This is a genomic window from Paracoccus amoyensis (assembly GCF_014490725.1).
Classification (GTDB): domain Bacteria; phylum Pseudomonadota; class Alphaproteobacteria; order Rhodobacterales; family Rhodobacteraceae; genus Paracoccus; species Paracoccus amoyensis.
The window spans coordinates 226,238-283,040 of sequence record NZ_JACOQL010000004.1 but is presented as its reverse complement, the minus strand read 5'-3'; the positions used below and the strand labels follow the sequence as shown (position 1 = coordinate 283,040).

Annotated in this window: 53 protein-coding genes, 1 tRNA gene and 2 pseudogenes (2 of these 56 cut by a window edge); 16 read left to right on the top strand and 40 right to left on the bottom strand. The window is 59.0% G+C overall.

The window, feature by feature from the left end:
- Positions 1-526, bottom strand: partial view of a putative glycolipid-binding domain-containing protein gene (locus H4P12_RS13910; protein ID WP_187794267.1) — the 5' portion only. Its footprint begins 29 nt before the window's first position; 526 of the gene's 555 nt are visible here — the first part of the coding sequence; it begins with the start codon at positions 524-526; the stop codon falls past the left edge of the window.
- A 148-nt stretch (positions 527-674) separates the two neighbouring features.
- On the opposite strand from H4P12_RS13910, the gene H4P12_RS13905 reads away from it, so the two are divergent.
- Positions 675-1,943 carry an acetylornithine deacetylase/succinyl-diaminopimelate desuccinylase family protein gene (locus H4P12_RS13905; protein ID WP_187794266.1) on the top strand — a complete coding sequence of 423 codons (1,269 nt, stop codon included), beginning with the start codon at positions 675-677 and terminating at the stop codon, positions 1,941-1,943.
- 37 nt (positions 1,944-1,980) lie between these two features.
- Here H4P12_RS13905 and H4P12_RS13900 read toward each other — a convergent pair whose 3' ends face one another.
- The 9 genes and pseudogenes from H4P12_RS13900 to H4P12_RS13860 all read right to left on the bottom strand — a co-directional run bounded on the left by H4P12_RS13900 (position 1,981) and on the right by H4P12_RS13860 (position 13,902).
- Positions 1,981-2,802, bottom strand: a complete 822-nt coding sequence (locus H4P12_RS13900) for a glycosyltransferase (protein ID WP_187794265.1) — start codon at positions 2,800-2,802, stop codon at positions 1,981-1,983.
- A 46-nt stretch (positions 2,803-2,848) separates the two neighbouring features.
- Positions 2,849-5,230 carry an ATP-dependent helicase gene (locus tag H4P12_RS13895; RefSeq protein WP_187794538.1) on the bottom strand — a complete coding sequence of 794 codons (2,382 nt, stop codon included), beginning with the start codon at positions 5,228-5,230 and terminating at the stop codon, positions 2,849-2,851.
- 108 nt (positions 5,231-5,338) lie between these two features.
- Positions 5,339-6,304: pseudogene (gene folE2, locus H4P12_RS13890) on the bottom strand (GTP cyclohydrolase FolE2); the annotation flags it as partial.
- Between the two features lie 120 nt (positions 6,305-6,424).
- On the bottom strand, positions 6,425-7,612 hold the full coding sequence (metZ, locus tag H4P12_RS13885; RefSeq protein ID WP_187794263.1) for an O-succinylhomoserine sulfhydrylase: 1,188 nt from the start codon (positions 7,610-7,612) through the stop codon (positions 6,425-6,427).
- Positions 7,613-8,266: 654 nt separating this feature from the next.
- The gene (locus H4P12_RS13880; RefSeq protein ID WP_187794262.1) at positions 8,267-9,592 is read right to left on the bottom strand and encodes a sigma-54-dependent transcriptional regulator; all 1,326 of its coding nucleotides are present in this window, start codon (positions 9,590-9,592) and stop codon (positions 8,267-8,269) included.
- A gap of 24 nt (positions 9,593-9,616) precedes the next feature.
- The gene (locus H4P12_RS13875; protein ID WP_187794537.1) at positions 9,617-11,332 is read right to left on the bottom strand and encodes a sensor histidine kinase; all 1,716 of its coding nucleotides are present in this window, start codon (positions 11,330-11,332) and stop codon (positions 9,617-9,619) included.
- A gap of 139 nt (positions 11,333-11,471) precedes the next feature.
- Positions 11,472-12,140 carry a phosphoribosylformylglycinamidine synthase subunit PurQ gene (gene purQ, locus H4P12_RS13870; protein ID WP_187794261.1) on the bottom strand — a complete coding sequence of 223 codons (669 nt, stop codon included), beginning with the start codon at positions 12,138-12,140 and terminating at the stop codon, positions 11,472-11,474.
- A 70-nt stretch (positions 12,141-12,210) separates the two neighbouring features.
- Positions 12,211-12,636, bottom strand: coding sequence for an EamA family transporter (locus H4P12_RS13865; protein WP_187794260.1), 426 nt, complete (start codon positions 12,634-12,636; stop codon positions 12,211-12,213).
- A 54-nt stretch (positions 12,637-12,690) separates the two neighbouring features.
- Positions 12,691-13,902 (bottom strand): NADP-dependent isocitrate dehydrogenase, encoded by a 1,212-nt coding sequence (locus H4P12_RS13860; RefSeq protein ID WP_187794259.1) that lies wholly within the window; start codon positions 13,900-13,902, stop codon positions 12,691-12,693.
- A gap of 214 nt (positions 13,903-14,116) precedes the next feature.
- Here H4P12_RS13860 and H4P12_RS19205 point away from each other — a divergent pair, with 214 nt between their 5' ends.
- Entirely contained in the window at positions 14,117-15,265 is a 1,149-nt protein-coding gene (locus H4P12_RS19205) for a Hint domain-containing protein (protein ID WP_343069833.1), read from the top strand.
- Between the two features lie 145 nt (positions 15,266-15,410).
- Here the strand turns inward: H4P12_RS19205 and H4P12_RS13850 are convergent, their stop codons facing one another.
- From H4P12_RS13850 to H4P12_RS13835, 4 genes are all read right to left on the bottom strand, one after another.
- A complete protein-coding gene (locus H4P12_RS13850) occupies positions 15,411-15,863 on the bottom strand; it encodes a hypothetical protein (RefSeq protein ID WP_187794258.1) in 453 nt (150 codons plus the stop codon).
- Positions 15,864-15,989: 126 nt separating this feature from the next.
- The gene (locus H4P12_RS13845) at positions 15,990-17,120 is read right to left on the bottom strand and encodes an HD domain-containing protein (protein WP_187794257.1); all 1,131 of its coding nucleotides are present in this window, start codon (positions 17,118-17,120) and stop codon (positions 15,990-15,992) included.
- Positions 17,117-17,548: a hypothetical protein gene (locus H4P12_RS13840; protein WP_187794256.1), complete on the bottom strand. Its 432-nt coding sequence runs from the start codon at positions 17,546-17,548 to the stop codon at positions 17,117-17,119. The genes H4P12_RS13845 and H4P12_RS13840 overlap by 4 nt, the downstream gene beginning before the upstream one ends.
- Positions 17,545-18,207 carry an alpha/beta hydrolase gene (locus H4P12_RS13835; RefSeq protein ID WP_187794255.1) on the bottom strand — a complete coding sequence of 221 codons (663 nt, stop codon included), beginning with the start codon at positions 18,205-18,207 and terminating at the stop codon, positions 17,545-17,547. The genes H4P12_RS13840 and H4P12_RS13835 overlap by 4 nt, the downstream gene beginning before the upstream one ends.
- A gap of 165 nt (positions 18,208-18,372) precedes the next feature.
- Between H4P12_RS13835 and iscR the strand changes: the two genes are divergently transcribed.
- On the top strand, positions 18,373-18,831 hold the full coding sequence (gene iscR, locus H4P12_RS13830) for a Fe-S cluster assembly transcriptional regulator IscR (protein WP_187794254.1): 459 nt from the start codon (positions 18,373-18,375) through the stop codon (positions 18,829-18,831).
- Between the two features lie 330 nt (positions 18,832-19,161).
- On the opposite strand, the pseudogene H4P12_RS13825 reads toward iscR, so the two are convergent.
- From H4P12_RS13825 to H4P12_RS13775, 11 genes and pseudogenes are all read right to left on the bottom strand, one after another.
- A pseudogene (locus H4P12_RS13825) lies at positions 19,162-22,472 on the bottom strand (error-prone DNA polymerase).
- Positions 22,469-23,923 (bottom strand): Y-family DNA polymerase, encoded by a 1,455-nt coding sequence (locus H4P12_RS13820; protein WP_187794253.1) that lies wholly within the window; start codon positions 23,921-23,923, stop codon positions 22,469-22,471. The pseudogene H4P12_RS13825 and the gene H4P12_RS13820 overlap by 4 nt, the downstream one beginning before the upstream one ends.
- On the bottom strand, positions 23,838-24,425 hold the full coding sequence (locus H4P12_RS13815; protein ID WP_343069832.1) for an ImuA family protein: 588 nt from the start codon (positions 24,423-24,425) through the stop codon (positions 23,838-23,840). Before H4P12_RS13815 ends, H4P12_RS13820 begins: the two co-directional genes overlap by 86 nt.
- Before the next feature lie 387 nt (positions 24,426-24,812).
- Positions 24,813-25,112 carry a PAAR domain-containing protein gene (locus H4P12_RS13810; RefSeq protein ID WP_187794252.1) on the bottom strand — a complete coding sequence of 100 codons (300 nt, stop codon included), beginning with the start codon at positions 25,110-25,112 and terminating at the stop codon, positions 24,813-24,815.
- Positions 25,113-25,615: 503 nt separating this feature from the next.
- Positions 25,616-26,332, bottom strand: a complete 717-nt coding sequence (locus tag H4P12_RS13805) for a hypothetical protein (protein ID WP_187794251.1) — start codon at positions 26,330-26,332, stop codon at positions 25,616-25,618.
- Positions 26,329-26,973: a hypothetical protein gene (locus H4P12_RS13800; protein ID WP_187794250.1), complete on the bottom strand. Its 645-nt coding sequence runs from the start codon at positions 26,971-26,973 to the stop codon at positions 26,329-26,331. The genes H4P12_RS13805 and H4P12_RS13800 overlap by 4 nt, the downstream gene beginning before the upstream one ends.
- Complete coding sequence (locus H4P12_RS13795; protein ID WP_187794249.1) at positions 26,973-27,356, bottom strand: hypothetical protein; 384 nt, start codon at positions 27,354-27,356, stop codon at positions 26,973-26,975. Before H4P12_RS13795 ends, H4P12_RS13800 begins: the two co-directional genes overlap by 1 nt.
- Positions 27,349-27,996 carry a hypothetical protein gene (locus H4P12_RS13790; RefSeq protein ID WP_187794248.1) on the bottom strand — a complete coding sequence of 216 codons (648 nt, stop codon included), beginning with the start codon at positions 27,994-27,996 and terminating at the stop codon, positions 27,349-27,351. Before H4P12_RS13790 ends, H4P12_RS13795 begins: the two co-directional genes overlap by 8 nt.
- Positions 27,996-28,682 (bottom strand): bacteriophage T4 gp5 trimerisation domain-containing protein, encoded by a 687-nt coding sequence (locus H4P12_RS13785; protein WP_425498221.1) that lies wholly within the window; start codon positions 28,680-28,682, stop codon positions 27,996-27,998. The genes H4P12_RS13790 and H4P12_RS13785 overlap by 1 nt, the downstream gene beginning before the upstream one ends.
- The gene (locus H4P12_RS13780) at positions 28,600-28,860 is read right to left on the bottom strand and encodes a contractile injection system protein, VgrG/Pvc8 family (RefSeq protein WP_246449295.1); all 261 of its coding nucleotides are present in this window, start codon (positions 28,858-28,860) and stop codon (positions 28,600-28,602) included. The genes H4P12_RS13785 and H4P12_RS13780 overlap by 83 nt, the downstream gene beginning before the upstream one ends.
- Before the next feature lie 339 nt (positions 28,861-29,199).
- A tRNA-Tyr gene (locus H4P12_RS13775) sits at positions 29,200-29,283 on the bottom strand.
- Between the two features lie 122 nt (positions 29,284-29,405).
- Here H4P12_RS13775 and rlmB point away from each other — a divergent pair.
- From rlmB to H4P12_RS13760, 3 genes are all read left to right on the top strand, one after another.
- Entirely contained in the window at positions 29,406-30,209 is an 804-nt protein-coding gene (gene rlmB / locus H4P12_RS13770) for a 23S rRNA (guanosine(2251)-2'-O)-methyltransferase RlmB (RefSeq protein WP_187794246.1), read from the top strand.
- Positions 30,210-30,295: 86 nt separating this feature from the next.
- Entirely contained in the window at positions 30,296-30,703 is a 408-nt protein-coding gene (locus tag H4P12_RS13765; RefSeq protein ID WP_187794245.1) for a YHS domain-containing (seleno)protein, read from the top strand.
- 224 nt (positions 30,704-30,927) lie between these two features.
- Positions 30,928-31,371: a CoA-binding protein gene (locus tag H4P12_RS13760; protein ID WP_187794244.1), complete on the top strand. Its 444-nt coding sequence runs from the start codon at positions 30,928-30,930 to the stop codon at positions 31,369-31,371.
- Positions 31,372-31,466: 95 nt separating this feature from the next.
- On the opposite strand, the gene H4P12_RS13755 is transcribed toward H4P12_RS13760, so the two are convergent.
- Positions 31,467-33,710, bottom strand: coding sequence for an OmpA family protein (locus tag H4P12_RS13755; RefSeq protein ID WP_187794243.1), 2,244 nt, complete (start codon positions 33,708-33,710; stop codon positions 31,467-31,469).
- A gap of 158 nt (positions 33,711-33,868) precedes the next feature.
- Here H4P12_RS13755 and H4P12_RS13750 point away from each other — a divergent pair, with 158 nt between their 5' ends.
- Complete coding sequence (locus H4P12_RS13750) at positions 33,869-35,083, top strand: acyl-CoA dehydrogenase (RefSeq protein WP_187794242.1); 1,215 nt, start codon at positions 33,869-33,871, stop codon at positions 35,081-35,083.
- A 93-nt stretch (positions 35,084-35,176) separates the two neighbouring features.
- Here H4P12_RS13750 and H4P12_RS13745 read toward each other — a convergent pair whose 3' ends face one another.
- From H4P12_RS13745 to H4P12_RS13725, 5 genes are read right to left on the bottom strand one after another with little or no spacing between them, the layout of a single operon-like run.
- A complete protein-coding gene (locus tag H4P12_RS13745; protein WP_187794241.1) occupies positions 35,177-36,019 on the bottom strand; it encodes a ferredoxin--NADP reductase in 843 nt (280 codons plus the stop codon).
- A gap of 55 nt (positions 36,020-36,074) precedes the next feature.
- Positions 36,075-36,446 (bottom strand): DUF934 domain-containing protein, encoded by a 372-nt coding sequence (locus tag H4P12_RS13740; RefSeq protein ID WP_187794240.1) that lies wholly within the window; start codon positions 36,444-36,446, stop codon positions 36,075-36,077.
- Complete coding sequence (locus tag H4P12_RS13735; protein ID WP_187794239.1) at positions 36,443-37,174, bottom strand: phosphoadenylyl-sulfate reductase; 732 nt, start codon at positions 37,172-37,174, stop codon at positions 36,443-36,445. Before H4P12_RS13735 ends, H4P12_RS13740 begins: the two co-directional genes overlap by 4 nt.
- Positions 37,167-38,825 (bottom strand): nitrite/sulfite reductase, encoded by a 1,659-nt coding sequence (locus tag H4P12_RS13730; protein ID WP_187794238.1) that lies wholly within the window; start codon positions 38,823-38,825, stop codon positions 37,167-37,169. The genes H4P12_RS13735 and H4P12_RS13730 overlap by 8 nt, the downstream gene beginning before the upstream one ends.
- Positions 38,818-39,150, bottom strand: coding sequence for a DUF2849 domain-containing protein (locus tag H4P12_RS13725; protein WP_187794237.1), 333 nt, complete (start codon positions 39,148-39,150; stop codon positions 38,818-38,820). Before H4P12_RS13725 ends, H4P12_RS13730 begins: the two co-directional genes overlap by 8 nt.
- Positions 39,151-39,249: 99 nt before the next feature.
- Here H4P12_RS13725 and H4P12_RS13720 point away from each other — a divergent pair, with 99 nt between their 5' ends.
- The 3 genes from H4P12_RS13720 to H4P12_RS13710 are packed head-to-tail and all read left to right on the top strand — an operon-like array spanning position 39,250 to position 41,157.
- A complete protein-coding gene (locus H4P12_RS13720) occupies positions 39,250-39,765 on the top strand; it encodes an Lrp/AsnC family transcriptional regulator (protein ID WP_187794236.1) in 516 nt (171 codons plus the stop codon).
- A gap of 27 nt (positions 39,766-39,792) precedes the next feature.
- Entirely contained in the window at positions 39,793-40,158 is a 366-nt protein-coding gene (gene arsC, locus H4P12_RS13715; protein ID WP_187794235.1) for an arsenate reductase (glutaredoxin), read from the top strand.
- A 6-nt stretch (positions 40,159-40,164) separates the two neighbouring features.
- Positions 40,165-41,157 carry a hypothetical protein gene (locus H4P12_RS13710; protein WP_187794234.1) on the top strand — a complete coding sequence of 331 codons (993 nt, stop codon included), beginning with the start codon at positions 40,165-40,167 and terminating at the stop codon, positions 41,155-41,157.
- Here the strand turns inward: H4P12_RS13710 and mgrA are convergent, their stop codons facing one another.
- From mgrA to ileS, 3 genes are all read right to left on the bottom strand, one after another.
- Positions 41,158-42,210, bottom strand: coding sequence for an L-glyceraldehyde 3-phosphate reductase (gene mgrA / locus H4P12_RS13705; protein ID WP_187794233.1), 1,053 nt, complete (start codon positions 42,208-42,210; stop codon positions 41,158-41,160).
- A 101-nt stretch (positions 42,211-42,311) separates the two neighbouring features.
- On the bottom strand, positions 42,312-43,493 hold the full coding sequence (locus H4P12_RS13700) for a GAF domain-containing sensor histidine kinase (RefSeq protein ID WP_187794232.1): 1,182 nt from the start codon (positions 43,491-43,493) through the stop codon (positions 42,312-42,314).
- A 144-nt stretch (positions 43,494-43,637) separates the two neighbouring features.
- Positions 43,638-46,586, bottom strand: a complete 2,949-nt coding sequence (gene ileS, locus H4P12_RS13695; RefSeq protein WP_187794231.1) for an isoleucine--tRNA ligase — start codon at positions 46,584-46,586, stop codon at positions 43,638-43,640.
- A gap of 207 nt (positions 46,587-46,793) precedes the next feature.
- On the opposite strand from ileS, the gene H4P12_RS13690 reads away from it, so the two are divergent.
- Genes H4P12_RS13690 through H4P12_RS13680 form a run of 3 tightly spaced genes read left to right on the top strand, consistent with a single transcriptional unit; the run spans position 46,794 to position 49,285 of the window.
- Entirely contained in the window at positions 46,794-47,618 is an 825-nt protein-coding gene (locus H4P12_RS13690) for a DUF6635 family protein (protein WP_187794230.1), read from the top strand.
- 58 nt (positions 47,619-47,676) lie between these two features.
- A complete protein-coding gene (locus tag H4P12_RS13685) occupies positions 47,677-48,903 on the top strand; it encodes an FAD-dependent oxidoreductase (protein ID WP_187794229.1) in 1,227 nt (408 codons plus the stop codon).
- A complete protein-coding gene (locus tag H4P12_RS13680) occupies positions 48,884-49,285 on the top strand; it encodes a group III truncated hemoglobin (protein WP_187794228.1) in 402 nt (133 codons plus the stop codon). The genes H4P12_RS13685 and H4P12_RS13680 overlap by 20 nt, the downstream gene beginning before the upstream one ends.
- On the opposite strand, the gene H4P12_RS13675 is transcribed toward H4P12_RS13680, so the two are convergent.
- The 5 genes from H4P12_RS13675 to ispH all read right to left on the bottom strand — a co-directional run bounded on the left by H4P12_RS13675 (position 49,282) and on the right by ispH (position 52,591).
- Entirely contained in the window at positions 49,282-49,920 is a 639-nt protein-coding gene (locus H4P12_RS13675; RefSeq protein WP_187794227.1) for a trimeric intracellular cation channel family protein, read from the bottom strand. The two genes, H4P12_RS13680 and H4P12_RS13675, sit on opposite strands and share 4 nt — an antisense overlap.
- Complete coding sequence (gene rnhA / locus H4P12_RS13670) at positions 49,917-50,366, bottom strand: ribonuclease HI (protein WP_187794226.1); 450 nt, start codon at positions 50,364-50,366, stop codon at positions 49,917-49,919. The genes H4P12_RS13675 and rnhA overlap by 4 nt, the downstream gene beginning before the upstream one ends.
- Complete coding sequence (locus H4P12_RS13665) at positions 50,363-50,965, bottom strand: LysE family translocator (protein WP_187794225.1); 603 nt, start codon at positions 50,963-50,965, stop codon at positions 50,363-50,365. The genes rnhA and H4P12_RS13665 overlap by 4 nt, the downstream gene beginning before the upstream one ends.
- Positions 50,962-51,576 carry a glutathione S-transferase family protein gene (locus H4P12_RS13660; RefSeq protein WP_246449294.1) on the bottom strand — a complete coding sequence of 205 codons (615 nt, stop codon included), beginning with the start codon at positions 51,574-51,576 and terminating at the stop codon, positions 50,962-50,964. Before H4P12_RS13660 ends, H4P12_RS13665 begins: the two co-directional genes overlap by 4 nt.
- A gap of 61 nt (positions 51,577-51,637) precedes the next feature.
- Entirely contained in the window at positions 51,638-52,591 is a 954-nt protein-coding gene (gene ispH, locus H4P12_RS13655) for a 4-hydroxy-3-methylbut-2-enyl diphosphate reductase (RefSeq protein WP_187794224.1), read from the bottom strand.
- Positions 52,592-52,803: 212 nt separating this feature from the next.
- On the opposite strand from ispH, the gene H4P12_RS13650 reads away from it, so the two are divergent.
- Positions 52,804-53,847 (top strand): sel1 repeat family protein, encoded by a 1,044-nt coding sequence (locus H4P12_RS13650; RefSeq protein WP_187794223.1) that lies wholly within the window; start codon positions 52,804-52,806, stop codon positions 53,845-53,847.
- Between the two features lie 210 nt (positions 53,848-54,057).
- Here H4P12_RS13650 and H4P12_RS13645 read toward each other — a convergent pair whose 3' ends face one another.
- The gene (locus H4P12_RS13645; RefSeq protein WP_187794222.1) at positions 54,058-55,488 is read right to left on the bottom strand and encodes a cobyric acid synthase; all 1,431 of its coding nucleotides are present in this window, start codon (positions 55,486-55,488) and stop codon (positions 54,058-54,060) included.
- Between the two features lie 71 nt (positions 55,489-55,559).
- Here H4P12_RS13645 and secG point away from each other — a divergent pair, with 71 nt between their 5' ends.
- Together secG and pyrG are read left to right on the top strand one after the other, a co-directional pair.
- Entirely contained in the window at positions 55,560-56,102 is a 543-nt protein-coding gene (secG, locus tag H4P12_RS13640; protein ID WP_187794221.1) for a preprotein translocase subunit SecG, read from the top strand.
- Between the two features lie 150 nt (positions 56,103-56,252).
- Positions 56,253-56,803 carry the 5' portion of a CTP synthase gene (pyrG, locus tag H4P12_RS13635; RefSeq protein WP_187794220.1) on the top strand. Its footprint extends 1,093 nt past the window's final position, so 551 of the gene's 1,644 nt are visible here — the first part of the coding sequence; the start codon lies at positions 56,253-56,255; its stop codon lies beyond the right edge, outside the window.

Sequence of the window (56,803 nt, the reverse complement as noted above, 5' to 3'; positions counted from 1 at the left end):
GGTAATCGGACACGAAGCCATCGCTGTTGACTGCCAGCGTGGTGCGATAATCGCTTTCATGGCTGTGATAATCCCACCGGCCACTTTCACAGCGCTGATAGGTCTGATGCAGCGGCTTCATCTGCCAATCGCTGTCGTCAAGCCAGAGTGCAGCAGAATCACCGTGTCCCTTTCCTGCCAGACGCCGCAGCGGCAAAGTATTGGTCGCCGGTGTAAAGCCCAGATCCAGATCCGACAGGCCGAAGGTCTCGGGCAGTGCTTCGCCGTTCGCACGCCATTCTCCACCATTGGCGCGACGAATCGAAAGGCTGATATCCTGCTCTGCAACGCGCCCCTGAACGCGGGCGGAACGGGGAAACCAGTCCGCGCCGCACGTGATGGAATAAGACATATGCGCGGGGCCTTTGAGATCGGACCAGACCGCTACGCCTTCCAACCGCCACAGTTCACCCTCGCGCCAAAGGGCACATGTGTCATGGCCGGGTCGGTCAAGCCGTCGCCATATTATCTGGGCGGGTCGGGCCATGCGTATCACCTTGGCGGGCCGGATGGTCGATGAATTCATTGGCCAGCTTAGGCAGCACAGATGCTCCGCGCAAGATAATCGGGCCGTCAGTCCGAAGGATACGACAGGACCATTGCCATGAATCGCGACCCGTCCTAGCCTGATGCTCATGATTAATCTTAGAACCGCCATCGACGCCCGCCGGGATGCGCTGATCGCGCTGACCCAAGATCTGATCCGCATTCCGACGCTGAACCCGCCGGGCCGCCATTATCTTGATATCTGCGAATATCTGCAGGCGCGCATGCAGCCGCAGGGATGGGACTGCACGTTGATCCGGGCCTATGGAACGCCGGGCGATTCCGACCAATATCCTCGCTGGAATATTATCGCACGCCACCAAGGCAGCCGCCCCGGCGAATGTGTCCATTTCAACAGCCATCATGACGTGGTCGAGGTCGGTCATGGCTGGACCCGCGATCCCTTTGGCGCTGAACTGGACGGTGACAGGATTTATGGTCGTGGCGCCTGTGACATGAAGGGCGGATTGGCCGCCAGCATCATCGCCGCCGAGGCTTTTGTCGCCGCGCATCCCGATTACGCAGGCAGCATCGAAATCAGCGCCACCGCCGATGAAGAATCGGGCGGCTATGGTGGTGTTGCCTATCTGGCGCAGCATGGCGCTTATGATCACGTCCAGCACGTCATCATCCCCGAACCGCTGCACAAGGATCGCATCTGTCTGGGCCATCGCGGAGTCTGGTGGGCCGAGATTGAAACCCATGGTCGCATTGCCCACGGCTCGATGCCTTTCCTTGGCGATTGCGCCGTGCGCCATATGGGCGCCGTTCTGGAGGAGATGGAAGCGACCCTGTGGCCCCTGCTGGCATCCAAGCATACCGAAATGCCTGTGATCCCCGAAGGGGCGCGTTCATCAACCCTGAACGTCAATTCGATCCACGGTGGGGCACCTGAACAGGCGGCCGATTTCACAGGCCTGCCGGCACCTTGCGTGCCCGACCGTTGCCGCATCGTGATCGACCGCCGTTTCCTGATCGAAGAAGATCTGGCGATGGTAAAATCCGAAGTGACCGCGTTGCTGGAAAAGGTCAAAGCGCAACGACCCAGCTTTCAATACGAAATCCGCGACCTGTTTCAGGTGAACCCCTCTATGACCGACAAGGATGCGCCGATCGTCCGCACAACCGCCGCCGCGATAGAAAAGGTTCTGGGGCGCGAGGCGGGCTATGTCGTCAGCCCCGGCACTTACGACCAGAAACACATCGACCGCATCGGAAAGCTGAAGAACTGCATCGCCTATGGTCCCGGCGTGCTTGATCTGGCGCATCAGCCCGATGAGTGGATCGGCGTTACGGACATGCTGGACAGCGCCAAGGTAATGGCGCTGGTGCTGGAAGATTTGTTGGTGACCACCTGACGCAGTGCCTTAAAGGCAAACCAGCGTATCTGAGCGGTTATTGCGGCTGAGAGTCGATACCAAAAAAACCTGCCGGCCATGAGGTTTCCACCGGCAGGTTGGGACCGATGATCATTTTCCGAACATCGTCAGAATCAAACCGCGATTTGCGATGCAACTTGTTCGCAATGTTGGACCCATGGATTATCTGCATCCAGGACGAATTCTGGTTTAGAACCGGATTTCTGCCCAAAATCTTGAGATGTTCGAAATCATAAATAACGCTGCCATCATAATCTTTGATATACAAAGATACAAAGGGGCAGCAATTATGATACAGAGACTGTATTTCGGTCAAATTCGTCACAAAACCATTGCATGCAACTATATACCTGCGCCGCTCTCCGGCTTCGATCAGCGCAGCAACGTCCCGATTCAGGTTTTCAATATAATCTATAGCAATCGTGTCGTCCGAATCCACTCTCGACAACACGATATTCTTAATGTTTTCAGCGTAAAGAAACTCTCTCAGCCTGCTGGCCTGGTCTGCGGCAGTCGTAAAGATCGGCACGAAGGGCAATGGCAGATCAAGATATTTGTCCCAAAGATACGTATCCTCCGTATCCATGAACACAACCACACGATGCACTTTGACCGTTTGCTCAGAAATCGCCCTGCCAATCCAGTTCTTGAAAATATCGGCGCGCATCGCAAACCACGCCTCGCGATTAGCCTCGTCGCCATAAGCTTTTTGCAGCCATTCTTTTTTCATTCTCAGGCTAAAACGAATTGCTATAACATTATTTATTTGAATCGATTCGTTCATGTACTGCTCGTCGCTTTCGGTATTGGTCGCTTTCGGTATTGATCGTGCGATCATCTTCTCCCCTCTTTCACTCACCTTGTCGAGGAAGAAGATGAGAGGATCAGAACGGCACGTCGTCCGTCCCGCCAATTGGTTGAATGTAAGCCGCCTTGATATTCTTAAAGCCGCCGCTGTCGAACTGAACGGTCAGCGTATCTTCGGCGATGCCCATGACGGCGCCTTCGCCAAACCTGGCATGGGTCACGCGGTCGCCCACGGCGAACCGGGCGGCGGGTTCGGCGTCAATCGTGATGGACTTGCGCTGAACCGGGGCTTTGCGTTCCGTTGCGCGCGCCTGCATCCGTTTCCACCCGGGTGAGTTATAGACATCGGCGTGTGCGGCACGATTGTGCATGTCGGTTCCCGCATTGGCACCGGCGAATGCCATCGCTGCGCCATAGCCACCGCCGTAAAGGCCGGGCGGGGTCAGAACCTCGACATGCTCGGGTGGCAGCTCATCGACAAAACGCGACGGCATGCTGGATTGCCATTGCCCGTAAAGCCGCCGGTTGCCGGCAAAGCTGATCGTCGCCAGCCGTTCGGCACGAGTGATCCCGACATAGGCCAGACGGCGTTCTTCCTCTAACCCCTTGGTGCCATTTTCATCCATGGCACGCTGGTTCGGAAACAGCCCATCTTCCCAGCCGGGTAGAAAGACGACCGGAAATTCCAGTCCCTTGGCGCCGTGCAGGGTCATGATGCTGACTTCCTCGGCCGCCTCGCCTTCGTCCCGGTCCATGACCAGCGCGACATGTTCCAAAAAACCTTGCAGGTTGTCGAACTCTTCAAGCGCTTTGACCAACTCTTTCAGGTTGTCCAAACGGCCCGGCGCGTCCGGCGATTTGTCGTTTTGCCACATCGCGGTATAGCCGGATTCGTCCAGAATCCGCTCGGCCAGTCCGACATGGTTTTCCCTGTCATCCAAGGCATCCGCATGCCAACGCCCGACCCCCGCCACGAAATCACGCAGGTTGGACAGGCCTTTGCCGCCCAGATGTCCTTCTTCGATCACAACGCGCGCGCCTTCCAGCAACGGCACTCCGTTCTGGCGGGCGACTGTCTGAATCGTTTGCAATGCCTTGTCACCAAGGCCGCGCTTGGGCGTGTTGATGATACGTTCGAAAGCCAGATCGTCGGCGGGACTGACCACCAGACGGAAATAGGCCATGGCGTCGCGAATTTCCTGTCTTTCGTAAAATCGAGGGCCGCCGATGACGCGATAGGGCAGACCGATGGTCATGAATCGATCCTCAAACGCACGCATCTGATGGCTGGCACGGACAAGAATCGCGATGTCGTTCAGGCTGACCCGTCCGATGGCTGCGCGGTGGCCGCCCTGAAACGCCTCAATTTCTTCACCGATCCAACGAGCCTCTGCCTCGCTGTCCCAATGACCGATCAGGCGGACTTTCTCGCCCGGCTCTGCCTCGGTCCACAAGGTCTTGCCCAAGCGTCCGGCATTGGCCGAAATCAGGCCCGACGCTGCGGAGAGGATTTCGGGTGTGGACCGATAATTCTGCTCTAACCGGATCACCTGTGCGCCCGGAAAATCCTTTTCAAATCGCAGAATGTTACCAACTTCGGCCCCGCGCCAGCCATAGATCGACTGATCGTCATCGCCCACGCAGCAGATGTTCTGATGCGCCTGCGCCAGCAAACGCAGCCACATATATTGAGCGACGTTCGTATCCTGATATTCGTCCACCAGAATATAGCGAAAGCGCTCCTGCCATTGCTTCAGCACATCTGGATGCGCCTGAAACATGGTGACGCAATGCATCAACAGATCACCGAAATCGACGGCGTTCAGGGTCAGCAGGCGGTCCTGATAGGCCTGATACAGCCGCCCACCCCAACCGTCGAATGACATGGCCTCACCCTTTGGCAGCTTTGCAGGGGTCAGGCAGCGGTTTTTCCAGCCGTCGATCAGATGCGCCAACTGCCGCGCGGGCCAGCGTTTTTCATCAAGGTTTTCCGCTGAAATCAGTTGCTTCAGCAATCTGACCTGATCATCTGTATCCAGAATGGTAAAGCTGGGCTTCAAATGCAGTTCGCCATTGCCGATCAACTCGGCATGGCGGCGCAGGATCTTGACGCTGATGCTGTGGAAAGTGCCCAACCACGGCATCCCCTCGACCACTTCGCCCAGCAGCCGGGCGATACGCTCTTTCATTTCCCGCGCGGCCTTGTTGGTGAAGGTCACGGCAAGGATCTGCCCCGGACGCGCCTTGCCCAGCATCAGCAGATGCGCAATCCGCGTGGTCAGAGCCCGGGTTTTCCCCGTCCCTGCCCCGGCCAACAGCAAGACAGGCCCATCCAGCGTTTCAACCGCCGCGCGTTGCGCCGCATTCAGCCCTTCCAGATAGGGGGCCGAGCGGTTGACCATCGCCCGCTGTGACAACGGTATCGGGGCCATATCATCAGAGTCGTCAGTCAAGTCCATCATCTCAACATATGCCGAAAGGCAGCGTAAGGAAAGTATCTGTTCCCGCTATGTTCGCATTAATAAGTATGCCCAATTCAATCGATAAATCGGAACGAGCCGGAAACATCAGGCCCGCAAGCTGGCAAAGGTTGTCGGGTCCAACGAGGATTGCGCAAATGTCGGTCCATCGGTCAGCAGGCTGACAGCATCGTGGGAATGCAACGATTCCTGATGGCTGGCGATAATGCGAAAATCGCCGTAACGGTGATCAGCCAACAGTTCCTTGGCAAAAGCGCGCACAGCATCTTCGACAAAGATCGGGTTCGAGGCGTTCAGTTCGGCAAAGGCCTGTTCGTCCTCTCGCTTGACCATGACCTGCGTTTCTGTGGGAACGGCGCGGCGGCACAGTTCAACCATATCTTCGAACCAGATTTTTTCCGGCCCCTTCATCACCGCCGAAATCCGCGCGATCGAGCGTTGCGAATGCGGCGTTGCCAGACGACCACGGGTCTCGCGTGCATGCTCTGACAGTTCCAGCGAACACGGGCAGGTCGAGGAATAGACATAGTCGAAATGCATGATTCGCAGACGGTTGCCCTGATGCTCGATCACTTCCTGGGCGATGTCGTAATATTGCCAGCCGGACAGGCCGGACCGCAGCGAATCCACCCGGATCGGATAGGAAAAGCGCATCTGGATACGTGCGTCGAACGCGTCCAGATCGGCTTTGTAGTCATCCAATGCGGCTTCCAGCACCTTCAGACTGAACAGGTGATCCGAATGGCCGTAGAATGATCGCATGATCCGGGACATGTTGATGCCCTTGCGATCTGCCTCAAGACTGACGGTGCCCGTGACGCTGGTTTCCAGTGAAACCTCCCCTCCGTCGCGGGTCTGGTAGCGGATCGGCAGACGAAAGTTCGAGATACCCACATGTTGGATGGGCGCATGCGCCCCCACGATCAGGCTGGCCGGACCATTTTGCAGGTCGGGCAGGCTGGCTTTGTAAGCCTCATCCACCCGAAAATCGGCGTCGTAATCGCGGGCCAGCGCCGGATAGGCGGGGATCAGGGGACGGGCTTCAGTCATCAAACCAACCTTTCGCCTGCTTCAGTGTATTGCCGCCGACATATGGGATCGCCAGCCGGCTTTCTAAAGAGGTTACGCCGGATTCGCGACCGAATCCGGCGTTTTGTCAAAATTAATACGCCATCACGCATCCAGTGCACGGGTCAGATCCTCGATCAGATCCTGCGTATCCTCCAGCCCGATCGAGATGCGCAGCAGGCCGGGGGTGATACCCAATTGCGCCTTCACCTCATCCGTCAAACGCTGGTGCGTCGTCGTTGCCGGATGGGTCACGATGGATTTGGCGTCACCAAGGTTATTGGAAATCTTGATGATCCGCAGCTTATCCAGGGCGGCAAACGCGGCCGCTTTCCCTTCGTGCATGTCAATCGCAATCATCGTGCCACCTGATCCCATCTGGCGCATGGCCAGTTCATGCTGCGCGTGATCGGTCAGCCCCGGATAGATCACGCGGGCAAGGCGTGGGTGTCCCTGCAACGCCTTTGCAATCGCCAATGCGCTGTCCGCCTGCGCACGAACCCGCAGCTCCATAGTGGTCAGACCATTCAGCATCAGCCAGCTGTGGAACGGGCTGATCGCCCCGCCTGTATGCTTCAGATAGGGTTCAGCCACTTCGCGGATGAACTGACGCGTGCCGCAGATTACACCGGCCAGCGCACGCCCGCCGCCGTCGATATGCTTGGTCGCAGAATACACAACCACATCCGCTCCCTGCTGCACGGCTTTGGAAAAAACCGGCGTCGCAAAGACGTTATCGACCACGACCAGCGCACCGACCGCATGGGCAAGATCGGACACGGCCTGAATATCGATGATCTCCAACGTCGGGTTGGAAACGGATTCAAAGAATACAGCCTTGGTGCCCGGACGGATCGCAGCCTGCCACTGATCCAGATCGGTGCCGTCGACATAGCTGATCTGAACCCCGAAGCGCTGCAACAGATCCAGCACATACAGACATGACCCAAACAACGCCCGCGCCGCGACGATATGATCGCCCGCCGAGCACATCGAAAACAACGCGCCGTTTACCGCAGCCATGCCGCTGGCGGTGGCAAAAGCGTCCTCGGTCCCTTCCAGCGCGGCAATGCGATCCTCGAACATACGGCTGGTCGGGTTTCCGTAGCGCGCATAGATGAACTCATCCGGGCCAGTGCCCTGAAAGCGTTTCTCGGCCTGCTCGGCGCTGTCATAGACAAAGCCCTGCGTCATGAAGATCGCTTCGGCCATTTCGCCATACTGACTGCGGCGGGTCCCATGATGAACTGCTTGGGTGCGGGGACCAAACCCCTTGGCGGAATCGTCGGTCATTTCAATGTGCCCTTTGCTGACCAACCCCGGTTAACCTCGACGCGTCCCGCGCGCAAGCATTCGCCATGACGGCGTTTAGGAGACCAACCTGGCCTTGGCATGTGTTAGCGCTGCAACAGAATTTTTAATTGAACAAGCGTACTTGAATTGCTCCCGATGAAAACCCACACGTTTTGCACTCAAATTAGTTAAAAGTAATACAATACAGTTAGTTAATTAATGCAATGATGTTATTGACCAAATAGATAGGTTGAAATAATTCGCGGTCAGTTTATGTTGATTGAGTAGTCAAGAATGACGCCGGACCGCGCAAGCGACTTGACTGTGGGGGGAAACGCGATGCTACTGTATCTGGTGTGCGCAGCTTTGATTTCAGGCTGCTTTTTAATTGCCCGCACCGCTATTCCCGTTTCCCAAATGCGTTCGTCAGAAACCTAAAAAATTCGGCATCCGGTAGGGATTTACGAGTTGCTCTGCGAAGCAGCGTCGGCAAGCGCCGAAGCGTTCGCGCGCAGATAAGTGTTGCCTTTTTTACCTTGCCCGATGTGTGACCAAGACCCGTTTTTCGTCTGAACGACGGTGTGCGTTGTTAACTGGTAGGTCGATGGTCGGAAGTTGCGAGGGGCAGTGCACTGTCCCTCGCCGCTTTTTGGGCTACAGGTAATCGCCGCGCTGAAGGCCGTATTTGGCCATTTTTTCGTTCAACGTCCGGCGTGGCAGGCACAGCTCTTCCATCACACTGGCAATGCTGCCCTTGTGGCGGCGCATGGTATTGTCGATCAGCATTTTCTCGAAGCTTTCGACATATTCCTTCAGCGGCTTGCCCTCGGTCGTGGTGGCCTGCTGCGTATCCTCTCCGTCCGCCATCAACAGCGAAGCGATGCTGCCCGACCCGCGACGGTTCTGCAGAACAGCCCGCTCGGCCACATTGATCAACTGGCGGATATTACCCGGCCATGGCGCCTGTAGAAGCTGCGCGGCCTCTTGCGCGCTGACCTGCGGTGGCTCGCAGCCATATTCTTCGGAGAACTGCTCTGCCATGCGGGTGAAAAGCGCCAGAATATCTTCGCCCCGCGCCCGCAGAGGCGGCAAGGTGATTTTCAGTGCGGACAGTCGGTAGAACAGATCGGGGCGAAGCGAATCTTCGGCTTTGCGTCCTTCGCCACGCGCGTTGGAAATCGCGATGATGCGGGTTTCCGCGGGCGCGCCCTGTTCGCTGATGAATGCCAGCAGGCGGGCCTGCAACCCTTCTGACAGGGCCTCGACATCTTCAAGGCACAACGTCCCGCCACGGGCTTCTTCGACAGCAGGCAGCCCATCTTCCAACGGGCCAAACAGGCGGGCGGTCAGCGCCTCGTCGTTATAGGCCGCACAGGACACCGGGATAAACTTCTTCGAGGCGCGCGGGCCAACGGCATGCAGCGCATGAGCAACCAGCGTCTTGCCGGTGCCTGTCTCTCCATCGATCAGGACGTGACCATCCGCCTGCCCCAGATCCAGAATGTCTTCGCGCAGACGGTCCATGACCGGACTGGAACCGATCAACTTGGACATGACCTGCTGGCCTTCGGACAGATCACGGCGCAACGCACGGTTATCCAGTGTCATGCGCCGCGATTGCGTGGCCTTTTTGGCCAGTGCCGTCATTTTGTCTGGGTTGAACGGTTTTTCCATGAAGTCCATGGCCCCGATCCGCATTGCCTCGACCGCAATGGGCACATCACCGTGGCCCGTGATCATGATGACCGGCAGGCTGGAATCCAATCCCATCAGACGCTTCAGAAAGGCGATGCCATCCATGCCCGGCATGCGGATGTCCGAGACAACGACTCCCGGCCAATCACTGCCGATAACCTTCAGCGCATCTTCCGCACTGGCAAAGGTTTCGGTCTCAAAACCCGATAGAACCAACCACTGGCTGATCGATTCACGCATGTCGGGTTCGTCGTCAACGATCGCAATCTTCAATTTGCGTGACATCCGATGGTTCCTCTCTCGAATACTTTATTCGGCGGCAAGCGCCTGTGGCGGCTGTCCGGGTGTATGCAAAGGCAATTCGACCCAGAAAACAGCACCACCTTCGGTTTCGTTATGCGCGGTCAACCGACCTCCGAAATCGGCTACAATTGTAGATGAAATCGCAAGTCCCAGTCCGGTTCCCTCGCCAGGTTTTTTTGTTGTCCAGAACGGTTCGAACAGTTTTTCCAAGTCTGATACGCCGGGACCGTTATCGCGAACAGACAAGTAAGCGTGAGCACCGCTGTCAACGCCGATCTCTATTCGGGCGTCTTTCTTGTCCTTTACCGCATCCACGGCGTTGCGCAGAAGGTTGATCACGACCTGTTCAAGCCGGATTTTATCAGCAAGAACAGTGATCTTCTGGCGGGGCAGGTTGCGGATCACGCGAATCGTGCCGCTGCGCAACTGCGGCTCCATCAGCGTCAGCGCCGAGCTTACGACCAACCTCAGGTCGACTGGCTCAACCGCTTCACCACCCTTGCGTGCGTATGATTTCAACTGACGGGTGATCGACCCCATCCGTTCGATCAAATCGTCGATGCGCTGAAAGCTGGACAGCGCCTCTTCACTGCGACCTCTTTGCAACAGCAGGCGGGCACCCGCCAGATAGGTTTTCATCGCGGCAAGCGGCTGGTTCAGTTCATGGCTGACGCCCGCCGACATCTCGCCAAGAGCCGCCAGTTTAGAAGATTGCTGCATGGTCTGTTCGGCCACCCGCAACTCTTTCTGGACCCGCTCACGCTCGGCGATCTCTCGGGTCAGGCGCACGTTCAGCGCGCGCAGATCTGCCGATTCCCGCATATAGGCAACAGACTGGCGGCGGGCACGGCGGGACAACAGATAAAACGTCCCCGCCAGTAGCATGGCAAAGCCCATGATTTCCAGGGCCAGCACACCGTTTACCCGCTCGCGGATCGAGGCATAGGTCGTAAAGCTGATCATCCGCCAGCCGCGGAAAGGGATGCGAGCTTCGCTTTGCATCACCGCACGCCCCTGCACATAGGCATCCACCGGGGTCGAGGTCCAATCGGCCGTCACCTGAAAAGCCCGCTGAATCGCCGAGGGCGCGGATCTGACCGCCAATGCTTCGGGCAGGGTCAGCCCCCGCCAGCGCGGCTCGGTCGCAAGGATGATGCGGCCTTCGCTGTCGGTGACGGCGACCGCGTCCGAAATACTGGCCCATGACCGCTCCAGCCGGATCAGGTCCGCGCTGACCACGATAACGCCAAGTGTCTTGCCATCCGCCACGACCGCCCGCGAATAGGCAAATTCATATGCGCCAGTGCCTTGGCTTGCGACACTGAAAACCGTATCGCTCGACCGGAGGGCATCCACAAAATAGGGCGCCAGCACGTTATTGGTGCCGATCTGATAGCGGTCGGTTGAACCGACCGTGCGCCCCGATGCGTCCAGCAACTTGATCGAGGATGCCCCGATTTCCTTCTGCGCCGCCATCAACCGGGCCGACGTTGTCGAAAAATCATTTCCGCTCAGTGCCCCGATCAGCGCCGGATCACGCGCCAACAGCAAAGGTACAACGGCGGTTCGCTGCAATTCCGACAGCAGGTTGCCGGTATACAGCGCCAATCGCAGTTCGGACCGCACCCGCGTATTTTCCGAAAAACGCGCTGTCAGCCATGCATTCGTGGTCCAGACGGAAAGCAGCGCGGTCAGAAAAATCGCAAGAACAGCAAAGCGCAGCCACCATGGATTATAGGACAACGGCCTATGACCGCCCTCCTGTCCATCAGAGGCTTTGGCATCTTTCTTGTCGATCACGGGTTATTCCGGATTATCGCGTAACTGACGCAATTTAAGCCCGGAACGGCCCGTAAACAAGTCAGGCTTGGACCAGACTGTCTACCAATACCTTGAACAGCGCTGCTCCATCGGTTCCGCCAAGCGCCTGATCCGCCGCCCGCTCGGGGTGCGGCATCATCCCAAGCACGCGTCGGTTTTCCGACAACACACCAGCGATGTCGTTGACCGAGCCGTTGATTCCGGACGCATAGGTGAAAGCAATCCGGTCTTCGGCCTTCAGCTGTCTCAGGCCGTCTTCGGTGATCTGATAATTGCCATCATGGTGGGCGACCGGGATCGTGATGCGCTGCCCCTTGCTGTAACCGGCGGTGAAGGCGCTGTCGGTCGTCGTCACCTGCAATTGCGCCTGACGGCACAGAAAGGTCAGACCACTGTTGCGCATCAGCGCGCCGGGCAGCAGGCCCAGTTCGGTCAACACCTGAAAGCCGTTGCAAATGCCAAGGACATAACCGCCCTTAGCCGCGTGTTGACGCAACGAATTGGCAATCGGCGAATGGGCCGCAATCGCCCCGCAGCGCAGATAGTCGCCATAGGAAAAGCCGCCCGGGACGCCGACCAGATCGATGCCTTCTGGCAGGGCATCATCCTTGTGCCAGATGCGGGTGACCTGTGCCCCCGCCTGTTCCAGCGCGACGGCAAGGTCACGGTCGCAGTTCGATCCGGGAAAAGTGACGACGGCAGCTTTCATGGCAATGGCTCCGGCATAAGAGGTTGGCTGCTCATTAACCCAGAGACGGGCCGGTGTTAAGTCGCAAATCCTATCGCCATGCGACCAAAATCGCGCCCAGGCCGATCAGCGCAACGCCGGTCCAGTTCGTTCCACTTAGTTTCTCACCCAGGAACAACACGCCAAAGACTGCGACCAGCACCACGCTCAGTTTGTCGACCGGGGCAACCCGCGACGCGTCGCCCAGTTGCAACGCGCGATAATAACAGACCCAGCTTATTCCCGTAGCCAGCCCGGAAAGGATCAGAAACACCCAGCTTTTGACGGAAATGCCGCCGATTCCCTGCCATTCCTGCCGGGCCGTCAGGATCAACGCCAGCGCTGCCAGAATGACAACCGTGCGGATGAAGACGGCGAAATCCGCACCAATCCCGGTGACGCCGACCTTGCCGAAAATCGCGGTCAGCGCGGCAAAGACTGCAGACAGGATCGCCCAAAAGGTCCAGTTTTCGACCATGCACACTCCCGTAATGAAAAAGGCCGAGGTTTCCCCCGACCTTCCACGCAGCCCTTAGGCCAGCGCCTTGTTCAGATATTCGTCGACTTTTTCCAGATAGCCCATGGTGGTCAGCCATTTCTGATCGGGGCCGACCAGCAGCGCCAGATCCTTGGTCATGTAGCCATCCTCGACTGCCTGCACGGTGACTTTTTCCAGCGTGTTGGCAAAGTTCATCAGCTGTTCGTTATTGTCCAGCTTGGCCCGGTGCTTCAGACCGCCGGTCCAGGCAAAGATCGACGCGATCGAGTTGGTCGAGGTCTGGTTGCCCTTCTGATGTTCGCGATAATGGCGGGTCACGGTGCCGTGGGCGGCCTCGGATTCCACGACCTTTCCATCGGGCGTCATCAGAACCGAGGTCATCAGGCCCAGCGAGCCAAAGCCCTGTGCGACAATGTCCGATTCCACGTCGCCATCATAGTTTTTACAGGCCCAGACATAGCCACCCGACCATTTCAGCGCCGAGGCCACCATGTCGTCGATCAGGCGATGTTCGTAGAAAATACCCTCTTTCTTGAAGGCTTCCTCGAACTCCTGTTCGTAGATTTCCTGGAAAATATCCTTGAAACGGCCGTCATAAGCTTTCAGGATCGTGTTCTTGGTCGACAGATAGACCGGCATCTTGCGCTGCAGGCCATAATTCAGCGACGCGCGGGCGAAATCGCGGATCGAATCGTCAAGGTTATACATCGCCATCGCGACACCGGCGCCGGGCGCCTGATAAACCTCGTGTTCGATGGTTTCGCCGTCATCGCCGACGAATTTGATCGACAGCTTGCCTTTGCCGGGGAACAGGAAGTCCGTCGCACGATACTGATCGCCGAATGCGTGGCGGCCAACAACGATGGGCTTGGTCCAGTGCGGCACCAGACGCGGAACGTTCTTGGCGATGATCGGCTCGCGGAAGATCACGCCGCCCAGGATGTTGCGGATTGTGCCGTTGGGCGAACGCCACATCTTTTTCAGGCCGAATTCCTCGACCCGGACTTCATCGGGGGTGATGGTCGCGCATTTGACGCCAACGCCGTATTTCTTGATCGCTTCAGCCGCATCAATGGTGATCTGGTCGTCGGTCCGGTCGCGCTCTTCGATGCCCAGATCGTAATATTTCAGGTCAACATCCAGATAGGGCAGGATCAGTTTTTGCTTGATGAAATCCCAGATAATCCGGGTCATTTCATCGCCGTCTAGTTCGACGACGGGGTTTTCGACCTTAATCTTCGACATGGGTGGTTTCCCTTTATCGGTGTTGGCTTGCGTGATTGAGGGTCGCTATAGCGACAAATGCCGGGGAAGGAAAGGTTGTATGCTATGGTATGCTGATCAGGCCTGCGCCACCAGGCACCCCTTAACGGGCGATTCACCATGATCTGCAAATTGCGTTGATACGCAACGTGACTGGCCGCATGAATGACAAATGTTTTCTGGGTATGGGTGTGCTGTGTCAGTTTCGACCTACAAGATGATCTATCTTGGCAAGTTTTCCGACATCGACGCGGATGAGACGACCAATAACGCGGAACGCGCCACGCAGATTTTTGCGGGCCGCACAATCGGGTCGCGCGGCTTGCCGCTTTATGATCGTGTGACCAATGTCAGGATGAATGATACCAACAATGATGGTCGGATTTTTCACAATAACGCATCCGGCACGCAGGAAACCATCACCTATTCCCTGAACAACATCACCTATAGCCGAGAGTTGGACGGCGCGTTTGTGGCCACCAATGTCACTATCGTCAGGATGCTGCCCAACGGCACAACCGATAAGGTGACAACGACCGTTCGCATCTTTCAGGACACATCTGGCGAAACGTTCATGATCCCGCCGCCGGTTGCGGGCGGCAATCCGGGCGAAATTGCGGCGGTGACGACCTATCCCATCGTTTCAATCCAGCTGCCCACCAATACCGCGTATTACAACACAAACCTGAATGTCGCTTCGGCCGATCGCTATGATATGGCTGCGTTTGTGCCTTGCTTTGTCACCGGCACCCTGATCGAGACGGACCAAGGCCAATGCCGCGTTGAAACCATTGCCGTGGGCGATCTGGTCATGACGCGCGATCACGGACTGCAGCCCGTGCGTTGGCGCAGTTCAAGGCGGATCGGACCTGACGAATTACGGACAAATCCAAAGCTGTTACCAATCCGCATCGCTGCGGGTGCGTTGGGCGCAAACCAGCCGTCTCGGGATCTGCTTGTTTCACCACAACATCGGATTCTGGTCCGCTCGGCCATCGCGCGGCGGATGTTTGGCGCCGATGAACTGCTGGTGCCGGCGCGACAATTGCTGGATTTGCCAAGCGTAAGCATCGTTCAGGACGCGCATGACGTGACCTATGTGCACCTGATGTTCGATCACCACGAGGTGTTGATGTCGAACGGCGCGCAAACCGAATCGCTGTATCCCGGTCCACAGGCCCTGGCAGCCCTGGGCGAAAAAGCGGAACAGGAAATTATGACCATCTTCCCTTGGCTTTCCAGCGCCGATGCATGTTTTGGACCGGCCAGAGCGTTTGCAACCGGTCTCCGCGCCCGCAAGCTGATCGACAGACACATCCGGCATAACCGACCGTTGAACAGCTAAGGCCGGGCAAGGAAAGGTTGTATGCCATGGCATGCCAATAGCGCCTGGTTTAATCTACCGCGCAGAGATGCGCCCGGAATATAGAGAACCGCCGGGACGAACCCGGCGGCTTCGATATCCTGTCAGATATCCTGTCATCCGGCGATCAGAGACCGGCAGCCTCACATTCGGCCAAAGTGATCTGTTGCAGATTAACTCCGCCAGAGGCCTCCTCTGCATCCGGGTTACCCGAGTTACCCGCAACCGCAACCTGCTCGGTCGTAGAACTGGATGTATCACCCGTCGCAGCTTCGGTGGCGGCATCAGCCTCGGCCGAAGGATTCCCTGCGTTTCCTTCTGGCGCAGCTTCATTCGCTGTCGAGCCCAGCTGCGCCGCATCCGCGTCCGCCTCCTGACCAGCGGTGTCGGGATTGCCTGAAATCCCCGCCTCGGCCATGTTGCTTTCTGTGCCGCCGGTGGCAAGCATCGCGCAATGGGCCTCGACTGCGGGCAGATCGCCTGCTTCCACCGATTGCTCTCCAACCATGACCTGACCGAAAGCAGCAGTGCTGGCAGTAAACATGATAGCCGCCGCAGCGGCATGAACTTTGTTAAACATTGTGCATCCTCCTTGCGATTGGCAGATCATGCTGGACCTGCATCTCCAATCTTCAACACCTACCGGGATGAAAATGTTCCGCTCTTTTCGATAACCGCGCAGTTGTCGTGCTCGCGTGCAGGCCTTTCAGGTGCTTTGGGCGAACCAGACTGTTGCACGCTGATGCAGCCACTTCCATAATTCAGGTGCACCGCGTTCAATACGACTGCCAACACGTTCCAGAAGCTGCGGATAGGTGACATTGAATTCGGCCCAGGTTCCCCCGTCCGAGGCGAGGTTCTGCATGACGGGCTGAACCCTGTCCAGCGACTTGGCAAAGATGGCGTCGGGGGTTTCGTCTGCCTCGAACTCATCCCAAAGGGCGCGGAATTCACGCCCCTGCTGTGCAGGCAGCAGACCAAAGATCCGGTCCGCCGCCGCGCATTCGGCCGCCATCTGATCGGCACCATGATGCGCCTGCCCATTTGCGGAATGCAGCGGCACATCGCCCGTGTCGATTTCAACCAGATCGTGCAGGATCAACATGCGGATCACCCGCGAAATATCGACCCGGTGATCCGCATAGCCCGCCATGATCAACGCGTAAAGTGCCAGATGCCAGCTATGTTCGGCACTGTTCTCTCGGCGCGATGAATCGCATAGCGGGCTGGCGCGATACACGGATTTCAGCCTGTCAGCCTCGGCCAGAAAGGCCAGCCGCCTGGCAAGATCGCCATCGACGGAACGACCATCAAGCAACGATTCGGCGGCCTGCATGATGACCGGCCATTCCTGACGCAATCGCGCCGCACGACCGCTGGTCATATTGCCCCGAACAATGCCGAGATGATCGGACAACGGGACCGGCGCATACAGCACCTGCATGATCGGCTGGACATGATCCATGCGCTTGGCCATTTGCGCATCGGGGGTCTGGGCCTGTTCAAATTCAGCCCACAGATCGGCAAACTGGTCGCCCCGCGGCAGCATCCCGAACAGACGCCGGGCGGCGGCATTTTCGGCAGCCTGAACGGCGGCTGCGTCATGCTGAAGATGAATAGGATGATCGCCGCAATCAATCTCGACCAGGTCATGCAGCAGCAGCATCTGGATCGCGCGATCAGACGCGCCGAAGACCATCCCGTAAAGCGCGACATGCCAACTGTGTTCGGCGCTGTTTTCGTCCCGGGACAGGTCCATCAGCACGCTGGCACGGTCAACGGATTTCAACCGATCAGCCTCGCACAGAAAGGCGAAGGATTTGTCCAGATCGCTCATTCCCCTGCCCTTTCAGCCCAAAGCTCTGCCCCGCGCCGGATCAGCATGGTCATCAGCAGCGCAAAGAACACATAGATCACCAGTTCACGGCTGCCGAACAGATCCGTCACCGAACACAACCCGGAATAGGTGCGATACATATGCCACCCAATCATCGCCGCCAGAACAATCGTTCCGCCAAGCTGCGCCCATTGTCTGCGACCGCGAAGGAAAGTCGCCCAAAGCGCCGAGGGGATCACGCAGGCCAGAAAGATCAGGAAATCCAGCGGGCGAAGATGGTCCCAGACCCGGTCCTGAATGTCCTGCCCCGCAACAAGGCGTGCAGCACAATCACCGATATCCTGCAAAAGCGATGCGGACAGGAACGTCAAAGCAAAGGCGAGGCCGACCGCGAACAGCAGCCAGCCCCCGCCAGTCAATCGTATCACCGGCTGCTTTCAGTCAGGCGACGGCGCACATAGCCCTGCACCAGATCGATCATCGGCTTCATATGCGTTTCATCATCGCGGAAGAAGTGATCGGCACCCTCAATTTCTTCGTGCGTGACGGTAATGCCCTTCTGTTCGCGCAGCTTGTTGACCAGCGTATGCGTATCCTTGGGGGGGGCGACGCGGTCGGCCGTGCCGTTGACGATCAAACCCGACGACGGACAGGGCGCAAGGAAGCTGAAATCATACATGTTTGCCGGCGGAGCGACGCTGATAAAGCCGGTGATTTCGGGGCGGCGCATCAGCAACTGCATCCCGATCCACGCGCCAAAGCTGAACCCCGCGACCCAGCAATGCTTGCTGTTCGGGTTCATCGCTTGCAAGTAATCCAGCGCCGAGGCGGCATCGGACAGCTCGCCGATACCCTGATCGAATTCACCCTGGCTGCGGCCCACGCCACGGAAATTGAAGCGCATTACGGTAAAGCCCATCTTATGGAACGCGTAATGCAGATTATAGACGACACGGTTATTCATCGTCCCGCCATATTGCGGGTGCGGGTGCAACACGATAGCAATCGGGGCGTCGGGTTTGCCCGGTTGCGGATGATAACGGCCTTCAAGGCGGCCCTCGGGGCCAGGGAAAATCAGCTCGGGCATCGGCTTCCTTCAGGGATTTAATGGTTTCTTGACGCGTTAGCGCGCGACTTCTAGATCAATTATCTGGTATGCCTGCGGCTGTTACGCAAGAAACGTGCCTTGGCGGCATAGCGCGGGCGTGCGCCAGCCGTCAATGGAATGCCGTAGATATAAGGGGATCTGACTGTGAAACTGTCCACAAAAGGGCGCTATGCGATCATCGCACTTGTCGATCTTGCCACGGCAAACAAGGATAATCTGACATCGCTTGCGGAAATTTCCGAACGTCAGGATATCTCGCTGCCATATCTGGAACAGCTTTTTGTTCGCCTCCGCCGCGCGGGGCTGGTCGCATCGGTTCGCGGACCGGGTGGTGGCTATCGCCTTGCCCGCGCGCCTGAAACCATCCGCGTTGCTGAGATACTTGAGGCTGTCGATGAAACCGTCAGCGCCATGCATATCGGCGCGGGCGCATCGGGCGGGATTTCGGGATCGCGCGCCCAAACGCTGTCAAACCGCCTTTGGGAAAGCCTGTCGGCGCATGTCTATGTTTTTCTGCACAACCACACGCTGGCTGATGTGGCGAAAAACCAGCTGCTGCCCTGCCCTGCCCTGCCGCAAATCCTGAATGTCGTGGACGAATAAAGCCGACGCAACAGTCGTTTGCCAGCGCCGGCCCCACATCTCAGGGATTTTCAGGAAAGAACGTGATGGCCGACCCTGGGACGGTCAGCACTTTCATAAATCATTGATATAACTCACCTCACAGCGGTCGCATCTTTTTGTCGTATCGAGGAACGCTTTTCGCAAGTTCGATCTGCCTTGTTGGATGGTCGGCCGGCACAACTCATCGCGAAGTAGGTGTTGTGGTTGAAACCGGTCCAAAGCCGCCCTTCGTCACCTCTCTCTCATGCTGTGATACAGCGCGTCATTCCCGCCATTCGTCGTGCCCGCGTGGCGCATTCTTTTTCCTCTTCAGTGAAAATCCCGGCTGGGGAACAGGCGTTTGGCTTGGTCGCGGGGATGCATGGCGCGGGGCGCTGGCAAAGGTTTGGGGGCGTTGTCAGTTTTGGCCGTGGTCTGGCCGATGGTGGTATCCATGGGATGGCCCAGATCGGACAGGCGATGCGACACATCCTCGATCACCTCGGCGATCAGATGGACGACGATGCCCTCGCGTTGCAACCGTCCGGTGACGCGCAGCAGGCGACCGCCCATGACGGTGCGGCGAAATTTTTCGAATATCTTGCGCCAGACAACCACGTTCGACACGCCGGTTTCATCCTCCAGCGTCAGAAAGACAACGCCAGATGCCGTTCCGGGGCGTTGGCGGGTGATAACGAGGCCGCAGACGGTGGTTTGTCGCAGCGGAGCGCAGGCCAGTGCGTCATGGCGCGTCAGGCCGGGCAGTGTGGGGCGCAACAGCTCCATCGGATGCGCGCGCAAGGTCAGACGGGTGGCCACATAATCCTCGACCACCTCTTCGCCGATCTGCATCTGCGGCAGGGTCACGACAGGCTCGGCAATTGCCTCGCCGTCGATGGGATCGTTGAACAGCGGCAGGGCCGCGGGGGAACGGATCGCCCGAACCTGCCACAGCGCATCACGGCGCGTCAGGCCGATCCCTGCAAAACCATCCGCCTCGGCCAGCCGTTCCAACACAGCAGGGGCGATGCCGGCGCGCAGCCAGACGGTTTCGGGGTCGCGATAGCCGTTGCCGCGCGCAGCGGTGATCCAATCCGCGTCCTCCTGCCGGAAGCCCTTGATCTGGCGAAACCCAAGTCGCAACGCAAGCGCCCCGTCGCTGCGGCGCTCCAACGTATTGTCCCACGCGCTGGCATTCACGCAGATCGGCCGCACCTCCACCTGATGTTCGCGCGCGTCCCGCACGATCTGGGCGGGCGCATAGAACCCCATCGGCTGACTGTTCAGCAATGCGCAGGCAAAGACCGCCGGATGATGGCGTTTCAGCCAGGCCGAGACATAGACCAGCAGCGCAAAGGCCGCGGCGTGGCTTTCGGGAAAACCGTAATCCGCGAAACCCTCGATCTGACCAAAGCAGCGGGCCGCGACATCTTCGCTGTAGCCGTTGGCCAGCATGCCGGCGATGAACTTGTCGCGATGCTCGCCAATCGTGCCCATGCGCCGGAAACTGGCAAGTGAGCGGCGCAGCTTGTCGGCTTCTTCGGCGGTATAGCCGGCGCCGACCTCGGCGATTTGCAGGGCCTGTTCCTGAAACAGCGGCACGCCAAGGGTGCGGTGCGTGACCTGTTCCAGCGCGGGGCCGAAGGGTTCGGGTGCCTCCAGCTTCTGGCGACGGCGGATATAGGGCTGGACCATGCCGCCCTGAATTGGGCCGGGGCGGACGATGGCGACCTCGATCACCAGATCATAGAATTCCTTCGGCTTCATCCGGGGCAGGAAGTTCATCTGCGCCCGGCTTTCGACCTGAAAGACGCCCACCGCATCGGCCACCTGAAGCATCTGATAGGTCGCCTCATCCTCGGGCGGGACGGTCGCCAGCGAAAGTGGCAGGTGTTCGTGAACAGCCAGCAGCCCGAAAGCCTTGCGGATACAGGTCAGCATGCCCAAGCCAAGCACATCGACTTTGAGGATTTTCAGAACGTCGATGTCATCCTTGTCCCATTCGATGATGGTGCGATCCTCCATCGCGGCATTTTCGATGGGACACATCTCGTCCAACCGGCCCTTGGTGATGACGAAACCGCCGACATGCTGGCTGAGGTGCCGCGGAAAGCCGATGATCTCGCCGATTAGCCGCGGGTCTGGGCAAGGCGCCGGTCCGAGGGGTCAAGCCCAAGCTGGCGCACCCGGTCAAGGTCGGGACCGTCGTTGGAATAGCCCCAGATCTGCCCCGACAGACCTGCGGTCACGTCCTGGCTCAGCCCCATGACCTTGCCGACCTCGCGGATCGCGGCGCGAGAGCGGAAATGGATCACCGTCGCGCAAAGGCCGGCGCGGTGGCGTCCGTATTTGCGATAAATCCACTGGATCACCTCTTCGCGGCGTTCATGTTCAAAATCCACGTCGATATCGGGCGGCTCGCCGCGGTGGCGCGAGATGAAACGCTCGAACACCATGCCGATCAGTTCGGGTTTCACATCGGTGATCCCCAGAAGATAACACAGGACCGAATTGGCCGCCGACCCGCGCCCCTGACACAGGATGCCTTGCGAGCGGGCGTATTGGACGATGTCATGGACAGTCAGAAAATAGGCGGGAAAGTTCAGCTCCTCGACCACGGCCAGTTCCTTGGCCATCAGCTGTCGCGCCTTGTCGGTGGCGCCGTTCGGATAGCGCCGCGCCAGACCTTCGTTGGCAAGCCGGGTCAGCCGCGTCATGGGCTTTTCGTCATCCGCGATTTCGTCCGGGTAATCATAGCTGAGTTGACCAAGATCGAAGCTGCAAAGATCCGCGATCTGGATCGTGCGGTGCAGGGCGGCGGGATGATCGGCGAACATGCGCGCCATATCCGCAGCCCCTTTCAGGCGGCGTTCGGCATTGGGCAAGGCGTTCCGGCCGATCTGGTCGATGGTGCAGCCCAGCCGCATACAGGTCAACACATCGGCCAGTTGGCGACGGCTGGCGCGGTGCATCAGCACATCGCCCAAGGCGACCATGGGCGCGGCGGTCTGCCGTGCCAGCCGTGCGCAATCCGCCAGCCAGGCTTGATCCGATCCGTCATAGCGGGGCGCGGCGCCGGTAAAGACATGACCGGGATAGCGGTGGCGCATCTGCGCGATCTCATCCGCCACGCCGGGAGACCCGTTGGCCAATGCGATCAGGATCATCCCTGTGCAATCCTCCAGCAGATCGGCCATGTCCAGATGGCATTCCCCTTTGCCTGCGCGCCGCTTGCCAAGGGTCAGCAACCGCGTCAGCCGCTGGTAAGCCGGTTTGTCGGTGGGCAATGCGATCCATTCCGCCGCCCCATCCCGCAGCACCAGCCGGGTTCCGACGATCAGCTTCGGCAGATGCGGCGAGGGCGGGCGCGGAATATCGCCGGGCGATCCGGTTTCCTGCCGCGAAGAATTGTCCACCCGGTGTTGCGAGCGGATGCGAATGCTGTCTTCTGCCTTTTCTTTCAGGATTTGCAGCGCGCGATAGGCCCGCACCACGCCAGCCAGCGAATTGCGGTCGGTGATGGCGATGGCCTCCAGCCCCAGTTCGGCGGCGCGGGCGATCAGCTCTTCGGGGTGAGAAGCGCCGGTCAAAAAGGTGAAATTCGTGGTGACACAGAGTTCAGCGTAGCAAGGCGCATTCATGCGAATTCCCCCTGTACGAACCAGCCGGGATTTTGCGGAGTGTGAAACAGCCACAACCGCCGCCCCTGCACTGTTTCGACCCGCCAATAGTCGCGCAGACCGCTATGCCAATTCGGATCATCCAGCCACCATTCCGGCGCGATCCGTTCGGGGCCCGTGGCGCGTCCGGTGGTCAGCGCCATCCGCCGCCAGCGGAAATGCTCGGGCGGGCGCGGGCCGGTGGCGATGATCGGTTCGGGCGGAAAGATCAGAACGGGTCTGGGATGCGGACTGGCCCAGTTGCTGTCTGGTTGCGAATAGGCCGCTGACGCGATGATAAAGGCACGTTCTGGGATATGGCTGTCAGCGGGCAGGAACCGCCGCACGTTGTCCAACCCGATTCGTGTGCCAATACGGGTGATCAGATCATTCATCCGTCCCGGATCGCGGGTGCCGGTGCTGTTGAGCTGTTCAGAAAGCAGCGGTTCGACCTGCACCGCCTCCAGCCGGACTTGATCGATGCCGAAACCTGCATCCACCTGCGACACGCCCCGCTGAAACAGCGGCAGAATGCGGGCCGGATCGCGCATCGGACGGGCCAGACGCAGTTCGACCTGCTGGGCGTGGCTATCGACCCGCCGCAGCGTCAGGCACAGCACCCGCGCGCCCGTATCCTGCGCACGCAACTTGTCGCACAGGCGGGTCAGCAAGCGATCCGCCGCCGCCATCACATCGCTTTCCAGTCCGATCGGTTCAGGCAGGGTCATGCGCACGCCGTAATGAGGCGGCTCGACCTCGGGGCTGATCTGTTCGGGTTGATACCCAAGCGCCTGATCCAGCCGCATCAGCAGACCGGGCCCGAAACGGCGCGTCAGGGGCGCGCGCGGTGTCGCAGATAGCTGGCCGATGCGCCGCAGCCCCATGCGTTTCAACCCGATGGCCGTGTCGCTGTCCAGCCGCAACGCTTCGACCGGCAGATCGGCCAGCGCGGCACCTTCGCCATAATGTGCCCGCGCCCAGGCTGCGCCCCGCGTCTCTGCCAACCCGATTCGGACGGAGAGCCGGGTGCGGGCCAGCCGCTGTCGCATCTCTCTCAGCATTGCTTCTTCCCCGCCGAACAAATGCGCCGAGCCGGTCACGTCCAGCACCAGACCATCACGCCCCTCGCGCCCCACCCAGGGGCACCAGCGCAGTGCCCACCGCCGCAGGACGGTCAGGAACTGTGCCTCCAGATCGGGCCGGGCGGGCATGCTGACCAGTCCGGGGCAAAAGGCCCGTGCGTCCGAAAAGCTGATCCCGCGATAAAGGCCCTGCCGTTCGGCCGCCACATTCAGGCAATAGACCCGATTGGTGTTGCTTTCCGTCAGCGTCAGAACGAAGGGGCGATCAGTCGGACGCGCCCGCAGAACCCGGTCCGTTGCCAGCCGGGGGAACCACAGCGACACGACACGCCTGTGCATCCCATCGAACATGCCAAGATCCTAGTGTTCCTGATTTGTTCTTGATAAGCCGCCAGCATTGCAGAGTCGAGTCGTCCCTGTCGAAGACCGGTGCACAATGCCAGCGCGTCTCGGCCGCATTGCTGCCCATGCCTTCAGGGATCAGACAGACCCCCGTGGCACCTCCGGCCTGAGCCGCAAGCTGCAACCGCCGCCCGGCGGTCAGACTCAGCGGCGCGGTGATCTCCAACGCGACCATGGCGACGACACCATCGCGCAGGGCTTCTTCGGCCACGGCCAGCGTTTCTGTCTGCTCTCGTGTCTCGGCCATGATCAGCCGCGCCGGATCGAAACCGCCAAACCCCAGCGGATTAAGTTGCTCGGACCGCCAGCCTTCCCGCACCCACAGAAGATCCGCGCGCATCTGCTGGGCGCTCCACAACACAAAGCTGGCCGCAGACGGACCGGTCACTTCATGGACGCGGGCAGAACGAAGCGGATAAGCGGTGAGGGCGGAATACGGCATGGCGGTCATGGAAAGAAGGCGAGAGTCACGCGGCGTTTATAGCCGAAAACGATACGGCACAGCACAAAAGATGGGACCGGCTTAGTGCCACCCCCGCTGCCGAAAAGCCGAACGCATTTCGGCAATAGCAACTGCCGGAAGGTTGAGTGGGCATATGGAATACCAATCCATTGGACTTCACGCCAAGCGCAGCAAGTAGGCTATCGTTGAACCAATGCAGAATGTTTCTTTGACGATGCACACATGGGGAAAGAAGCATGCGCAGCTTGGCGGCAATCGTAACCATCTCTCGGCCTCAACCGAGATTGTTGTTGGCTGTGACGGGGCAGGAAATTTTTACTGGGCCGATGAAAGCTGTAAGGTCGGTGAATCTCATGCCGCATGACCGTGACCTGATCAGTCGCCGATGAACACCGTCGAGGAACCCGCATCTGCCGCCCCGCCGCAGGAAATCGCATCGCCCACCCGACCGGCAGGCTGGCCGTTGATGAACACCGAACCAGACCCCCCGGAGAGAGCCCGGCCATGTGCCGGGGCCGGGCAGGACGGGCAGCCATGCGGGCCGTAGGCATCGCCCTGACGCACCGCTGCAATCCCGTCAATGTTGACGTCCGGCGACGCTTCGATGCTGGGCGTCGGCGGGAAATGACAAGCGTGGCCGGAACCGATATCGCCAAGGCGGGTGGAGCGTGGCATGTCTATATATTTGCCCTTCAATTTTCTGATTTCACTGCTTCTGTTAATATCAGGAAATCATCTTAATTTACCCGGATCGATCATATGTATTCCACATTTTTCCTGACACATAATTAGGACAAAATACGTTTTAGTGTATTTTCTTATATTAAATTAATATATTCACTAAACCCTACATGCCCAACACCGTACTTTCAGATCTATTTCCTTAAAATAGTATAAAAAACTCGCAGTAATTTGGATGACGAACCTGGCCGATTCGAAATCAAACCGGTCAGGTTAAAAATATGTTGCAGTCGTCCTTTCCTTAAGCGCCCACAAGCCAAAACCCGCATAAAATCATAAACAATCCAAGAACCGCTAATGGCCACACGTCCATCTGTATCCCTATGCCTATACCCAGCCCTCCAAGTGCCCATAAAATATAACCGATTCCATAATCGAGAAGAGCTCTCAGAGCCGTACGAATCCACCTCAATACACCAGTTCCATGGTTTGTCAGCCTATTCTTTCATGTATTCCCAAACATCCTCAGCAGCCTCTCGAATTCGGGCCATACCTTCTTCGGAAAGCACCTCTTGATCGAGAAACTGGTTCCTGTAGGTCTCGCGACCGACCCTCACAGTAACATCATATCCAGCGCCGCCGAGAGTCAGAAGCCCGAAGCCGCGGCGGATAATAAAACTGCTTGATCTAACAGCTTGTCTCAGCACTCTTCTACCTAGAGTCTCGGCCGCCCCCTGCCCAGGCAAATCTCCAGCTTTGATAACAATGTAATATATCATATCCCAATGCTGTTTTCCTGCTGATCCTCCTCCTCCTACTTGTATATAAAAATCGGCTGACGAGCTGGGCGGTCCCACGTAAAAGCTACGGACCTGCCTTTGCCCGCTGGCATCGGGATAGTTTACATAAAGATTTCCTGGTGCAAGTGCCAGGCCGGTGCCGAGTGAGCGAACGGGAGAGTGAGATACCGTTTCGGCTGCATCGACGGCCGCATTGACAGCATGATGGGCGACCGCATTTTGAGAGTGATCGGAATCGCAGAAAACCTTCACAATCTTTCCGACAGTTAAATCAATATCTATTATGTGATATATTCTCGAAGTGACTCCTCTTTGAAGTGAAAAATCGCGATTATCCCTTTCAAACCCGAGCCCTCCCGCACCGAAGTTTTTATCCGGGTGAAATGATCTCGTAAAAATACTTACGATACTCATTCAATCTCACCGGATGAAGCGCTATTCAATTGACTACTAGTTGGAATCTTAACACGCACCCCATTGTACCGGACAATCGCCGGCTCAAGCTGGTTCACCCTGGATTCTATCACTCGAACGAGTCGGCTTTCATTTTTGGAAGATTTGGGGCCATCTACAAAAATAGTTGAGGTGTCCGCTTCTATCCAAACACCAGGGTTTTTTGGATCTGGCCAGCGGCTAGCACCAACCAAAAGACGTTCCGTTATCAATTCAGTTATTGTTGCTTCTCTTGGATCTGCAACCAGATTGAAACCGAACGTTCCTCCCTCAGGGTAATACATCTCAACGAAATTAGCTCTCCCCGTAACATAAGCTCCAAGCAAGATGTCATCTTGGTCTAGATACTCCCGCTTGGCGTTATTTGCGTCTTTAGCCGCCGGATTGGGACCCGTCATTGCGCGTAATTCATCCACAGGTATCGGGATTGAGGATACGATCACGGTCCCTCCGTTCCGGAGCAGTTCCCCGCCAACATACAACGTCAGATGAGCCTTCACCGTCGCCTCTCCTTGATGGCTGTCCGCCGAAAGAATTGTAGCCGTTCCAATCGCACCAAGTAGGGTCGCTATGACAATGAAAAGGAGCCCTGTCTTCGGCATCAGTTCAGGTCGATCCGTGTTGCTGTCAGCTGATATCGTCCGTAAACGCTTGCCCAAGACTCCGACCGTTCAGGCTGCGCATAATCGTTTTGCATCGGGGGCGCATCCGGCAAGCGGACGGGAGAGCGAGATACCGTTTCGGCTGCATCGACGGCCGCATTGACAGCATGATGGGCAATAGCGTTTTGGGAATGATCGGAATCACAGACTGGTTGGCCGGCCTTGCCAATTTGCAGATTGATTGGAATATAATGATATATTCTTGAAGTCAGGTCATCAATTGCGACAGAAAATTTTCTGTTGTCCCCTTCAAATCCAAGTCCTCCCACACCAAAATTTTTGTCGGGATGAAAGGATCTAGTATGGACAAAAATCTCACTCATAAAACTTTCCCCACGTACCTTCACTCAATTGTTCAGCTGTGGGAATGTAGACAGTTGCTCCTTGGTAAGAAAAATCATTAGGACCTAAATTCATTATCTTTCCCTGTACAGATCGAACAAGCTGTCCTTCGCTCTTACGTGCAACAGGTCCATCGACATATATTGTCGAAACATCTGGCCATATGTGGTCTTCTCCGGATTTCCAGTTCGTCCAACCGCCATCACCAACAAGAACCCGCTCGGTAATTAGCTTTGAGCCTACTCGTTCGTTTAGATCTACCACCAAATTGAAACCAAACGTACCCCCCTCAGGGTAGTACATTTCAACAAAATTTACTCGTCCCCAAACGCGTGCGCCAAATAGTAAATCGTCGCTGGAAAGTTCGCTCTTTTTTGTATTATCTGGATCATCTGTAGTCGGATTTTCACCAGTAAAAGAGCGTAACTCTTTATATGAAACAGGTATCGAAGCTACAATCACTGTTCCTCCATCCCTGAGCAGTTCCCCGCCAACATACAACGTCAAATGAGCCTTCACCGTCGCCTCTCCCTGATGGCTGTCCGCCGAAAGAATTGTAGCCGTTCCAATCGCACCAAGTAGGGTTGCTATTACAATGAAAAGGAGCCCTTTCTTCGGCATCAGTTCAGGTCAATCCGCGTTGCTGTCAGCTTGATATCATCCGTAAACGCTTGTCCAAGACTCCGACCGTTCAGTAAGATGGTTCCATCCGGCTTTAAGATTAGCTCCGAGGCGCCGCAGCGTAGATGCAGCCCTTCGTGCGCTTCAATTCGCATCGAACCACCCACAAGCTGCATGTGGTCTTTGCCCGAACTGTGCGTCGTCATTCCGCGAATGGTCGTGGTTGTGTCGCCTCCCGCCGAGACGGCAATGTCTCTATCGGCGTTGACATCCAAGTTTTTTCCGGCAGCCATCGAAATGTTCTGTAACGCGCTCAGTGCATAGTTCCCGCTACCCGATAAATCTTGGCTTGCTTCAGAAAACGCATAACTTGCCTCGCGAATACCCTCCGCATCCTGTGTTCTAGGATGGCGAACAAATGCTCCCTCGGGACCAACTCTGACATTCACAACCATGTTCATTCCAATGTTGTGAATATCCGAAAGCCTTATCTCGGTCAGGCTGGAAGCTCCGACAGATTCGATCTTCATATTGTCGATTCGCGTTGTGTGGTGGTTTTCTACTTTACAGGTCCAGTCTCGTTGTGCGTGAAAATAAATTTCTTCAAGACCCCGCCCATCGAGCCTGTGTGACGATCCCGTCGAAGGTTCGAACCCCCTCGCGGCCCTCGATCTCGACCGTGGCATGGGTGCCGACCAACGCATCGAAATCAAGGTCGTCGCGGGTGGCCAGCGCCTCGACCCGGTATTCGAACAGATCGTTGAGATGATCTTCGCCGTCAAAGCGCAGCAGCGACAGAACGTCAGGCCCAAGCTCGGTGGTCAGCCGACCAAGACGCTCGGACTGGCGAAGCGGTGCGTTCATAAGGCGGCTCCAGAAAATGCAGGCGTCAAATTAGACTCACAATAGCCGCATCCGAAATCCCGGTAAACAGAATGCTCTCAGCTGATGTCCTGTCAGCTTGGCAAGAAATGCAAACGTAATTTTTCACACTCACCGCCCGCCGAGATCTGGCCGTTGGAAAGGCATCCCGGCCGATGAAGTCTGGCGGTCTTTCGGACGCGAATGAACCTGATAGTGTCGCGCAGGCGGCGGGCCGCCCGAGACGAGAACGACTCAGATAGGATGTTCGACGCATCTTTTGGCTCACTCAGATGGCGCACCACTTGAATTCAGCGTCTAATCATTTGATTTGAAAGAAAGTGGTGGGCGACCCTGGAATCGAACCAGGCATGGGTCTCCCCGGCGGAGTTACAGTCCGCTGCCGCACCTTGCAGCACGTCGCCCGCCGAACGCCTCGGCGTGGGGGGGTGATTAGCTGCCAGATCAGGGGGCGTCAAGCAGATTTCGGGGTCTTGCGCGAAAGCTATCTAACGGGCGATTAAGAAGCCTGACAAAAGGATCATCCAATGGCTGAAAATTCTGGAAAATCGAAAAAGCCCACCTGGGTGATCGACAAGGAACGTGCGCGTCGCGCGGCCGCGGCCGAAACCGTCTGGCTGTTCGGTTTGCACGCCGTTCGTGACGCACTGGCCAATCCCTCGCGGGAAAAGCTGCGGCTGGTCGTGACACAAAATGCGGTGGATCGTCTGGGCGATCTGCACGGGATGGAACCCGAAATCACCGATCCGCGTGTCTTTGGCAAAGTCGTGCCGCTTGCCCCCGACAGTGTTCATCAGGGTGCAGCGTTAGAGGTGAAGCCGCTGAAATGGGGCAGCCTCAGCGAAGTTGCGCTGCGCGAAGCCCCCGGCGAACAGCGCCCGTTGCTGGTGGCATTGGACCGCGTCACCGATCCCCACAATATCGGGGCAATTCTGCGATCGGCCGAGGTTTTTGGCGCGCGGGCCGTCATCGCACCCGCCCGACACTCTGCCCCCGAAACCGGGGCTTTGGCAAAAACTGCTTCTGGCGCGCTGGAGCGGCAGCCCTATCTGCGCGTCCCCAATCTGGCCGAGGCGTTGACGCAACTGAAGGGGATGGGCTTCATCCTGATCGGGCTTGACGGCACGGGCGAGGAAACGCTGCCAACCCTGCTGAACGACCTGCCCGGTCGCGCGATTTGTCTGGTCATGGGGGCCGAAGGGCCGGGCATGCGTGAACTGACGATGAAAACCTGCGACTATGTCGCCCGCATTCCCTTTGCAGCCGATTTTGGATCGCTGAATGTCTCGAACGCGGCGGCGGTGGCCTTGTATGCGGCGGGACGCGGCTAAATCACATCCCTGCGACATACGCCGCAGGAAAGTTGAGAATCATGGGGTAGACCACCAGCTTAGGAGTCTTCGAATCTGACGCGGCCATGAAAAACCTGCTTATCCTGTTCTTTCTGTCCTTTGCATCCGCGTTGCCAGCGGCTGCACAGGACTGGGCGTTAGAGGGCTTCGATCCGGTCGGCTACATCCGGCAGAATCAGGCCCTGCCCGGCCGCAGCGACATCGCGACCATGTGGAAAGGCAAGGTCTGGCATTTTGCCAGCGAAGAAAACCGTGCCCGGTTCGAGGCCGATCCCCGCACTTATACGCCCGTCTTTGACGGCTATTGCCCGGTTGAACTGTCAAAAGGCCGGTTTCTGATCGGTGACCCGAACTACTTTGTTGTCATAGATCATCGAATCTATCTGCTTCGCTCGCGCGCGGCGCAGCGGGAATTCAGCCGGGACACCGGGCCGATTCTTTCCCGCGCGCACTCGGTCTGGCAAAGCCGGTGACACTGGTGGCACCCCTCGCATTCACGTGATCTGGAATCACAAAGTCGCTACGGGACTGGAACTTTTCATAGGTGATGCCCATTTACCCTAAAGAACGTGACCCCGGAACGGTCATGTTCGGATCACTGTCCCTCGTTCCGCGACTTGCGCCCGGCCAATCATATGGACCGGGCGCCTTTTATATGAAACATTATACCCACGTTCAGAACGAGAGGGGGCTCGCGATGAATATCCAGCTAGACGATTATGCTGATGAAGACGACGACATGGCACGGATCATGGCGACGACGCGGGTCGTGGCCATGGTCGGGCTTTCGCCGAATGAAGCAAGACCAAGCTGGGGGGTCGCCCGTTATTTGCAGGCAATGGGCATGCGGGTAATTCCCGTCAATGCCGGACATGCGGGCAAAACCATCCTGGGCGAAAAGACCTATGCAAGCCTGGCCGATATCCCTACATCGGAACATGTTGATATGGTTGATATTTTCCGACGCCCAGAAGCCGTGTCAGACATCGTTGACCAGGCGCTGCAGCACCTGCCCAAACTGCGAACCATCTGGTGTCAGCTTGGTGTGCGCGATGACCGGGCCGCAGAAAAAGCGCGGGGTCACAGCATTACCGTTGTGCAGGACCGATGCCCAAAGATCGAATTTGCACGTCTGGCCTGATCCATATCGGTCCACAGAAGCAGGCGCCAGAAACGAAAAGGCCCCGGTCGAACCGGGGCCTTTCTTTTTGTCGATAATCCGTCACGCCGGCACGATCACTCTTGTTCGGTTTGAAGCAGATCCGTGATCCGACGAACCGAGGCGCGGCGATTTTCACGGATATCGCCATCGCTGCGGATGCTGGGAAACTGTTCGCCATAACCTTGCACGACAAGGTTTTCCGGCGGCACACCGTAATATTCCGACAGCGCCAAGGCGACCGATTCGGCGCGGCGGTCAGACAGCGCAAGGTTTGCGGCCTCCGAGCCAACCGTATCGGTGTGACCTTCGATCAGGAAAACCTCTTGCGGATTGTCCATGACAGCCTGTTCGATCACTTCGCCCAGACCCGCCAGTTGCTCGGCCTGTCCGGCGTTGATTGCTGCGGACCCGGTATCGAAGGTTATCGCATCAATATTCACAGGCGCAGCAAGCGAACGAACTTCGGGCACGTTCCGAATCTGGCCGAGGGTAAAGCGGCGATCGGCGTCGGATTCCTGATACAGCGCCTCACGCAGGGCCGCTTCGTCCATATCGCTGTTGGTGCTGTAAACCGGCGCAGGTGCAGGCAGCGTTGCAAGATCCACCGGTGCAACCTCTTGCGTGTCATCGATCAGGCGAACCGTGCGACCATCAGGCGAGATGACCGAGCGGCGCAGAACACGCAGGTCCGCATCACGAATGGTCACCACCTTGCTGCCATCGGCACGGGTTACGATGGTCCGGGTAGAGCCGTCATCAAACTCTTCCGTGGTCACCGTGGACCCTGGCTGACGCAACAGCGCAGTTTCATCCTTGATGATTTCCTGACTTCCATCGGGACGTGTCAGCACCACCCGGTCGGGCGAACTTAGCGCAACCTGACGATTGTTGCTCAGCATCGCCCCAAGGGCCAGTGCACCACCGCCAAGCAAAAGTGCTTTCATCAGATCGTTACCGCCATCATCGTCGTCATCCCGATTGCGGTCGCGACGGTCCCGGTCCAAAGCATCGGCCAGACTGGTTCGGAAATCCTGGTCCGAACGGCGATAGTTGTCACGGGTGATACGCTCTTCCCGTACACGCCCCTTCCCGCTTAGCAGTGCAGCAACATCTTCTGCCACGCGACGCTCTCTGGCGGCTTCGCGAGAGATAAGCGTTTCACGGCGGTCCTCTTCCGCCGCACGGCGCACGAAGCGGCCTTCATCGGTGACGCGGTAAAGCTGCTCATCTCGGGGAGCCAGAACAAGCTGACCTTCCCTGTTGCGCACAACAACCGCGCCTTCCGGCGTCACCATGCGCGCACCATTGTTGCCGCAAGGCGGGCTGCCACCCGACAGGCAACGCAGATCGGAATCACGCAGGCCGCCGTCAACTTCGGTTTTCAGAACCGTGCTCATGTTGCGCATTTCTTCATTGCGCTGCTGGGCACGGCCACCGGTGGCCAGTGTCGAACGCTGACGGGCTTCCTGCCGCTCACGACGCTCTTGGCGTTCGCGGCGCTCCTCACGTTCGCGCTGCGCCTCACGACGCTCCTGACGCTCATGGCGTTCCTGTTGGGCTTCGCGACGCTCTGCACGCTCGGCAGCATCACGACGGTTTTCCCGACGCTCTTCAGCGGCACGGCGCTCTTGCCGCTCTTGGCGCTCGGCGCGTTCCTGACGATTCCCCCGGCGCTGTTCACGTTCAGCGGCCAGGGCTGCGCCCAGATCATCCCGCTGGCTGGGCGCAACACGCGGACGATCTTCGGCCCGCATCCCTATATGCGAATCCTCGCGCTGCTGGGCATCCCGTTGGCGCGGACGTTCCCGATTGTCGTCGGCTCGCTGTTGGCGTGGCCGCTCGGCCTCTTGCTTGCGCTCGGCAGCTTGCGGACGACGGCGCTCTTGCTCGCGGTCGGCAGTTTGGGGACGTTCGGCATTGCGGCGCTGTTGATTGGCCTGCTGACGCTCTTGCCGCCGCTCGCGCTGCTCTGCACGCTCACCGCGCTGCTCTTCGCGGTCGGCCTGACGACGCTGGCGCTGCTGTGCCCGCTCGCCCTGCTCTTGCCGTTGGTCGGCCTGACGCTCTTGGCGTTTTTCCGCGCGTTCGCGGCGCTGACGCCGGTTTTCTTCAGCCTGCTGCTGGTTACGGCGCGGCTTGGCCTGCTGTTCATCCCGCTCGGCCTGGGCAAGGATAATCGAATCGTCAGCAAATTGTGGCTGGCTGTCGGCAGCATTGTAGGGTGCACCCGCACCAACCAGTTGGGCTTGTGCGAATTGCGGTGCCAGAAGCGACAGACAGGCAGCAATAGCTGTCGAGTTATGGATAATCCGGCGCATGAGGTCTCCTTTCCCCCGAGGCGTCGATTGCTAAGCTGCCGACATAACAGAATGCGTGGCATCGGGTTCCATAATACAGCCTGAACAAGGCGTGATCACGCGCATTGCCACATCCGAACATCCATCCTAAACATCTCGTGGCTAAAGAGGAGGACGGCATGGCTGGAACATTGAAAGCAAAAGACGCACCCGATCTGGGACGTTTCGATTGGGAAGACCCCTTCCGGCTTGACGACCAACTGACCGAAGAAGAGCGGATGTTGCGCGATGCGGCCCGCGCCTATGCGCAGAACAAACTGCAACCCCGCGTCATCGACGCCTATCGCAACGAAGAAACCGATCCTGCGATTTTCCGTGAGATGGGTGAAATGGGCCTGCTGGGCATCACCATCCCCGAAGAATATGGCGGGCTTGGTGCATCTTACGTCGCCTATGGCCTGGTCGCCCGCGAGGTGGAACGGGTCGACAGCGGCTATCGCAGCATGATGTCGGTGCAATCCTCGCTGGTGATGTACCCGATCTATGCTTACGGCAGCGAAGAACAGCGGCAGAAATACCTGCCCAAACTGGCTTCCGGCGAATGGATCGGCTGTTTCGGCCTGACCGAACCCGATGCCGGATCTGACCCCGCAGGCATGAAGACCGTCGCGAAAAAGACCGATCAAGGCTATGTCCTGAACGGTGCCAAAATGTGGATCTCGAACTCGCCCATCGCCGACGTATTTGTCGTCTGGGCGAAATCCGAAGCGCATGGCGGCAAGATCCGCGGCTTTGTGCTGGACAAGGGCACGAAGGGTCTGTCTGCCCCCAAGATCGGTGGCAAACTGTCGTTGCGCGCCTCGATCACCGGCGAAATCGTCATGGATAATGTCGAGGTCGGCGAAGACGCCCTGCTGCCCAATGTCGAAGGTCTGAAAGGCCCGTTCGGCTGTCTGAACCGCGCTCGTTACGGCATCAGCTGGGGTGCCTTGGGTGCTGCCGAATTTTGCCTGCATGCCGCCCGCCAATACGGCCTGGATCGCACTCAGTTCGGCAAACCGCTGGCCCAGACTCAGCTCCATCAGCTGAAAATGGCCAACATGCTGACCGAAATCGCGCTTGGCCTGCAAGGCAGCCTGCGCGTTGGCCGCCTGATGGACGAAGCGCAGGCCGCGCCCGAAATGATCTCGATCATCAAACGCAACAATTGTGGCAAGGCCCTCGAAATCGCCCGTTGGGCGCGCGACATGCACGGCGGCAACGGTATTTCCGAAGAATATCAGGTCATCCGCCATATGATGAACCTTGAAACCGTCAACACCTACGAAGGCACCCACGATGTCCACGCCCTGATCCTGGGCCGCGCCATCACCGGCCTTCAGGCATTTTTCTGACGTAAAAAAGGGCGCTGCCTTCCCGCAGCGCCCTTTCTTCTTTGTCCCAATACCCTGGGGTGAGGTTCCGCAGGAACCGAGGGGCAAAGCCCCTTAGATCCCGTCGCCGACGAAGGCCTTCTCGACCACGAATTCCTTCGGCTCGGAATTGGCACCTTCATTCAGCCCGAAACCTTCCAGAACTGCTTTCACATCCACGTTGAACGCCAGACTGCCACAGATCATGGCGCGATCGGTTTCTGGCGACATGGGCGGCAGGCTCAGATCCTGAAACACCTTGCCCGATGTCATATTGTCGGTAATCCGTCCCATCAGCGGCGAATCCTCGCGCGTGGTGGTGGGATAATACAGCAAGCGATTGGCGAAATCCTCGCCATACAACTCGCCCAGCAGCGGGTCGTGACGCAGGTTTTCGATCAGCTCCCGTCCATAGGTCAGCTCTTCCGCCGTGCGACAGGTATGCATCATGATGACCTGCTCATACCGCTCATAGGTTTCCGGGTCGCGCATCAACGAGGCAAAGGGCGCAAAGCCCGTCCCGGTGGCCAGAAACCACATCCGCTTGCCGGGCAGCAGCGCATCCAGAACCAGCGTGCCGACAGGTTTGGGACGCAAGATAATCTCATCCCCCTCCCTGATGTGCTGCAACTTCGAGGTCAGGGGTCCATCCGGCACCTTGATGGAATAAAATTCCAGCTCTTCATCCCAATTGGGCGAAGCGATGGAATAGGCCCGCAGCAACGGCTTGCCGTTATCGCCCGGCAAACCGATCATGACAAATTCGCCCGAACGGAACCTCAGCGATGCGGGGCGCGTCACACGAAAGGAAAACAGGCTGTCGGTCCAATGCGTGACCGAGGTGACGGTCTGCGCATCAGGCAGGGTTTTGGTCGCAGTTTTTGCAGCGGCATCGGCCACGGTAAGGTCCAGCGTCATAAGTGATAATTCCCGAGTCTTTTAGGCATATGTCCGGCAAAGGGAAAGGGGGCGTCTAGTCAGCAAGCTGGGACCGATGGTCCCACTCTTTCCAATTGGCACGGGCCAACCATTGTTCCTGCGGCTGACGCTGGGCGATATCCGGCGCCACCACGACTTCGTCAAAGCCCACACGGCGGGCCATCGCATATTGATCGGCGATCAGGCGGCCATTGGCGCGCAGGCGGCCCTGATACCCCAATTCCCGCAGCCGACGGGCGATGGAAAAGCCACGGCCATCGGTGAAAGCCGGGAAATCAATCGCCACCAACGTGCGATGCAGGTGGTCCACCAACTCTTCGATAGGCGTATCCGGGGCCAGAACGACTTCGGCCTCATCCGCAACGTCATGAAAACCGTCGTCGCGCACGATGATCTGCTTGGTCATGCCGAAACCTTTCCACGGACCATGCGCCCGCCAATGAAGTGAATGCCGCACTCGGTCTTGTCGCTGCCACGCCAACGGCCGGCACGCGGATCTTCGCCGGGCTTCACCGGCGAGGTGCAGGGCGCACAGCCGATCGAGGGATAGCCTTGCGCGACCAGCGGGTGACGCGGCAGGTTGTTTTCGATCATGTATTCCTGCACGTCCTCGGACCGCCAAAAGGCCAGCGGGTTGACGCGCAGACGGTGCGGCGGCTCTGGTTCAAAGAACTCGAGCTGCTGACGCTGGCCGCCCTGAAAACGCTTCCGACCGGTGATCCATGCGTCATATTGCGACAGGGCGCGTTCCAGCGGAACGGTCTTGCGAAAATCGCAGCAGGCGTCCTGATTGAACTGATGCAAGGTGCCGTCGGGGTCGTGGCGGGCAACCTCTTGCCTGGTCGCGCCGATCAGTTGCACATTCGTCAGGCCCAGCCTTGCCGAAACCTCGCGCTGGTATTCCAGCGTTTCGGGAAACAGCATCTGGGTATCGATGAACAGCACCGGCAGGCCGGGGGCCACGACGCTGACCATATGTAACAGTACGACCGATTCCGCGCCAAAGGACGATACCAGCGCAACGCGGCCCAGATCGGGGTCGCTGACCGCGCGGCGTAAAACCTCGGTCGCGGCATGGTGCCGATAGCGGTCATTCAACCGCCCGGCACGATCATCAAGCGATTGATCAAGCATGGGCGGGCTCGGGGTAGAGGGCTGCCTTGAACGGATCGGCACCCAAGCGACGATAGGCGTCGATGAAGCGTTCGTGCTCGTCCTCGCGCACATCCAGATAGGCACGCAGCAGCCGGTCGATTGCGGGCACGACCTCTTCTGCCGGGAAGCCTGCGCCAGCGCGCTGACCAATGGTCGGGATGTCATAGGCATCGCCGCCCAGCGTGATCTGATAGTTCTCGACGCCTGCGCGATCCAATCCAAGAATGCCGATATGGCCAAGATGGTGATGTCCGCAGGCGTTGATGCAGCCCGAGATGCGGATATTCAGGTTGCCGATTTCCTGTTCCAGACCTTCGTCGCGGAAATGTTCGGCGATCTCTTGTGCAATCGGGATCGAGCGTGCGGTTGCCAGCGCGCAATAATCCATCCCCGGGCAGGCGATGATATCGCTGGTCAGGCCGGCATTGGCCGTGGCCAGCCCGGCATCGCGCAGCGCGGCATAAAGCGCCGGCAGGTCCGATTTATGGACATGCGGCAAAGCCACGTTCTGATCGTGCATGACGCGCAGATCGGCATGGCCATAACGCTCGGCAAGATCGGCCAGCAAGCGCATCTGATCGGCCGAAGCATCGCCCTGCGTCGCGCCCGGCGCCTTGAAGGTCACGATCACGCTGGTATAGCCAGCAATCCTGTGGGCGCGCAGGTTGGTATCGGTCCAGCTCCGGAAGCCCGCATTACTGGCGCGTGCTTCCTCATACCCTTCGACCGGCGCGTCGCGGAAGACAGGCGCGGCAAAACGGTTGCGGAAGATGGCCAACGCCTCGTGATCCGCGCCCTGAAAGTCGCGGCGGCGGTTCAGGAACTCTTCCTCGACCTCGTCACGGAACACATCCAGCCCGCGTTCGGACACGGTGATCTTGATACGGGCTTTGTATTTGTTGTCGCGACGACCGCTCAGGTTATAGGTCGCGATGATCGCCTCGATATAAGGCAGCAGATCATCTTCCGGCAGGAAGTCGCGGATCACCTGGCCCAGCAACGGCGTGCGGCCCAGACCGCCACCAACCCAGACCTCAAAGCCCAGCTTGCCATCCCGTTCCACCAGACGCAGGCCAATGTCATGGGCGGCGATAATGGCACGGTCATTCGTCGCGCCGGTAATGGCGATCTTGAACTTGCGCGGCAGGAACTGAAATTCGGCATGGTCGGTTGACCAGCTGCGCAGCAACTCGGCATAGGGGCGCGGATCGGCAATTTCGTCCGGCGCGGCACCGGCAAAGGCATCCGTCGTCACGTTGCGGATGGTGTTGCCCGACGTCTGGATCGCATGCATCCCGACCGAGGCCAGATGATCCAGCATATCAGGGATATCCACCAGCTTGGGCCAGTTGAACTGAATGTTCTGGCGGGTGGTCCAGTGGCCGTAGCCCTTGTCGTAATGCTGGGCCAGATGGGCCAGCATGCGCATCTGGTCAGGGCTGATCGTGCCATAGGGAATGGCGACACGCAGCATATAGGCATGCAGTTGCAGATAAACGCCGTTCATCAGGCGCAGCGGACGAAACTCATCCTCGGTCAGGCTGCCATCCAGACGACGTTCAACCTGCGCGCGGAACTGGGCTGCGCGGTGGCGGACATAATCGGTATCAACGGGACGAACATCAAACATTGCTGGCCTCGGCTTGCTTGTCGGCTTGAATGCCGTGGAAATAGTTGGACGGACCGGTTTGACGGAACGCTTCGCGGAAATGCGTGGGTTCTGGACCGTTCGGGCCGCGTCTGGCCTCGACCAGATAGGGGCCGACGACGGTATTGGACTGACCAATGGCTTTCAGCAGGGCCAGTTCGGCGATAGCTTCGTCTTCGAACAAGGTCGCCTGTGTCGGGTCAGCAGTCCAGCCATCCTCGCACATCCAGACGTTAAAGCCTTCGCGCAGGTTGTTCGCCGTGATAACGCCGGGCTTTGCGACCGTGGGGGTGAAGGCTTTGCTCATGAGTCGGACCTTTCGATTGTCCCTTCCTATATAGAATTTTGTTCTGTATTTTTGCGATAGGTCAGAGAAAATAAGAACGATCATACGTTGAGGAGCCAGATGGCGGAACTGAATACTCAAAAGCCCCCGATCGAGCGAACATCCGTGCGTTTGGATGAGGTCGACCGTAAAATCCTGTCCTTGCTGCAAGAGGATGCAACCCTGTCGCTGGATCAGATTGCAGAGCAAGTGGGCGCATCAAAGACCCCGGTCTGGAACCGAATCCGCAAATTGCGAGAGGCGGGCGTGATCCGCAAACAGGTGACCCTGCTGGACCCCGAAGCCCTTGGTCTGGAAGCCTGCTTCTTTGTGCTGATCCGCACCAGCGAGCATGACAAGGACTGGGCCGCACGCTTTCTGCGTGCGCTGCGTGAACGTCCTGAAGTGATCGAGGCACACCGTTTGGCCGGTGATATCGACTATATCCTGAAAGTGCAGGTCAAAAATGCCCGCGCCTATGACCGCTTCTATCAGTCACTGATCAACGAGGTGAAAATCCACAACGTGACCGCCCTGCTGTCGATGGAGGAGATCAAGGCGACGACCGCGCTTCCCATCTCGGACAGCGCGCGATAGCCTGCCCGCAAGTGACAAGGGGGCCGCATGTCCGACTTTACCATCTGGCACAATCCGAAATGTTCAACCTCTCGCTATGTGCTGCAAGCGTTGCAGGACGCAGGGGTTGATCTGACCGTGCGCGATTATCAGAAACAGCCGCCAACCGTGGCAGACCTGAAATCGGCGCTTAACCAGCTGGGAATGACGCCGCGCGAATTGTTGCGGCGGCAGAATACGCCCTATGACGACCTTGGCCTTGGCGACACATCCCTGTCCGATGACGCGCTGCTTCAGGCGATGGCCGATCATCCGCTGCTAATCCAGCGACCAGCCGTATTCGGCCCCAAGGGCGCGATCATGGCGCGGCCCAAGGAAACCATCCACGATTTCCTGACCGAACAGCAAAACTGACGCGGCATGACCCTGAACCAGCCCAATCTGTTGATCGTCGCCCAGTCGGGGCGGCTGGAATATGAGGCGATCATCTTTGCCGCCAGCCTGCGCCATTCGGCACCCGACTGGCAGGGACGCCTGTTCGTGGCCGAACCGCAGCCCGATGCGGCATGGGAAGGTCGTCACACCCAGATCAGCGCCGAAGCCCGCGCCATTCTGGAACGTCTGGAGGCCGAAATCCTGCCCTTCACCGCCCGGCATTTCGGTGCGGCCTATCCCTATGGCAACAAGATCGAGGCTTTACTGGCCCTGCCGCCGGGGCAGCCGTTCATCTTCTTTGACAGCGATACGCTGATTACCGGCCCGCTGGATCAGGTGACGTTTGATTTCAACCGTCCGTCCGCTTCGATGCGGCGCGAAGGGACCTGGCCGGAACCACCGCTATATGGCCCCGGTTACAGCGCGATCTGGAAATCGCTATACGACCGGTTCGGGCTGGATTTTGCGTCATCGCTGGACCGAAGCCAGCCGGATGAGCATTGGGAGCGATATCTGTATTTCAATGCAGGCTGGTTTTTCGGCTCTGACCCCGCGGCCTTTGGCGAAAGGTTTCTGAACTGGGCTGAGCAGGTCCAGAACGATCCGCAGGACGAGCTGGCCTGCCAAAGCCTGAATCCGTGGCTGGATCAGGTTGTGCTGCCGCTGGTGATCCATTCCTTTGGCGGCGGCCGTCCCGGACCGGAACTGGTGGGGCTGGATGGTGACATCACCTGTCACTATCGCCATCTGCCGCTACTTTATGCCCGCGAAAGCGACGCAACAGTTGACGTGCTAGAGGCCGCGTTGGTCCCGAACTGGATCAAGAAACACCTCCGCGAATATGAGCCTGCGAAGAAACTGATCTATCAGGGCAAGGGCCGCGACAAGGTGCGACCCATGTTTGACCGCAACGCCCTGCCCGCCAAGGAGCAACCGATCCGCCAGCGGCTTAAGAACAGCGGCTGGTGGCTGGTTTGACTACTCCTCGCCGGCGCTTTCCGATGACCGCGCCCACAGGTTCACATCCCCGGCGGCCGTCAATTCGTCGATCTGCGCCAGTTCGTCTGCGCTGAATTCGGTATTGCCCAGGGCGCCGACGCAATCTTCCACCTGCGACGGGCGCGATGCCCCGATCAGCGCGCTGGTCACACGCCCGCCCCGCAACACCCACGCCACCGCCATTTGCGCCAGCGTTTGTCCCCGCGCCCGTGCAATCTCATCCAACCCATTCAGGCGGCGAATCATGTCATCCGTCAGCCAGTCCCGCGACAACGACTTGCCCTGCGCCGCACGGCTGTCGGCAGGGACGCCTTGCAAATATTTCCCGGTCAGCATTCCCTGCGCCAGAGGCGTAAAGGCGATACTGCCCACCCCCGCTTCATCCAGCGTATCCAGCAGCCCATCATGTTCAACCCACCGGTTCAGCATGTTATAGCTGGGCTGATGAATCAGGCAGGGCGTGCCCAGATCCTTCAGGATCGCAACAGCCTCGGCCGTGCGCTGGCTGTTATAACTGCTGATCCCGGCATAAAGCGCACGCCCGGAACGGACGATATGATCCAGCGCGCCCATGGTTTCCTCCAACGGCGTGTCCGGGTCAAAACGGTGCGAATAGAAGATATCGACATAATCAACGCCCAGCCTCTTCAATGACTGGTCACAGGACGCAATCAGATATTTGCGACTGCCCCATTCCCCATAGGGACCGACCCACATGTCATAGCCGGCCTTGCTGCTGATGATAAGCTGATCGCGATACGCCGCGAAATCGGTGCGCAGAATATCGCCAAAGGCGCTTTCGGCGCTGCCGGGGGGCGGCCCATAATTGTTGGCCAGATCGAAATGCGTGATCCCCAGATCAAATGCCTTGCGGCACATATCACGCTTGGTCTGATGGGGCGTGTCTTGGCCAAAATTATGCCAAAGGCCCAAACTGATCGCCGGAAGTTTCAGGCCGGACCGACCGCAGCGGCGATAGGTCATCCGTTGGTAGCGATCATCCGCAGGGTGATACCGATTTTCGACAACCATGTCCTGAACCCCTCGTGGCCGGGCAGCGACGCCCGTTGTCAGCAAAAGGTTAGATCAACGCTTTGCCGCCATCAATGCGGCTTGTGACGCAAGGCCCTCCGTCAGCCGACCGGCATGGTCAGCGTGAATTCAGTCCGTTCGGCATTTGACGATACGCGCAAGCGGCCCCGATGCGACTTTGCGATCTCGGATGCGATATAAAGGCCCAGACCAAGCCCGCTTTCCTGTGGCGCGCTGGTGCGGCGATAGAAAGGCTGAAACAGATAGGGCAGGACCTGGGGCGCGATGGGCGTGCCTTTGTTTGCGACCGCGATCTTCAGATTCCCCCGCTCGATCCTGGCCGACAGGGTCACCGGCTGATCTTGCTGGCCATGCGTAAATGCGTTCATCAGCAGGTTCGACACCAACTGCCCCATTCGTTGCGGGTCGCAGGGAACCTTGTCGGGCAGGTTTATCTGATGATGGACCTGCTTTCCTTCGGCCACTTCAACCTCTGCCAGAACGGTTTCGATCACCAGCTTCAGGTCCGCGTCATATTCGATCCGTGCGCTGATCCCGGCACCCAGCCGGCCCCGCGCGAAGTCCATAAGATTGGCCACGATCGACGTCATGCGATCGACCGAACGTCCCATTTCGGTCAGCAGCACCGCCGCTTCATCATCATGCGGTTTCTGACCGATCATGCGCAGCCCCGCCGACAGCGAGGCCAGCGGATTACGCAAATCATGGCCCACGACCGCAATGAATTCCTCGCGCAGGCGGGCGGTATCGCGGGCCGTGACCAACGCATCCTGACGGTGCTGCAACTCTTCGGCCAGGTCCAGCTGATCCGAGATCATGTTGGCAAACATGCGAAACGTTCCGATGACCTCTTCGCTGTCGACCTGCCTGGGTTCGGTATCTATAGCGCAAAGCGTGCCGAAAAATCTGCCGTCCTTGCGGGTGATCGGAACCGAGATATAGCTGCGAAACCCGTAAAGCGCCGGCGTCTGATGTGCACGATACAGGGCGTCATGCATCACATCGTTGATCGCGATCATCTGCCCGTTGCTGCGCACTTGTTCGCACAGCGTGGTCGAGACATCCAGCTCTTGCCCCGGCGTCAAACCAAACCCCATCCTGTCGGATGAGGCGCAGTTGATCCAACGATCAGCTGTTACCCGTGCGACAACCGCATAGCGCAGCCCAGATACACGGCCACAGATATCCAGGATGGTCGGGATCTGCGGGATCGCCTGGATCGCACGGATGTCACGATCAAATTCATCAGCGGAAATATTCATAATGTCGTCTCGGCATCATAGCAGCGTTACAACGCGCCACTACTTCGGTTGACCATCGACAATTGAAAATATCAAGAAAAAACATAGCGATAAACAAAGGTTTACCGCTATGTTTTTCTGTTTTCCGGTGCCTGATTCGGCGGATCAGCCCTTGGTCAGCACGTCATCGCAACGGGCGCAGACACCCGGATGACTGTGCGTGCCAACGTCTGGAAGGATTTTCCAGCAGCGCTGACATTTTTCTCCTTCGGCCAATTCAAAGACCACACCGACGCCGGGCATATCCGTCATTCGGAACGCCTCACCGGGCGCGGGATCACTGGTCAGCGACAGGTCGGACACGATGCAGACATCCTCGAAGGGCACCGATTTCAACGCGTCCAGCATGTCCGCATCTTCGACATGAACCACAGGCGCGGCCTCAAGACTGGCGCCGATGGTCTTGTCGCTGCGCTTGACCTCCAGCGCGGCGGTCACGACACGCCGAGCGCGACGAACATGATCCCATTTCTGCGCCAGCGGTTCGTTCAGCCAATCCGCAGGCGTAACCGGGAAGTCATGCAGATGCACGCTGTCATCGTCAGACGGGAAGCGTGACAGCCAGACATCCTCCATCGTGAAGGGCAGGATCGGGGCCAGCCATGTTACAAGACGGTGGAACAGGATATCCAGCACGGTCCGGGCGGAACGGCGGGTCAGGCTGTCGGGGCCATCGCAATACAAAGCATCCTTGCGGATGTCGAAATAGAAGGCCGACAGATCCACGGTGCAGAACTGGAACAGCGTCTGGAACACACCCTGGAAGTCAAAGCTGTCATAGCCTTTGCGGACCTGATGATCCAACTGTGCCAAGCGGTGCAGCACCCATTGTTCCAATTCGGGCATATCGGCCGGTGCGACTTTTTCGGCATCCGTAAAGCCCGCCAGCGATCCCAGCATGAAACGCAAGGTATTGCGCAAGCGACGATAGCTGTCCGCGGTGCCTTTCAGGATTTCCGGCCCGATCCGCTGGTCTGCGGTGTAATCGGTCTGCGCCACCCATAGGCGCAGGATATCGGCGCCATATTCGTCGATCACCTTTTGCGGCACGATGGTATTGCCCAACGATTTGGACATTTTCATGCCCTTTTCGTCCAGCGTGAACCCATGCGTCACCACATTGCGATAAGGGGCGCGGCCACGGGTCGCGCTGGCCTGCAACAAGGATGACTGGAACCAGCCACGATGCTGGTCCGTGCCCTCCAGATAGACATCGGCGATGCCATCCGGCGCACCATCGGCGCGGTCACGCAGCACAAAGGCATGGGTCGAGCCGCTGTCGAACCACACATCCAGCACGTCCATGACCTGATCATAGTCGTCGGGGTTCACAACACCGTCCAGCACCTGCGCCTTGAAGCCGTCACCATACCAGACATCGGCCCCCCCCTTCTGAAAGGCGGCGATGATGCGGTCATTCACCCGCTGATCGCGCAGCAGGAAATCGAAATCGGTCGGCTTTGCCCCCTTTTTCACAAAGCTGGTCAGCGGCACGCCCCATGCCCGCTGGCGTGACAACACCCAGTCAGGGCGGCCCTCGACCATCGAATGAATGCGGTTGCGGCCCGTTTGCGGCCACCATTTCACCAGCTTGTCGATGCTGGTCAGCGCCCGCGTGCGGATCGTGCTGCCATATTCGCCCATGCCGTCATTCAGGTCATGGTCGATGGCCGCGAACCATTGCGGCGTGTTGCGATAGATCAGCGGAGCCTTGGACCGCCAGCTATGCGGATAGCTGTGCTTGATCTTGCCCTTGGCCAGCAACGCGCCCGCATAGGCCAGTTGCTTGATATTTTCCACATTCGCCGGGCCATCCTTGCCATCGGCCTGAATGATCGCCAGCCCGCCAAAGATCGGCAGATCCTTGCGATAGCTGCCGTCCGGCTCGACGTTATAGGTCATCGGCAGCTTGTGCTTCAGACCAAGCTGATAATCGTCGTCGCCATGGCTGGGCGCGTTATGGACAAAGCCCGTGCCCGCATCGTCGGTGACGAAATCGGCGGCCAACAGGGGAACGTCATAATCCCATTCACCATTGCCGCCTTCGACACCACGATAGGGATGGGCAAGGGTCAGTTCGGCCAATTCAGACGCGGGCACATCGCGCAGGCGGTTATGGCTTTCGATCTTGGCGGATTGCAGAACGCTTTCGGCCAGCGCATCGGCCAGCACCAGCTTTTCGCCAGGCTTAGCGGTCGAGCTTTCGGCAACCGTGCCGACCTCATACAGGCCATAGCTGATGGCGGGGTTGAAAGAGACCGCGCGGTTTTGCGGAATCGTCCAAGGGGTCGTGGTCCAGATGACGATTGAGGCGTCATTTAAAGATTCAGGCACGCTCATTGAGGGCACCACATCATGTGGCACCGGAGACTTCGGCCTGAACCGCACCCAGATCGTATGGCTGGTGTGGTCCTTGTATTCGACCTCGGCCTCGGCCAGCGCGGTCTTTTCGACCGGCGACCACATCACGGGTTTTGACCCCTGATACAGGCTGCCATTCATCAACAGCTTCATGAAATCGGCAGCAATTACCGCCTCGGCATGGTAATCCATCGTCAGATAGGGCGCGTCCCATTTGCCGGTCACGCCCAGACGCTTGAATTCCTCGCGCTGGATATCGACCCAGCTTTCCGCAAAGCGACGGCATTCCTGACGGAATTCCACCACATCGACGGCGTCCTTGTCGCGGCCCTCGGTGCGGTATTTTTCCTCGATCTTCCATTCGATCGGCAGACCGTGGCAATCCCAGCCGGGCACATAGCGCGCATCGCGGCCCATCATCTGATGGCTGCGCACCACGATGTCCTTGATCGTCTTGTTCAGCGCGTGGCCGATATGCAGATGCCCGTTCGCATAGGGCGGGCCGTCATGCAGGATGAACGGCGCCCGCCCGTGGCTGCGTTCGCGCAGGCGGTCATAGATGCCGATACGTTCCCACCGGGCCAGCCATTCGGGTTCGCGCACGGGCAGGCCGGCACGCATCGGGAAATCGGTCTGGGGCAGGAAAACGGTATCGCGGTAATCGGGGGTATCGGCGCTTTTATCGGCGGCCATCGGGGCTTCCTTCGTGACAGGGTCGGACATGGCTAACCCGGCGGCGCAAAACCTTACGCCACCGGGTTGCTAATTCGTATGCCGAACGCCAGAAATTCCATGCTGCCTCTATAGAAAGCCGTCGCCCGCGCCGCAAGCCGGGAAGCCATCATTGCCATTCGCGTGCAGACGCTTATCTAAGAACCGTGTTTCCAAGCCACAAGCGACATGACCGCCCGCCTTAACCCCAACCAACTTGCCGCCCGCGAGGATCAGGTGTCGCGCTTTGTCCGCGATCGCTATGGCTTTCGCGGCACGTTACGGCTGCATTGGGCTGCGCTTGGTTGGGATATGCTGCGTGCGCCCGTCAATGTCATGCTGTCGCCGGTTTTTCTCCTGATCCGGCTGCTGGCGGCGCTGCTGTCATGGTTGGGCGCGAAACGGGTGGGGCAATGGCTGGCGCGGCGCCGAATCTTCCTGAAATCCAATGTGGCCACGCAAATTCAAAGCGATCTGACGCGATTCGTTGGCGAACTGGATGCCCAGGGCATCGGGCCAAATGCGTCCCCCGCCATCGTTCGCGAAAAGATCGCCAGCTATGCCGAAACCAGAAATGCCGTGGCCGAGATTGCAACGTCGCTGATCGTTCTGACCTGCGGCCTGTTGCTGTTTCATCGCGCCACGCCGGGGATCATCTCTTTGGCCGGGCCGTTGGCGGAAATGCGGGCCTATTCCAGCGCGTTGGATGACTTCGCGCTTGGCCGGGGGCTTGGCCGCGCGTGGTATTGGGCATTTCCGGTGCAGCTTTCCCCGTGGGAGGTGATTCTGACCGGCGTGGTGCTGGCCGTCCTTGGATCGCTGATTACCACCTTTGCCGGCATCCTTGCCGATCCTTTGCAGACGGTGACCGGCACGCATCGCCGTCGGCTGATGCGGATGCTGTCACAACTGGACCGCGCCGAAGTCGGTGGCGGGATTGAACGGGAACATATTCTGGCCCGATTGGGCGATCTATCGGACGCGATGCTTATGCTGTGGCGGTCATGGCGCTGACCGGCCTGCGGCAATCAGACGCTTGCGAGCACTCGACCGTTGCGGCACCACTTCGGGTATGAGTTCGAATATCGCGATTGTCGGTGCGGGAATTGGTGGGTTGACCGCGGCGGTCCTGTGCGCGCGCTCCGGCCACCAAGTGACCTTGTTTGAACGGTTTGACCAGCCGCGACCGGTCGGGTCGGGTTTGGTGATCCAGCCTGTCGGATTGGCGGTTCTGGATCATCTTGGCCTGGGTAGCCCCGCCCGCGATCTTTCCGCACCGATCACCCGAATGGTTGGGCGCGATCGGCGCGGCGACCGACTGGCGCTGGATATATCCTATCCGACCGACAAACCCGGCCGCGCGTTCCACCGCGCCAGCCTGTTCGATCTGCTTTGGCGCCTGACGCAGGCCGAGGGGATCAGGGTCACCACCAACGCCCATATCACCGCGGCCCCTTTGGTCGCGGGCAAACGGGATATCGTGCTGAAGGATGGCCGACGCGAGGGGCCGTTCGACTTGGTCATTGACGCCAGCGGGGCGGGATCGGCCCTGTCGCCGATGAAGGCAGGGCGGCTGCCCTTCGGGGCGCTTTGGGCCAGCGTGGCATGGCCCCACGCGACCGGTCTGGCGCAGGACATGCTGCACCAGCGATATGAGGGCGCGCATCGCATGGCAGGAATCCTGCCCACCGGACGCCTGCCGGACGATCCGCGACCAATGGCAACGGTTTTCTGGTCGCTGCCGGTCGAACAGATCGCGGATTGGTCCCTGACCTTAATCGAGGACTGGCGTGCCACCGTCTGCGATCACTGGCCGGAAATGCGCCCCTTTGTTCAGGATTTGCCAAAATCGACCCTGACGCCCGCCACCTACAGTCATGGCAGTCTGCGCCGCCTCTATGCGACGGCTTTGGCGCATATCGGCGACGCCGCGCATCGCACCAGCCCGCAACTGGGTCAAGGCGCGAATATGGCGCTGCTGGATGCCTATGCCCTGTCATTGGCGCTGCGGGAACCGGTCGTGGATGCCCTGCCCGCCTATGCGTCCATGCGCCGCTGGCACAGGCGCAGCTACCAGGCGATGAGCAGGCTTTTGACGCCAATCTATCAGTCGCACAGCCGCGCGCTGCCGTGGTTGCGAAATACGCTGCTGGCCCCGTCGTCGCGGCTTCCCGGCGTCCGGTCCGTGCTGACCCATGTGGTTGCAGGCACGGTGATCCCGCCCCTGACCGGGGTGGCGCTGCCAACCGAACCGCCCCATCTGATGAGAGGGGATGGAAATGCTGCCGCCGCGCTTTGAGATCAGTGACAAGCAGATCGAACAGGTCGTTGCCCGGTTCTATGCACAGGTGCGCAGGCATCCGGTCCTTGGCCCGATCTTCAATGGGCATGTAGATGATTGGCCCGCCCACGAAGCGAAAATCGCAGGATTCTGGAAGAAATCCATCATTCACCGGCCGGGCTATGACGGAAATCCGATGCGGGTGCATCGCGATGCAGGCGATGTCACGCCCGCGCATTTCCCCATTTGGCTGGGCCTGTTCGATCAGACCTTGCGCGATACGCTGCCCCCCGCAGCGGCCGAGGGGTGGTCACAACTGGCCCATCGGATCGGACGCGGACTTAGCCTTGGCCTGCAGGAATATCATCGCCCCACCAATGCACCGCCGTCGCTGCGTTAACCCCGGTTTTTGGGCGGCCGAGGCTTGTAGACAGGCAGGCTCCAGCCCCACCACAAACTGCCGGCACGCAGGGAAAATACCGCCGATCCGCAGGCGATCAGCGCGATGAAGCGGGGAAACCCGCACCAGATCAGCAAGACGGCGACCAAGGCGCCGCCAAAAGCCGCCGTCAGGTAAAGTTCGCCCTGCTTCAGAACCAGCGGCACCTCATTCCCGACAACGTCACGCATCAGGCCGCCAAAAGTGCCCGTCATGACCCCCATCATCACGATGATGACCGGGCCAAAGTCGCCCTCGATCGCCACACCGACGCCGGCGGCAACGGCGACCGACAAGGCCACGGCATCCAGCCAGATCAGCCATTTATATCGGCTTTCAAACAGATGCGCCGTCCAGAACACGACAACCGCCGCCGTTGCAGCGATCACGACATAGGACGGGCGCGCAACCCAGAACACCGCGTCCCGGTTCAGGATCAGATCGCGCAATGTGCCACCGCCCACCGCCGTTAGCGACGCCATGAAGATGAAGCCGACCAGATCAAGCTGCCCGCGACTGGCCACCAGCGCACCGGTCAGCGCAAAGATCAGAACCGAGCCGTAATCCAGAAACGTGACCAGCGACGCCAGATTCATTTGAAGGGCGCCATCCCCGCACGGGCCAGTTCATCCGCCCGTTCGTTTTCAGCGTGGCCCGCATGGCCCTTGATCCATTTCCAATGGACGGTGTGACGCTTTTGCGCCTCGTCCAGACGCTGCCACAACTCGACATTCTTCACGGGCTTCCTGTCAGCCGTGCGCCAGCCGTTGCGCTTCCAGCCGTGAATCCACTGGGTCACACCGTTCTTCACATAGGCACTGTCCGTGGTGATCGTAATCTCGGACGGACGGGTCAGGGCTTCCAGCGCCGAAATCGCCGCCATCAACTCCATCCGGTTGTTGGTGGTGTCCGGCTCTCCGCCAGACAGCTCTCGCTCTTTCGCGATATCGTCGCCATTCATGGCCCGCATCAGCACACCCCAGCCACCGGGGCCAGGGTTGCCGCTACAGGCGCCATCCGTCCAGGCAAAAAGTTCAGTCACGCACGCGCCATCGCCAGTTTAAATCCAAGCGCCGCGAAAGAGGCCGCAAAGACCCGCCGCATCCATCGCATCGCCATTTCAGATGCCAGCAAAGCTTCTCGGCCCGTGGCAGCAAGGGCGGCATAACCGATGAATGTCAGGAACGTAACCAGCGAAAAGACCGACCCCAGTTCGATCAGCAGCGGCATGCCCGAACCAGCAGGCATGAATTGCGGGATGAAGGCCATGAAGAACAGCGGCAGCTTGGGGTTCAGCAGATTCAGCAAGATGCCGCGCCAGACGATTTTACCCGCAGGTGCCGGGGCCGAGGGCGTCACCGACATGCTGCCGCGATCCTTCAGGACCGCCCATGCCATCCACAGCAGATACAGCACGCCCGCGAATTTCAGCGCCTGAAACAGAACTGCGCTGCTATGCAGGATCGCGGCCAGTCCGGCCAGTGCAACACACATGTGAAAAATCGTCGCAATGGTGCACCCGACCGAGGCCCAAAGACCCGCGCGCATCCCCCCACCCAAGGTCATGGACAAGGTATAAATCACGCCAATGCCCGGCGCGACGCACACGACGAAGGCCGTCAGAAGATAGTCCCAGCTCATCCCTCTAACCCCACATAATCTGGCAGCGCCGCAATCCCTGCCAGCCATCGGTTGATCGCCGGGAACCGCGCCATGTCAAACCCTCCACGCGATCCAGCGGTGCAAGTGTAGCCGTAAAGGCAGATATCGGCGAGGCTTGCGTGATCCCCCACCAGCCAATCGCGCCCTCGCAAGCGATTTTCCATGATCTGTAGCAGCGCATGACCGCGATCCAGCAGATCCTGCATCCGGTCCGGCGTCGCCAGATGTTTGCGCGATGGATAGAAGCTCAGCGCACCGCGAACGGCGATCACGCCTTCATGCTGGTTCTGTTCCCAGAACATCCAGCCCAGCATCTGCGCATGATCAAAGGCATCACCCGGCACATACTCCGTGCCCCTGCCCAGCCAGCTCAGAATGGCATTGGATTCGGGCAGCAACCGGCCATCGTCCAGTTGCAGGACCGGGGCCTTGCCAAATGGCAGACGCCCATCCGCCTTGGCTTGCGCCAATTCGGGCGAATTATCCTCGACATCAATGGTTGTGCAATCGCGCCCCAAAAGCGCCAGCAAAAGCCGGACCTTGTAGCTGTTGCCCGATGAGGGCATCGAATACAGTTTCAAACCCGCCATGATCGCGTCCTTATCCCGACCGAGGATTAGTCGCGGGAAGTCAGGCAGCGGTCAATCGGCTTTACGCTTCCCGAAGCACGCGCGGAACTTTGAACTCAACGCGTTCCTGTGCGGTTTCGACCAGTTCGACCGTCACGTCATAGCGCTGACGAAAGGCGTCGACGACCTCGTCCACCAACACTTCGGGGGCGCTGGCACCGGCGGTGACGCCCACCGCGCGGGCGCCGTCAATCGCCCGCCAGTCGATCTGATCCGCCCGCATGACAAGCTGCGAATAGGCGCAGCCCGCCGCGCTGCCCACCTCGACCAGGCGGCGCGAATTGGAACTGTTCGGTGCGCCGATCACCAGCAGGGCGTCGATCTGGCCCGCGATTGCCTTGACTGCGGCCTGTCGGTTGGTGGTGGCGTAGCAGATATCTTCCTTGGCCGGACCGATAATGGCCGGGAATCGCTTTTGCAGGGCCGCGACGATTTCGGCGGTATCGTCAACTGACAGGGTGGTCTGGGTGATAAAGGCCAGACTTTGCGGATCACGCGGTTCGATCCCGGCGACATCGGCGACGGTCTCGACCAGCAAAACCTCGCCTTCGGGCAATTGGCCCATGGTGCCCAAAACCTCGGGGTGGCCGGCGTGACCGATCATCACCATCTGCAACCCATTGGCAAAGTGCCGCTCAGCTTCGACATGGACCTTGCTGACCAGCGGGCAAGTGGCATCGACAAAGACCATCTCGCGCCGACGCGCCTCGGCCGGGACCGCTTTGGGCACGCCATGGGCCGAGAAGATTACCGGACGGTCCGTCGGACATTCGTCCAGTTCCTCGACGAAAACGGCGCCCTGATCACGCAGGCTGTCCACGACGAATTTGTTGTGCACGATCTCGTGCCGGACATAGACTGGCGCGCCCCATTTCTGCAGGGCCAGTTCAACAATCTTGATGGCGCGATCCACGCCCGCGCAAAAACCACGCGGCGCGGCCAGATACAGGGTCAAAGGCGGCTTGATGTGTTCCATAGCTTCGCCCTAGCGCGTAGCGGCGATGTCGTCCAGTGAATCGGTGGTCACAATGCGGCCAGCATGCAGGCCGCCGGACCATCAACATGCTTCAACCCCTTGTTTTTCGGTGACGATCCCAATTCTTTCGGCTAACCTGCGACAGTTCGCTGTTGGATAATCGCAGGCGCTCTTGCCTGGCGATCAAAAGGGGCTTTCGTTTGCCAAGCGTCGTGCATCTTTTCCTGACCAGCCTTGCCATCCTTTTCCCGTCGGTGGCGTTCGCGCGGTGTGCCGATGCAACAACCCCGGCATTGACCTGCCAGATCGCCGGAAAGCAGCAACGGGTGAACCTGTGCCTGACCCAGGATTCTGCGATCTACAGCTATGGCATGGCGGACGCCCCACCGGAATTGACGCTGACGGCGAAACTGACCGACCTTGATTATCGTCGCCGCGACGGCGCCGGATCGACGATTGATGAGGTTGTCACCTTTCGCAGTGGTGATCACGCCTTTCAGATCGACATGGGCTTCGATGGGGGTGACGACCCATACTTGAGCAGCTTGGCGGAATACACGCGCCTGACTGTGACACGGGGCGATACCCAGCTGGCCGCGCTGGAATGTGCCCCCCCGACGATAGAGCGGGCTTATGACAGGATCGCCGGGGCGATGCGGGACGTGGGCCGCGATAAAGACAGCAACGTTCAGACCCTGCCCGAGGAGGGGTGGCAGCCATTGCCGCCCGTGTCCAATATCCCTGAATGCGAGCGGGTGCCAAACTCTAACGCCGATACCTGCTGGGACTGGGGCAGCATAGCCGAGCGTCATGGCCAGACCGCCGATGCCATCGCCTTCTATGACAAGGCCTGTGACGAAGGGTTTATTTCGCCCAATTGCTATTACGTCGGAAAATTCCGGCTGCTGAACCCGCAGTTCAGAGATTATGGAAAAGCCGCTGATCGCTTTCGGCTTGTCTGCGAAGACGACGACATCGGAACCGGCCCCTACGGCTGCAAATATATCGGCTGGATGCATCACACCGGCACCGGCCAGATGAAAGACCCGCAACTGGCGTGGTATTATCTTAATCGGGCCTGCTTTACCCATAATGACGGGCAATTTATCGACGCCGAAGGCTGTCATTTTCTGGCTAATATGCCCTCCAGTCATCAGATGGCACAGCGATGGGCGATCAAACTGCGCAATATGTCGCCTTTGTGTCGATGGCGATGGGCTGCACCGACGGCGCCGAAACCCTTTGCAGCGATATGACCGATTTCTGGGCACGGGCGCAGCACCCCTCGGACAAATGGGTCCGATGGTGCGATGCCGCTGTCGCAGAGCGATCCGGCGGCGGCAACTGCAGTGAACTTATGACCCGAACCGAGACGGACTATGACGCAACTGCGCGTCGGCGGCAGATCTTGCATGATATCTTCATGTCCGCCTCTGCAGGGTGGTAATGACAGCTAACCGGGAAATCTAGCGGGCAACGGCCAGCAATCCCCCCACATCCAGATGTGCTTCCAGATGATCGGCCAGTTCGTCCAGCGTTTGATCCACGCCCGCCTCATATCCCGGCTGTGAGGACGCCCCCAGTTGCGCCAACCATGCCGCGCGGAAACTATCGTCGGCAAAAAGCCCGTGCAGATAGGTGCCCGCGATCCGGCCGTTGGAATCAACTGCGCCATCCGCATGGGGAATTCGGGCAAAGGGTCGTGCGCAATCCGGGCCACACGTGCGGCCCATATGGATTTCATAGCCGGTGACAGGCTGGCCCAAGGCCGTGCCGGTGATCCGCTGCAGATGTTTGTCGGCTGACATCGTGGTCTCCACATTCAGCAGGCCAAGCCCCGCGACCTGCCCCGCCATGCCATCCCTGCCTTCGGGGTCGTGGATCACGCGACCCAGCATCTGATAGCCACCGCAAATGCCCAACACATGCCCGCCCCGCCGGATATGGGCCGTCAGGTCGATATCCCAACCTTGCGCACGCAGGAACGCCAGATCGCCAAGGGTCGATTTCGTGCCCGGAATGATCACCACATCCGCATCGCCGGGAATCGGTCGTCCAGGCCCCAACATGGTCAGTTGCACGCCCGGCTCTGCCGCCAACGGGTCCAGATCGTCGAAATTCGCGATGCGCGACAGTATCAGGCAGACGATACGCACGCCCTGCCCTTTCGAAGCGCGCAGATCCACCGCGTCCTCGGCCGGCAAAAGATGAGCGTTCGGGAACCATGGCACGACACCGAAACCGCGCCAGCCAGTATGGTCCGCAATCATCTGATACCCGTCATCGAAAAGACGCGGATCGCCACGGAACTTATTGATCAGAAAACCGCAGATCATCGCGGCATCTTCGGGATCGATCACCGCCCGCGTTCCGACGATCTGCGCAATCACACCACCCCTGTCGATATCCCCCGCCAGAATGACCGGAACATTGGCGGCACGGGCGAATCCCATATTGGCAATGTCACGCGGACGCAGATTGACCTCGGCCGGGCTGCCCGCGCCTTCGACGATCACCACGTCATACGCGCCCCGCAAGCGGCGAAAACTGTCCATGACACCCTGCATCAGCAGCGGTTTTAACGTGGCGTAATCGCGGGCCTGGGCACGGGCGATGGCACGGCCATGCAGAATGACCTGCGCGCCGGTATCGGTTTCAGGCTTCAGCAGAACCGGGTTCATGTCGGTCATGGGCTGCAACCCGCATGCCCTCGCTTGCAATGCCTGTGCCCGCCCGATTTCGCCACCATCCGCTGTCACGGCAGCATTGTTCGACATGTTCTGCGGTTTGAAGGGCGCGACCGACAGTCCGCGCCGCAGCGCGGCCCGGCACAACCCTGCAACCAGCAGCGATTTTCCCACATTCGAGCCTGTGCCCTGAATCATGATTGTCGACATTGGACACTTCGCTTGCCATCACCTGTTTGGATGACTAGATAGGCGCGTCCGCAAATGAAAGGCCGAATGCCGTGGAAAACGTCGTCCTGACCGTCCATCTTATTCTTGCAGTGCTGTTGACCGGCGTCGTGCTGTTGCAACGCTCGGAAGGCGGTGGGCTTGGCATGGGGGGAGGAACCGGCGGCGTCATGAGCGGCCGTCAGGCAGCCAATGCGCTGACCCGCCTGACATGGATCTTTGGAATCGCGCTGTTCGTCACCTCGATCGCGCTGACCATCATTGCGGCAAGCCAGGTGTCCAACAGCTCGATCATGGATCAGCTGGGCGTTCCTGAAAGCAGACAGAACCAGGGCACGACCACGCCGCAATTGCCGGCCTATACGCCGCCCCCGTCGACCGGTGGCGATCCGCTGACCCCGCCCGCGCCTGATGCCGCGGCCCCTGCGGCAAGCACGACCACCGAAGCGCCCGCCGCTGCCGCCCCCGTTACGCCCCCATCGGCAAACGAAGCTGCACCCGCAACGGAAGCCCCCGCCGAAGTCGTGCCCGAAGCGACAGCGCCTGCGGCACCTGCTGCAGACAACGCCGCAGAACCGCCAGCACCGGCAAATTAAGCCACACAATAATTGGGGGCGGATTAAATCTGCCCTACATCAACTTGCGGTCCATTGCGGCCACGGGCCGAATAGTCTATATCTTGAGTCCCGTGATGCTGGCGATAATCGGCCTGCAGATAATCTGATCTTTGCACTCACGGGGGCCTCATGGCGCGTTACATCTTTATCACCGGCGGCGTGGTTTCATCCCTTGGCAAAGGGTTGGCATCGGCGGCGTTGGGCGCGTTGCTTCAGGCCCGCGGATACACCGTCCGCCTGCGCAAGCTGGATCCCTATCTGAATGTCGATCCCGGCACGATGTCGCCCTTTGAACATGGCGAGGTGTTTGTCACCGATGATGGCGCGGAGACCGATCTGGACCTTGGCCATTACGAGCGATTCACAGGCGTCCACGCCCGCAAGACCGATTCCATTTCGTCGGGCCGCATCTATTCCAACGTGCTGGAGAAAGAGCGTCGTGGCCAATATCTGGGCAAGACCATTCAGGTCATTCCCCACGTCACCAATGAGATCAAGGATTTCCTGTCCATCGGCGAAGACGAAGTCGATTTCATGCTGTGCGAAATCGGCGGCACCGTCGGCGATATCGAGGGCCTGCCCTTTTTCGAGGCGATTCGCCAGTTCACCCATGAACGCCCCCGTGGCAACTGCATCCTGATGCACCTGACGCTGCTCCCCTATCTGGCGGCCAGCGGTGA

Excerpts from the sequence above, each read along its gene's own strand:
- H4P12_RS13905 (WP_187794266.1), top strand. The coding sequence starts at position 675 with ATGATTAATCTTAGAACCGCCATCGACGCCCGCCGGGATGCGCTGATC.
- H4P12_RS13900 (WP_187794265.1), bottom strand. The coding sequence starts at position 2,802 with ATGATCGCACGATCAATACCGAAAGCGACCAATACCGAAAGCGACGAG.
- H4P12_RS13895 (WP_187794538.1), bottom strand. The coding sequence starts at position 5,230 with ATGGACTTGACTGACGACTCTGATGATATGGCCCCGATACCGTTGTCA.
- metZ (WP_187794263.1), bottom strand. The coding sequence starts at position 7,612 with ATGACCGACGATTCCGCCAAGGGGTTTGGTCCCCGCACCCAAGCAGTT.
- H4P12_RS13880 (WP_187794262.1), bottom strand. The coding sequence starts at position 9,592 with ATGTCACGCAAATTGAAGATTGCGATCGTTGACGACGAACCCGACATG.
- purQ (WP_187794261.1), bottom strand. The coding sequence starts at position 12,140 with ATGAAAGCTGCCGTCGTCACTTTTCCCGGATCGAACTGCGACCGTGAC.
- H4P12_RS13865 (WP_187794260.1), bottom strand. The coding sequence starts at position 12,636 with ATGGTCGAAAACTGGACCTTTTGGGCGATCCTGTCTGCAGTCTTTGCC.
- H4P12_RS13860 (WP_187794259.1), bottom strand. The coding sequence starts at position 13,902 with ATGTCGAAGATTAAGGTCGAAAACCCCGTCGTCGAACTAGACGGCGAT.
- H4P12_RS13850 (WP_187794258.1), bottom strand. The coding sequence starts at position 15,863 with ATGTTTAACAAAGTTCATGCCGCTGCGGCGGCTATCATGTTTACTGCC.
- H4P12_RS13845 (WP_187794257.1), bottom strand. The coding sequence starts at position 17,120 with ATGAGCGATCTGGACAAATCCTTCGCCTTTCTGTGCGAGGCTGATCGG.
- H4P12_RS13835 (WP_187794255.1), bottom strand. The coding sequence starts at position 18,207 with ATGCCCGAGCTGATTTTCCCTGGCCCCGAGGGCCGCCTTGAAGGCCGT.
- H4P12_RS13820 (WP_187794253.1), bottom strand. The coding sequence starts at position 23,923 with ATGTTCGATGGGATGCACAGGCGTGTCGTGTCGCTGTGGTTCCCCCGG.
- H4P12_RS13815 (WP_343069832.1), bottom strand. The coding sequence starts at position 24,425 with ATGACCGCCATGCCGTATTCCGCCCTCACCGCTTATCCGCTTCGTTCT.
- H4P12_RS13810 (WP_187794252.1), bottom strand. The coding sequence starts at position 25,112 with ATGCCACGCTCCACCCGCCTTGGCGATATCGGTTCCGGCCACGCTTGT.
- H4P12_RS13805 (WP_187794251.1), bottom strand. The coding sequence starts at position 26,332 with ATGAGTATCGTAAGTATTTTTACGAGATCATTTCACCCGGATAAAAAC.
- H4P12_RS13800 (WP_187794250.1), bottom strand. The coding sequence starts at position 26,973 with ATGCCGAAGACAGGGCTCCTTTTCATTGTCATAGCGACCCTACTTGGT.
- H4P12_RS13795 (WP_187794249.1), bottom strand. The coding sequence starts at position 27,356 with ATGAGTGAGATTTTTGTCCATACTAGATCCTTTCATCCCGACAAAAAT.
- H4P12_RS13790 (WP_187794248.1), bottom strand. The coding sequence starts at position 27,996 with ATGCCGAAGAAAGGGCTCCTTTTCATTGTAATAGCAACCCTACTTGGT.
- H4P12_RS13785 (WP_425498221.1), bottom strand. The coding sequence starts at position 28,682 with ATGCCACGGTCGAGATCGAGGGCCGCGAGGGGGTTCGAACCTTCGACG.
- H4P12_RS13780 (WP_246449295.1), bottom strand. The coding sequence starts at position 28,860 with ATGAACGCACCGCTTCGCCAGTCCGAGCGTCTTGGTCGGCTGACCACC.
- rlmB (WP_187794246.1), top strand. The coding sequence starts at position 29,406 with ATGGCTGAAAATTCTGGAAAATCGAAAAAGCCCACCTGGGTGATCGAC.
- H4P12_RS13765 (WP_187794245.1), top strand. The coding sequence starts at position 30,296 with ATGAAAAACCTGCTTATCCTGTTCTTTCTGTCCTTTGCATCCGCGTTG.
- H4P12_RS13760 (WP_187794244.1), top strand. The coding sequence starts at position 30,928 with ATGAATATCCAGCTAGACGATTATGCTGATGAAGACGACGACATGGCA.
- H4P12_RS13755 (WP_187794243.1), bottom strand. The coding sequence starts at position 33,710 with ATGCGCCGGATTATCCATAACTCGACAGCTATTGCTGCCTGTCTGTCG.
- H4P12_RS13750 (WP_187794242.1), top strand. The coding sequence starts at position 33,869 with ATGGCTGGAACATTGAAAGCAAAAGACGCACCCGATCTGGGACGTTTC.
- H4P12_RS13745 (WP_187794241.1), bottom strand. The coding sequence starts at position 36,019 with ATGACGCTGGACCTTACCGTGGCCGATGCCGCTGCAAAAACTGCGACC.
- H4P12_RS13740 (WP_187794240.1), bottom strand. The coding sequence starts at position 36,446 with ATGACCAAGCAGATCATCGTGCGCGACGACGGTTTTCATGACGTTGCG.
- H4P12_RS13735 (WP_187794239.1), bottom strand. The coding sequence starts at position 37,174 with ATGCTTGATCAATCGCTTGATGATCGTGCCGGGCGGTTGAATGACCGC.
- H4P12_RS13730 (WP_187794238.1), bottom strand. The coding sequence starts at position 38,825 with ATGTTTGATGTTCGTCCCGTTGATACCGATTATGTCCGCCACCGCGCA.
- H4P12_RS13725 (WP_187794237.1), bottom strand. The coding sequence starts at position 39,150 with ATGAGCAAAGCCTTCACCCCCACGGTCGCAAAGCCCGGCGTTATCACG.
- H4P12_RS13720 (WP_187794236.1), top strand. The coding sequence starts at position 39,250 with ATGGCGGAACTGAATACTCAAAAGCCCCCGATCGAGCGAACATCCGTG.
- arsC (WP_187794235.1), top strand. The coding sequence starts at position 39,793 with ATGTCCGACTTTACCATCTGGCACAATCCGAAATGTTCAACCTCTCGC.
- H4P12_RS13710 (WP_187794234.1), top strand. The coding sequence starts at position 40,165 with ATGACCCTGAACCAGCCCAATCTGTTGATCGTCGCCCAGTCGGGGCGG.
- mgrA (WP_187794233.1), bottom strand. The coding sequence starts at position 42,210 with ATGGTTGTCGAAAATCGGTATCACCCTGCGGATGATCGCTACCAACGG.
- H4P12_RS13700 (WP_187794232.1), bottom strand. The coding sequence starts at position 43,493 with ATGAATATTTCCGCTGATGAATTTGATCGTGACATCCGTGCGATCCAG.
- ileS (WP_187794231.1), bottom strand. The coding sequence starts at position 46,586 with ATGGCCGCCGATAAAAGCGCCGATACCCCCGATTACCGCGATACCGTT.
- H4P12_RS13690 (WP_187794230.1), top strand. The coding sequence starts at position 46,794 with ATGACCGCCCGCCTTAACCCCAACCAACTTGCCGCCCGCGAGGATCAG.
- H4P12_RS13685 (WP_187794229.1), top strand. The coding sequence starts at position 47,677 with ATGAGTTCGAATATCGCGATTGTCGGTGCGGGAATTGGTGGGTTGACC.
- H4P12_RS13680 (WP_187794228.1), top strand. The coding sequence starts at position 48,884 with ATGCTGCCGCCGCGCTTTGAGATCAGTGACAAGCAGATCGAACAGGTC.
- H4P12_RS13675 (WP_187794227.1), bottom strand. The coding sequence starts at position 49,920 with ATGAATCTGGCGTCGCTGGTCACGTTTCTGGATTACGGCTCGGTTCTG.
- H4P12_RS13665 (WP_187794225.1), bottom strand. The coding sequence starts at position 50,965 with ATGAGCTGGGACTATCTTCTGACGGCCTTCGTCGTGTGCGTCGCGCCG.
- H4P12_RS13660 (WP_246449294.1), bottom strand. The coding sequence starts at position 51,576 with ATGGCGGGTTTGAAACTGTATTCGATGCCCTCATCGGGCAACAGCTAC.
- ispH (WP_187794224.1), bottom strand. The coding sequence starts at position 52,591 with ATGGAACACATCAAGCCGCCTTTGACCCTGTATCTGGCCGCGCCGCGT.
- H4P12_RS13645 (WP_187794222.1), bottom strand. The coding sequence starts at position 55,488 with ATGTCGACAATCATGATTCAGGGCACAGGCTCGAATGTGGGAAAATCG.